We start from the raw sequence: 57671 nt of genomic DNA, 5'->3' as shown, positions 1-57671 counted from the left end.
CCCCCAGACAAAATCAGCGAGGTGGAGCGGGAGGTCGGGAAGCTTGATCTCCGTTAAAAACCGCTTCTCTTGCGGAATCGCCTGGGTGTTCGGGATGACGATCCGATACGGCTCCGGCAGGCGCCGGAAGGCCCGGCGCGGGATGCCGAAACCATATCCGACATGAAAGCCGCCGGCAAAAACAACCATCTTCTTGTCGGCCCCCTCGGGAGAGGAGAGGGTGCGGGCCACGCTGTCGGCCATCGTCTCATCCCAGAGAAGCATCGTGTCGTAGAAGGGCTGAAATCCCTCGCCGCGCTGCTGTCCGGTGCCGTGGCCTTTGAAAATCGCCTCGAGCGCCTGGCGGTGATACGGGTCGTTTCGATCGATCTGAGGAATCGCTTTTTGATCTTCCGGCGAGAGGTGATCGATCCCTTTCATGCTGACCTTGACCTCCATATCCTGCGAAGCATTCAAGGCGATCAGCGGAATCTTCTTTTCTTTGATAAAGTCGAGGAGCGCCTGATAATAGCCGAGCTCGATCCCCCAGTTCTCGATCCACAGTTTGCGAAATTCCTTTTCGCCGAGTTTCCCCTCCACCCAGAGATCGAGCTGCGGCTGCGCCGGCCGTCGGAACATTTCCATGCCGACTGCGATCTTGCCGGGGAACCGCTCGGAGAGCGCCTTGAGAATCTCCAGCTGCACCCGATGGTCTTCCAGGTTGTCATGGACCTCGCCGACATAGATCACCCGGGCCGGGGCGATCAGATCGATCAGCTGCTCTTTCGAGACGGCGACGCCGGTCGGGATGTGAACGATCTTCCCCTCTGGAATCTGATCGATGTTGATATAAGGAGATTCGGGGGCAAGGTCCGGTTTGGCCGAATCCGGTTTGGAAGAAGGGGTTGAAACGGTTTTGCTCGTCGGCCCCGTCGGCATGGAAGAACCCCTCGGCGCTGGATCTGAATCGTTGAGGGGAACGGCCGCTGCCGCGGTCGGATGGCGATGGCCGGCGCCCGCGCAGCCGTGCAAAGCCGGCCAGATCGAGAGGGCCATCACCAGAAGTGCTACAAGGCGGCGGGAAGGTCGCATCCCCCATTCTACAGACAAGAGGCGGGAAGAGTCAAACTCAAATGGAGACGACCTGGAATGTAGATCTCGGAAGATCTCTTTGACACGGCCGGTTAAATTTTCTATAGTGATCTATCGAACCCCGTGAGACCGCCTATGTCCCATCCGTCCTATCATGAAGCGCTTCCCCAAGGGGTTGAAGTCCTCCGCTGGCCGCACAAGCACCCGCTGCCGGAGTCGGAGGTGGTCGCCTTCTTTCAAAGCCGCGACCTCTCACCGAGCCGTTGGTCAAACGGACCAGGTGCGGTTTACGCCGTCCATGTGCATGAATATTTGAAGACCCTTTTTTGCGTCAATGGAAGGATCACCTTCTCTCTTCCCGATTTGGACCGGACCGTTGAGCTCCGCCCCGGCGACCGCTTGAGCCTCCCCCGTGGCATTCGTCATGGAGCCACCGTCGGGCCGGAGGGGGTCACCTGTATCGAGGCGGGGGAATGAGGGGGAGCGCGTACACAACCGGAAATAAAAAAGCCCGGACAACCGGGCTTTTTTATTATTGGTGGAGGCGGCGGGAATTGAACCCGCGTCCGAAGACACTCAGAAAAAGACCGCTACATGCTTAGTCTCTGATTTGGAATTCGCGTTGAAGGTCGCCCAGAGACAGGCTCCCTCTTCCGCTAGCCTCAAAAGATCTCACCCAATTCCCCAAGGCGAAGAATCAGGCCAGCCTGCTATCTGGCATCTTCCCCCCGCACAGGCGACGGAAAGTCGATGTCACTGCGTTTAGGCAGCGAGAGCTAATTGTTCATTAGCAATTATGTTTTTCCCATTTGTTTAACGAGCCCAATGGGACCTCGGCATGCGTTCCTTAACCTCTTTATCCCCGTCGAATCCGATCGCCCCCTATTTTTATGTGGGGGCCTGTGCGGCAACTGAAGGAGAAAGGTCCTCCACTGCCCCCACGCCCCGCGGCTCGCACCGGCAAAGCCGGCTGCTCGCCTTTGTTGTTATCTGTCCTCGGCTTCGTTTAAGCCTCAGCTCAATTTTTATCTTTTGTCTACCGTTGTCCTTTGCCCCGCATTCCTTTTTCGATTTCGCGCTGGGCCGTTTTTTTGGACTCGGTGTCGCGCTTGTCGTAGAGCTTCTTTCCGACGGCCAATCCAATTTCTACTTTCGCCCAGCCCCGCTTGAAGTAGATCTTCAGCGGGACCAGCGTGTATCCCTTCTGCTGCGCCTTCCCCAGGAGCCGTTCGATCTCTCTTCTCTGGAGGAGGAGTTTTCGTGTCCGCGTCGGATCGTGGTTAGAGAGATTGCCGTGGCTGTAAGGACTGATGTGACAATTATAAAGGAAGACCTCGCCATTTTCAACCCGGGCGAAGCTGTCTTTTAAATTGATCCGACCGTCGCGGAGCGATTTCACTTCGGTGCCGAATAACGCAATGCCGGCCTCGACCGTCTCCTCGATAAAATAATCGTGAAACGCCTTTCGGTTGTTCACCACCACCGAATCGTTTCCCTTTTCGTCGGACATCATTCCATCCCGGCCGCAATCCCCAAATCATCTTGGTGAATCGTCTCGATCGGCCTCTTTCGCGTTGACTTCGGTTGGGCGCTATTATACCATCGATCGCATGACAAAGAGACCCTTCCCTTCAGCGATTTCGCCGATCGTGAAAGGGATTGTAAAAAACTTTGGGTTGGAGAGGGGGATCGCTTCCCTGCTGCTGCAGGTGAACTGGAAAGAGGTTGTCGGACCCCAGATCGCCGCCCACACCTATCCGACAGAGATCCGCTTCACCACCCTGCATCTGCTGGTCGACAGCGCCGTCTGGATGCAAGAGCTCTCCTTTATGAAAAAGGAGATCATCGAGAAATCAAACCGGCTTCTGGAAAAACAATCAATCCGGGATCTCCACCTTCGCGTCGGGGCCCTTCCTTCCCCTCTGGTCACACCGCTCGCCGCCGGAGCGGCGCCGGTGAGGGACTGCACCGCGGAGGAGGCGGCCTGGATCGAAGAGCAGCTCCAGGCGATTGCCGATCCTGCCTTGAAAGAGAGCGTCCGCTGCGCGCTCCGACGGCATCTCATCAAAGAAATGGGTCCGGTTACTGGTCCGGCGCCGGGAGCTTTGACGGAGCGGCCGGGTCACTGACCGGCGGTGCGACCCGCTCTTCCTGCTTCGGCCCCCCTCTTTCAATCTGCTTGATCTTCAATTCGACCAGCTCTTTGTTCGGATACCGTCCCTGAAGCTCTCTGTAGAGCTTCAACGCCGCATCCCGCTCTCCTCCCTCTTCAAGACAGTTCGCCGTCCGAAACAGTGCAAAGGGAACCATGTCGCTGTCGGAATACTCCGCCACGAGACGCCGGTAATGGATGAGGGCTTCTTTACAGCGTCCTTCGATAAAGTAGCTGCTCCCTTGGCGGTAGAGGGCCGACGGGGCCCAACGGCTCTTCGGGTCGCGCTTAATCAGAAGATCCCACTCCGTGCGCGCCTGCTCGACATTGCCGACCGCCGAATAGAGCTCGCCGATCTTAAATTGGCTCTCCAAGGCTTGATCGGGATCGCCGCTCAACTCCATGATCTTTTCATATTCGGCGATCGCCTCGCGGTATTTATTGTATTTTTTTTCGTAGACCTCGGCGAGATAGCGACGGGCCGAGAGGGCATGGGGGTTGTTGGGAGTGGGAGCGGTGAGGCGGATGGTTTTCTGGAGAAAATCGACCGACTTCGACGGATCGTCCAAATAAAGATAGTAGATCACCCCGCTCCAGAAGAGCGCCTCGGGGACCAACCGGCTCCGAGGAAATTCCTCCGTGATCTTCTCATACTCCCGGACGGCGCCGAGATAGTCATCGGCCCGCCATTTCTGCTCGGCCGACTCCAGATACCGCTTTGGGACCCGCTCCGCATTCGACCAGACGGCCCAGACCGTGGCGGAGAGGGCCGCCATTCCGGCGATCGCCCAGGCGAGAACCTTCAGCCGCCACTTTAAAGTCCCCCAAAATTTCGCCTTGGGGTCTCCCTCCGTCACTCTTCCGCCTCGGCATCCGCCGATTCGTCCCGCTCCGTTTTCTCCGCCAGACGGACCACGCCGCAGACCCGCTCTTCTCCTTCGAGGTCGATCAGGCGGACCCCCTGTGTGTTTCGTCCGATGACGCGGATATCTTGGGCCCTGAAACGGAGAATTTTTCCGATGGTCGTGATCAGGATGACCTCGTCTTCGTCCCGGACCTGCAGCGCGCCGATGACGCAGCCGTTGCGGGGGCTCGTCTGAATCGTGATGATCCCATGTCCTCCGCGTCCCTGCTGCCGGTACTCCGAGAGTTCGGTTCGCTTGCCATAGCCCTTTTCGGTCACCGTCAAGATCGTCGGCTGGGCATTCGGGGGGAGGACCTCCGCGCTGATGACCTCGTCGCCGGACTCAAGACGAATTCCCCAGACGCCGGTCGCAACCCGGCCGACGGCGCGGGCTTCTTCCTCGTGGAACCGAATCGAGAGCCCGGTCTTGGTTCCCAGAAGAATCTCGTGGTCTCCGGCGGTCAGCCGGGCGGCGATCAGGCGGTCTCCTTCTTCCAAGTTGATCGCACGAATCCCCCCGGCGCGTGGATTGCTGTAGGCGGAGAGAGCGGTCTTCTTGATGAGACCCTTGCGCGTCGCCATGACCACGAACTTTCCTTCTTCGAACTGGGAGACAGAGAGGATCGTGGTGATTTTCTCGGTCTGGGCGATTTGTAGTAGGTTGACGATCGCTTTTCCCTTCGTCGCCCGGCCCGCCTCCGGAATCTGGTGGACCTTCAGCCAGTAAACCCGGCCGGCATCGGTAAAGAAGAGAAGAGAGTCGTGCGTCGAGGCGGCGAAGAGGTGTTCAACGAAATCTTCCTCTTTCAATCCGGCGCCGATTTTTCCCTTCCCGCCGCGGCGCTGACTTCGATAGACGGACGAGGGGGTCCGTTTAATGTAGCCGGTGTGCGAGACGGTGATGACCATCTCTTCCGGCGCAATCAGATCTTCAATATGGATCTCGCCGGTCTCCGGCAAAATCTCGGTCCGCCGTTCGTCGGCATACTTCTCTCGGATCTCGGTTAATTCGTCCTGAATCGTTTTTCGGATGAGCGCGTCGCTCGCCAAAAGCGCCTTGAGCTGCTCAATCTTCTGCAACACCTCGCGGTACTCGGTGATCAGCTTCTCCCGCTCCAGCCCGGTAAGCCGTTGCAGCCGCATTTCCAGGATCGCCTGTGATTGGATTTCGGAGAGGCCGAACTGCCGCATGAGACCGCTCTTCGCCTCTTCCGGGGAAGGGGAGCTTCGGATCAGGGCGATCACTTCGTCCAGGTGGTCGAGCGCGATCTTGAGCCCTTCCAAAATGTGCGCCCGCGCCTCCGCCTGGCGCAGCTCAAACCGCGTCCGGCGGATGATCACCTCCCGCCGAAAATCGAGGAAGTACTGGAGCATCTGCTTGAGATTGAGGACCTTCGGCTGGTTGTTCACCAACGACAGCATGATCACCCCGAAGCTCGATTGCATCTGCGTGTGCTTGTAGAGCTGGTTGAGGACGATCGAGCCGATCTCACCCCGCTTCAGCTCAATGACAATCCGCATGCCGTCGCGGTCCGACTCGTCGCGCAAGTCGGAGATCCCTTCGAGCTTCCGGTCGCGGACCAGCTCGGCGATCTTCTCGATCAACCGCGCTTTGTTGACCTGGTAGGGAAGCTCGGTGACGACGATCGTCTCCTTCTCGGTCTTCTCGCTGACCTCGATGACGGCGCGGGCCCGCAGCTGAAGGGAGCCGCGTCCGGTCAGATAGGCATCCTGAATTCCTTTGCCGCCGTAGATGAACCCCGACGTCGGGAAGTCGGGTCCTTTGATCGTCTGCATCAACTGTTCAACCGTCAGGGCGGGATCGTTGAGGAGCTGGACCAGGCCGTCGATGAGCTCGCCGAGATTGTGCGGTGGAATATTCGTCGCCATCCCGACGGCGATGCCCGAAGAGCCGTTCATCAGCAGCTGCGGAATGCGTGTCGGAAGAACGGTCGGCTCGACCACCGATTCATCGAAGTTCGGGGTGAAATCGACCGTCTCCATATCGATGTCGGCCAGCATCTCCTCGGCGAGCTTGGTAAGCCGCGCCTCGGTGTAGCGGTAGGCCGCGGGCGGATCGCCGTCGATCGATCCGAAGTTTCCCTGACCATCTACCAAAAGGTAGCGGAGGTTGAAATCTTGCGCCATTCGGACCATCGCGTCGTAGACCGCCGCATCGCCGTGCGGATGGTATTTTTTGATCACCTCGCCGACGACGCCGGCCGACTTCGAATAACGGCGGTTGGAGAGAAGCCCTTCGCGGAACATCGCGTAGAGGATCCGCCGATGGACCGGCTTGAGGCCGTCCCGGACATCGGGCAAAGCGCGGCCGACGATGACGCTCATCGCGTAATCCATATAAGCCGACTTCATCTCGGTCTCAAGATTAACGGTGGTTCTCTGTTCGTCTACTGGCATCGTGACTCCTTAAAACAGGGGCGGGACAAGAGCGCCGGCGGGAATGGCCGGTGGAGGCATCCGCAGGCTCCTCCGCCTGTCCCAACCGATCTCGGCTTGTTCTGCCCGATCTCTTCCTAAATATCGAGGTTCTTCACTTCGGAGGCGTGCTGGTGGATGAACGCGCGTCGCGGTTCGACCTCGTCGCCCATGAGGACGGAGAAAACCCGCTCGGCCTCGACTGTGTCTTCCAGCTGGACCTGTAGGAGGGTGCGGCTCTCCGGATTCATCGTCGTCTCCCAGAGCTGGTTCGGATTCATCTCCCCCAAGCCCTTATATCGCTGAATCGACAGCCCCTTCTTTCCCCGCTCTAAAACGTGCTGGATGATCCCGGCGGCGGTCGGATATTCCTTCTCGCCGTCGGCGTCGGTCACCCGATAGGGCGGCTTTCCAAGCCCCAGCCGCAGCGGCGAGAGATTTCGAAGCTCTCGAAATTCCGGAGAGCCGACCAGCGCCTCATCGATCTTAATCAAGTGGGGCGCGCCGTTCTTCTGTATCTGGATCTCGATCCGGTTGGAGACATGCTCCTCATCCTGGCCGAGCGAAGAAGAAATGACATAGGTCGGATAGTACATCGCCCAGTAATTTTTGGCGACCTCGAGCAGCGCCTGGAGGCGCTTGGCATCCCGAAGGAGCTCCGGCTGCACCTCTTCATGTTGCGTCAAGGCGCGCAAGATCTCCGCGTCGATCTGCTTTCTCGCGAAGTGCTCAATGATCGCTTCGTAGGCCGCCAACTTCTTGAGCAGGGTCTTCACCCTCGCCCCGGAGAGCCACTCCTTGGACCCGTCCTGGTAGACCTGGACCTCTTCTCCGGCGATCCCAATGAGGTATTCACGCAGCGCCGCTTCATCTTTAATGTAACGCTCCGTCTTCCCCCGCTTGACCTTAAAGAGCGGCGGCTGGGCGATGTAGATATATCCCTTCTCGATCATCTGCGCCATTTGTCGGTAGAAAAAGGTGAGCAGCAGCGTCCGAATATGCGCCCCATCGACGTCGGCGTCGGTCATAATGATCACCCGATGATACCGCGCTTTGGCGATATCGAAATCGTCGACTCCGATCCCGCAACCCAGCGCGGTGATCAGAAGGCGGATCTCTTCGGAGGAGATCATCTTGTCGAACCGGGCCCGCTCGACGTTGAGGATCTTTCCCTTTAGCGGCAAAATCGCCTGGAAGCGGCGGTCGCGCCCCTGTTTGGCCGAGCCGCCGGCCGAATCCCCCTCCACCAGGTAGATCTCGCTTCGGGAGGGATCTTTCTCGGAGCAGTCGGCCAGCTTTCCGGGAAGGGAGCCGCCGTCGAGCGCGTTCTTTCGCCGAATCAGATCCTTCGCCTTGCGGGCCGCTTCGCGGGCACGGGCGGCGTTGAGCGCTTTGTCGACGATCTTCTTGGTGATCGAGGGGTTCTCTTCGAAGTATTCGGCGAGCGCTTCATTGACCGCCCCTTCGACGATCCCCTTCACTTCCGAATTACCGAGTTTTGTCTTCGTCTGTCCTTCAAATTGCGGGTTTGGAAGCTTGACCGAGACGACGGCCGTTAATCCCTCCCGGACATCTTCCCCAGTGACCGTCTCCCCATTCTTCAAGAGGTTGTTGGCCGCGCCGTAGGTATTGACCGTCCGGGTCAGCGCCGATTTGAATCCGACGAGGTGGGTTCCCCCCTCTTTCGTATTGATGTTGTTCGCAAAGGAGAAGAGGTTTTCCGAATAGCTGTCGTTGTATTGGACCGCCAGCTCGAGCATGATCCCGCCTTTCTCTTTCTCGACGAAGATCGGCTTGTGCAACGGGGTCTTGCTTTCATTGAGCATCTCGACGAACGAGAGGATCCCTCCCTTGTAGCAGAATTCCTGCTTCTTCTCGGTCCGCTCGTCTTCCAGGGTGATCAGCAGGCCCTTGTTGAGGAACGCAAGCTCTCGAAGCCGGGTCGCCAAGACATCATAGGAGAATTCGGTCTGCTCGAAGATTTGGCCGTCGGGCTTGAAGGTGATCTGCGTGCCGCGCTTTTTCGTTTTGCCGGTGACCTTCAACGGCGCCTGCGGCTTCCCCCGCTCATACCGCTGCTGAAAGACCGAGCCGTTCTGCTTGATCTCCATCTCGAGCCACTCTGAAAGCGCATTCACCACGGAGACGCCGACGCCGTGCAATCCGCCGGAGACCTTATAGGTCTCGTTATCGAACTTGCTTCCGGCATGCAGCACGGTGAGCGCCACCTCGGCGGCGGAGACCTTCTTATCGGGATGGAGGTTGGTCGGGATCCCGCGGCCGTTGTCGATTACGGTGACGGAATGGTCGATATGAATCGCCACTTCGATTTCGGTGCAAAATCCGGCCATCGCTTCGTCGACCGAGTTGTCGACAACCTCGTAGACCAGATGGTGCAATCCGTCCGGTCCGGTGCTGCCGATGTACATCGCCGGGCGCTTTCGGACCGCCTCGAGACCCTCGAGGATTTTGATCTTACCTGCATCGTATTCTGATTGTTTCGTTTCTTCTACCATCTTTATCTATTACCTCAACCTCGGTTTCTCTTTGACGGCGGTCGCTTACACCCGCATCGGCATGACCACCGCAAGAAACCCTTTTCCCTCTTCCTTGATCAAGCAAGGAGAGAGGGCATCTTTAAACTCAAGCGTCGCCTCTTCCCCTTCGAGCACGGAGAGGGCATCGAGAAGGTAGCGGGCGTTAAAGCCGGTGCTGAATCCCTCTCCGGTAAAAGAGGCGGTGACCTCTTCATCGGCCTCTCCCAGCTCGGGGTTATTGGAGCTGAGCTGAATCTTCCCTTTTTCGAGCTGGAACTTCACCGCATTGGTCTTCTCCCGGGCGAGGAGCGAAACGCGCCGCAGCCCTCCCTCCAGCGCTTCGCGATTGACGGAGACCCGCTTGTCGTTGCCGGCGGGGATGACCTGCCGATAATTCGGGTAGTTCCCTTCCATCAAACGAGAGGTGAGGATAAAGGTTCCCTGCCGGAAGACGAGTTGATTCTTGCCGATCGCCAACTCCGGCGCCCCGGACTCTCCCCCCTCGTCGAGCGCCCGTTTGATTTCCAGGATCGCCTTCTTCGGGATAATGATGTTCTGCTCGGGAAAATCGCCGGCGACCGAGATCGGCGCCTCGGCCAGAGAGAGCCGGTGTCCATCGGTTGCAACAAAACGGATAATCCACTTCTTTCCCCCGCCTTCTTCGAGTTGAACCTGAACGAGAATCCCGTTCAGGATATAACGGGCATCGTTCTCCCCCGACGCATAGAGGGTCCGTCGGATCAGATCCGAGAGGATCGCCGCATCGAGCGGGATCTTGGTCTCCGCATCCGAGTTCGGCGGGGTGGGGAATTCTTCCGGAGGAAGGCCAACAATTCGGAAGTGGCTTCGGCCCGACTGAATGGCGACCCAATTCTTCGGCTCGCTGGCAATCTCCACCTTTCCCTCCGGAAACTCCCGGACGATTTCATAGAGTTTGCGCGCCGAGAAGGTTAATCGTCCCGGCTCGACGATCTCCGCCGGGTAAGCCCCCTGAATTCCAATCTCCAGATCGGTTGCAAAAAGAGAGATTTTATCGCGCTGGGCCTCCATAAGGATGTGAGAGAGGATCGGCATCGTGTTCCGCTTTTCGACCACCCCTTGTACGCGTTGGATCCCGGTGAGCAACTCCCTTCGCTCGATTCTGATCTTCATCTCACTCCTCCTTCAGATTTTGGATCAAACTGTCGAGTGTCGTTTTAATGTTAAAATCCTCTCCCATTCCCTTCTCGACCTGTTTGCAGGCGTGGATCACGGTGGAGTGATCTTTACCGCCAAAGTGCTTTCCAATCTCAGGGAAGGAGAGGTTGGTCAGCTCCCTGCAAAGATACATGCAGATTTGACGCGGAACGACGAGGTTTTTGGTTCGCTTCTTCGATTTCAGCTCAATGAGCTTCATCTGAAAACGCTCCGCCACGGCGCGCTGAATGTCCTCGATGGTGACGACCCTTTTCTTATCCTGGATGGTGTCGCGCAAGACCCGCTTTGCCATCTCGACGGTGATTTCCTGGCCGGTCAGCGAACTGAAGGCGCCGAGACGGATCAGCGCTCCTTCCAACTCCCGGATATTCGTCTTGATGTGGGTCGCAAGGAGGAGCGCCACGTCATTTGGGAGCGGAATTCCCTCCGTTTCCGCCTTGCGACGGAGGATGACGATCTTCGTCTCCAAATCAGGCGGCTGAATGTCGGCAATCAGCCCCATCTCGAAGCGGGAGCGAAGGCGCTCTTCGATGTCGGACATCTCCTTTGCCGAGCGGTCGCTGGAGATGACCACCTGTTTGTTCGCTTCGTACAGGGTATTGAACGTGTGAAAGAACTCCTCTTGCGTCCTCTCTTTCCCGGAGATAAATTGAATGTCATCGATCAGCAGGGCGTCGACGTTCCGATATTTGTTTCGAAATTCAATCATCTTATCATAGCGGATCGAGTTGATGACATCGTTTGTGAACTGCTCCGAGGAAAGATAGACAATCCGAAGCTGAGGGTCTCTCGCATAGATGAAGTTGCCGATGGCGCTGAGCAGATGGGTCTTTCCCAGCCCCACACCCCCGTAGAGAAAGAGCGGATTATAAGAGGTGCCGGGGCGCTCCGCGACCTTCCGGGAGGCGGCATGCGCAAACTGATTGCTCGATCCGACCACAAAGGAGTCGAAATTATACCTCGGGTTGAGGCTTCCTCGACGCCGCTCCCGCTCCGGTGCTCCCGGATTCTCCTCTCCTGTCTTTTCATCCACAATGAAGGTGATCCGAAGTCCCTCCTCACCCAGCTCTTTCTCAAGCGTGCTTTGAATCAAGGCGTGATAATGCTCTTTGATCCATTCTCCAAAAAACCGGTTCGGGACCGCGACGTGAACCTCTTTTCCCGAAATAGAGATCAAGGAGGTCGGCTTTAACCAGGTCTCAAAGCTCTGCCGATTGATATGAGCTTCTACCTGCGAGAGGAGCTGCTTCCAGATGAGTTCTAGCTGCATCAGAGATTACCGGGAGTTACGCACATTTTATCAACAATTGTTAATTGCTAATTCCAAAAGAATTTCAGGAGCTTAAGGTGATGGACGAAGATGCTCACTGCAGAGGAACTGAATCGGGAAAAAATGCTGTCCCAATATATCAAATTAGACAAAATGAATCAAGCCATTTGTCAGTTCCCAAACGTCGTCCACATAGATATCCTCCCCATTACCGAACTGTTAATAAGCACTTCGGATCTTTATCAAGCAATTCGCCCCGCTTATTATTACTCCTAACAAATATTTTAGTTTCAAAAAACACAAATCAGTTTAGACTTGACAAGCTGGTCGAAATCGAAGAATATTGGGGTTTACTTATTGAAGATGAGGAGCGTGTATGTCTATTACATATCGCCAGCCAAGCAAACTGAGAAGAAACAGAACACATGGCTTTCTAAAAAGAATGTCGACTCCCAATGGTAGAAGGGTTATTAAAAACAGAAGAGCCAAAGGGCGAAAGCGGCTTTCGACCGCCTAAAGTCACGCTCAAACGGCTGACACGACCGGAAATCCGCAACGTCTTTGAGAAGGGAAGAAAAGTTTTATCATCCGCTTTTGTCCTTTTTTTCATTGAGAGTCGCGCGTCGACACCCCCTTCTTATTCGATCCAAGTTAAAAAGAAGCTGGGAACAGCGGCGGAGCGCAATCGGACGAAGCGGATCTTTAGGGAGGCCCTCCAGCGTCACAAGCTTCTTTTAAAGGGGTATCAGCTCATCCTGATTCCCCGCTCCGACTCAAAAGGAATCGGTCTCAACGATGCGGTTGATCAGGTAATGAAAATTTTTTTAGGAATGCAAAGAAAAAAATAATGTCCTTTGCATATATTCTCCTCATCCGATTTTATCGGAAATGGATCTCGCCTATATTTCCACCAGTATGTCGGTTTTACCCGACCTGTTCATCCTATTCTCTTGAGGCGGTTGAACGTCATGGCTTTTTCATCGGTCTTGTGATGACGTTAAAGCGCCTCGTTCGCTGTCATCCCTTCTGTCCGGGTGGCTACGACCCGGTGAAGTAAATAGCTTATTAAATTTAGAAAGCCAGAATTCAATCTATGGAAAAGCGTCTTATCGTGTTTTTAATTCTTTCGTTAGGGATCATCTTTGCCTATCCTTATTTTCTCGAACGGATGGGAGGTCCTACTAAACCGGCCCCCGAGGTGCTCAAAGAGGTGCCGACACGGACTCCGATCGAAGAGCCGACTTCCCCACAGCCCCGCTCTTCAGCAGAGACACCCCCCGTCAGCGAGGTCAAGGCGAAGGAGAAGGTTATTGAGAGTGATCTCTACCGGGTGGTCCTCTCGAATGTAGGAGGGGTCATTAAGGAGTGGCAACTCAAAAAATATATAAAGAAAGATCCATCGGGGGAACGGGCACCGATCGAGCTTGTACCGAAAGAGGCAAAAACCTTCCCATTGACATTGATCAGCCCGGAGGAGCCGGTCGGGTCTCGGCAGATCTATACGCTCGACGAGCGTCCGACGGAGTTAAACCCGCAGAAACCCCAAGAGGTCGTCACCCTCAGCTTCGTCGGAGCGGACGGGCACAAGATTCAGAAAAGCCTCACCTTTCACCATGATAGCTACTTGGTCGATCTCCAGGTCACGCGTGAGGGCTATTCCCAGCCTTACGACCTCTCACTTGGAACCAACTTCGGAATCGAAGATTGGGGTCAGGAAATTGGAGGAAGCGTCGGTTCGATCAGCTTAGTGAATGGGGAGGTCTTCAAGGAAAAAGAATCTAAGATTACCGATTCGGTGACCCATGAAGGCGCTTTGGCCTGGACGGGAATGCAGGACAAATACTTTTTAAGCGCCTTGGTTGTCAGAGGTCCGGATCAGCCGAGCACCGCTATTGTTAAGAAAGAGGGAGAGAAGCAGATTCGGGTCGATTTAAAGCTCCCATCGGCACAAGCGGACCAGAAAAACCTGGCCCTTTATGCCGGTCCGAAAGAGTATGATCGCTTGGCCAGCCTTGGTGTCCACCTTGAAGAGTCAATCGATTTCGGTTGGTTCATCGTCGGAAGTTGGCTTCCCGTTCGGCTGGTTGCGAAACCGCTCTTCTATATCATCCGCTTTTTCTATCAATTTAGCCATAATTATGGGGTCGCAATTATCCTTGTGACCGTTTTGGTGAAGGTTCTCTTTTTCCCGGTCACCCGTAAGAGCCTTGTGTCCATGAAAGAGATGGCAGCCGTCCAGCCAAAGATCAATGCCATTCGAAAAAAGCATGCGGCAGACCGGACTCGGATGAATCAGGAGTTGATGAACCTTTATAAGGAACATAAGATCAACCCCGTCGGGGGCTGCCTCCCGATGCTTGTTCAAATACCTGTATTTGTTGCACTATTTAATATTTTATATAACACGATCGACTTAAGACAGGCCCCTTTTATCCTCTGGATTCATGACCTTTCAGATAAAGACCCCTACTATATACTTCCTATTATTATGGGGGTCAGCATGTTCTTCCAACAGTTGACCCAACCGACCACGATGGATCCGACGCAGGCAAAAGTCATGCTCTTCCTTCCTGTGATCTACACTTTTTTCTTTCTTAATTTCCCTTCCGGATTGGTTCTTTACTGGCTCGTTAATAATCTGCTGAGCATCGGCCAGCAATATTTAATGAAACGGGAAGGGCTGACGCTGCAGAGGGGGGGAAATGAAGCAACCTAAGAGGAAAAATGAGAAGGCGAGCAGGGGAAGATGACACCATCTGCGCCATCTCAACTGCTGTAGGTCTCGCAGGGATCGGCGTGGTCCGCGTCAGCGGCGAAAAAGCCTTTCAGGTTGTTCAACCCCTCTACCGGGGAAAAGGTCTTCTCTCCGAATTTACCAGTCATACCGCCCACTTCGGTCATGTAGTCAATCCCGCCACACAGACGTTGATCGATGAAGCCCTTTTTCTCGTTATGCACGGACCGCGAACGTATACCACCGAAGACACCGTTGAGATTCAGACCCACGGTAACCCACTGATTTTAGAGAAAATTTTGTCTATTTTGCTTTCACAGGGTGCGCGACTTGCTTCCCCGGGAGAGTTTACACGGCGCGCATTTCTCGCTGGCAGGCTCGATCTGGCTCAAGCGGAAGCGGTAATAGAAGTCATTACTTCTCAAAACTGGGGCCACCATGCGTGGGCACTCAACCAACTCAGGGGAGATCTTTCAAAAAAGATCATTCAGCTCCGTGAGTGCTTACTTGGGATCGTTGCTCAGATTGAGGCATCGATCGACTTCTCTGAAGAAGGGATTACCTTCTCCTCCGCCGAGCAGATGTTCAAAGAGATTCAGCAGGTCTCAAGCGAGGTAGACAAAATCCTCTCGAGTTATGCAGAGGGGAGAAAGATCCAGGATGGTTTCAACCTGGTGATCGCCGGACGTCCCAATGTTGGCAAGTCGAGCCTTATGAACCTCCTGCTTCAAGAAGATCGGGCCATCGTCACCCCGGTGCCGGGAACCACCCGTGATCTGCTGCAGGAGAGGCTCCAGCTGGATGGACTGGTCCTTCAGTTAACCGATACGGCCGGCTATCGAGAGACCGACGATCCGATTGAGGCGGAAGGGGTTCGGCGCGGCGCCAACGCGATTAAGAATGCCGATTTGGTCCTGTGGGTCATTGATGCGAGCGAGCCCTGCCGCCCGGAGGACGACCTTTTATCGAGTCGTCTTAGAGGAGTACAGAAATTAATCGTTCTGAACAAGGTTGACTTGGTCCGAAGATTTGATTTCACTGCATTTGAGAAGGATCATCCAGAAACACAAATTTCACTTTCAACCATTACGAAAGCAGGCGTTGAAACGCTGAAGAAAGAGGTCATACATCTCCTTTCTCATCAACCGGAGCACGAGCGTCCAATCGTTGCCTTGCTTCGGCATAAAAATGCGTTAGAGTCGGCTGCACGCGCGTTAAAGCGGGCAGAGGAAACCGCTGAAAAGAAAGCCTCGTGGGAGTTTTTAGCGGCCGATTTACGAGAGGCCCTCGATGCACTGGGTGAAATTGTCGGTGAGACCACCACAGACGAAATTCTCGATCAAGTTTTTAATCAGTTCTGTATTGGAAAATAATGGATGTTCCACGTGGAACATAAGGGGCAGACAGATGAACAAATGGGATATTATCGTTGTCGGCGCAGGACACGCGGGGTGTGAGGCGGCGCTTGCGGCGGCTCGGATGGGGGCTCAAACACTCCTCTTTACATTAAAAATGGATAATATCGGACAGATGTCGTGTAATCCCGCCATTGGTGGAATCGCAAAGGGGCATTTAGTTCGTGAAATTGATGCGCTGGGGGGAGAAATGGCCCGAGCGATTGATCGTGCCGGCATTCAATTCAGGATGTTAAACACCCGAAAAGGACCGGCGGTCCGAGCGCTGCGCGCTCAGGCTGATCGCTCGATTTATCATTCCGTAATGACAGACGTTCTCCTTAACCAGCCGAATCTAACCGTTTTGGAAGGGATGGTCGATGAACTGGTGGTGAAAGAGGGCAGAGCGGTCGGCGTGATTGTCTCAGATGGAACCCGGTTTTATTCTTCAGCGGTCATATTGACGACAGGAACCTTCCTAAGAGGACTGATCCACATCGGCATGCGTCGTTTTGCTGCCGGGCGGATCGGTGAGGCCCCCTCCGAGAAAGCATCACAGAGTCTCCTAAAGCTCGGTTTTACATTAGGACGTCTGAAGACCGGCACACCCCCCAGATTAGACGCAGAAACGATAGATTACAGCCAACTGCAACCTCAGTATGGCGATGAGCCTCCTCTTCCTTTCTCTTACTCAACAGAGCGGCTCCAGGTGGACCAACTTCCCTGTCACCTAACCTATACGAATGAAAAGACACATGAAATCATAAAGGCCCATCTGGGAGAGTCCCCCCTTTATTCCGGGGTGATCACCGGCGTCGGCCCGCGTTACTGTCCCTCCATCGAAGATAAAGTCGTTAAGTTTTCAGACCATCCGCGCCATCAGGTCTTTTTAGAGCCGGAGGGAAGAGAGACGAATGTCGTCTATCCCAATGGGATTTCGACCAGCCTCCCTGAAGAAGTACAGCTCGAGTTTATCCAAACGATTCCAGGCCTGGAAAAGGTTAAGATGGTACGCGCCGGCTATGCCATCGAGTATGATTATGTCCCACCGGTCCAGCTTCACCCAACGCTTGAGACCAAACCGGTCTCCGGGCTCTATCATGCCGGCCAGATTAACGGCACTTCCGGCTATGAAGAGGCCGCGGCCCAAGGGATCATGGCTGGAATCAATGCTGTCTTAAAGCTTCGAAATTTATCCCCACTGATTCTGGATCGATCAGACGCCTATATCGGCGTATTAATTGACGATTTGGTGACCATGGGAACGGAGGAGCCCTACCGTATGTTTACCTCCCGCGCCGAGTATCGGCTTCTTTTGAGACACGATAATGCAGACTTACGATTAATGGAGAAAGGCTACGGAGTCGGGTTATTAAGAGAAGCGCAATACCAAAAATATCTTTCCAAACAAGAGCGGCTTTTACAAGAGCGAAAGTGGCTGGAGGAGACGCAGCTTAGGATGGTACCCGACGCGGCGGCGATTTTATCGTCGGCCGGAATAGAGCGGGTTCTCCCCTCTACCTCGCTTGCCCAATTTCTCAAGCGGCCGGAAGTTGACTACGCCCAGCTTATCTCTTGGTTTCAGCTGGAAGCGCAGACCGATCCCAGCATTGCCGACGAGATTGAGATTCAGATCAAATACGACGGCTATATTCAACGAGAGCTGGCCCACGTCGCTCGATTCAAGCAGATGGAGGGGAAAAGAATTCCTGAAACGTTTGACTATGACGCCGTCCTCGGTCTCTCGCGGGAGGTCCTCGAAAAATTAAAAAAGGTGCAACCGCGCTCGCTCGGCCAAGCATCGCGCATTTCAGGGGTGACCCCCGCAGCGATCTCCATTCTCATGCTGGCCCTGGAGCGTCGCCGACGAAAAGAGAGCGGGCCGTCGCGCGATCTGCGGGAAGGGGGCGAGGCGATTGCCCGCTGACTTCCACTCACGATGGAGAGCGTCCCCTGAATGAAGAAGGGAAAACCGTGCTCCTCCGGGGGGCCGAACGGCTCGGCATCGCACTCTCCCAAAAGCCGGTAGACCAGCTGGCGGTCTATCTCGATGAGCTCGTCCGATGGAATCGGCGGGTGAATCTGACCGCGCTGCGCAGCGATCGCGACATTGTGATTAAGCACTTCCTCGACTCCCTGACGCCTCTCTCTTTTCTTCACCCCTCCCCGAATGAACGCTGGATCGATATCGGAAGCGGCGCCGGTTTTCCCGGCCTGGTTCTCAAGATTGCCTCTCCTCACATTCAGATGACGCTCGTGGAGGCGACGGGAAAGAAGGCGGCCTTTCTTCATCACCTGGTCGGACTCTTGGGACTGACGGGGGTGACGGTGATTCAGGACCGCCTCGAACATCTCCGCGGGCCGAAATACGAGAAGCAGTTCGATCTCCTCCTCACCCGGGCCGTCGCCGCTGAGGGGATTTTGTCGGCGGGTCCGGCATTGGTTCGGGCGGGCGGAGCGCTCCTCCTTTTTCAAGGGGCTGCCGATCGCCCAAGCTGGGAAGCGCGCCTTCATCCCCACCCGGGGTTGACGCTGAAAGCGGTTTTTCCGATCACCCTCCCCTTCGCCGAGGAAGCCCGATCGTTGGTTCTTCTGACGGTGGCGGAAGGAGGGTTTTGCCCGACCGGACGGCTTCCCTTCCAGGATGGAATATGTTAGGATAACGCATTTTCTTCGGTTCAGTATGGGTGACAGATTAAGACCGTCATGGGAAAGATCATCGCAATTGTGAATCAGAAAGGGGGGGTCGGCAAGACGACCACCGCCATCAACCTGGCCGCTTCCTTGGCGGTCGCCGAGAAGAAAGTGCTGTTGATCGATCTCGACCCGCAAGGAAACGCAACCAGCGGGATGGGGGTCTCGCGCCAAGGTCTCTCCGGAAGCGTTTATGATCTTCTCATCGGCCGCAAGGGGCTGTCCGACCTGATCGTCTCCTTTGAAGTTCCCTGGCTCAGTCTCGCTCCGGCCGATATCGATCTCGTCGGCGCCGAGGTGGAGCTCGTCGGGATGGATGGCCGAGAACAGATTCTAAAAGAACGGCTGAAAGGAGCCGAAGAAAATTTCCAATTCATCATCATCGACTGTCCCCCGTCGCTCGGCCTGCTGACGTTGAATGCCCTCACGGCGGCCCACTCTCTTCTCATCCCGATGCAGTGCGAGTATTACGCGATGGAAGGGCTGGCCCACTTGATGAACACCTTTCAGCTGGTTCGACAGTCGCTCAACCCCTCTCTCGAGATCGAAGGGATTTTATTGACCATGTTCGACGGTCGGAACAATCTCAACAATCAGGTTCAAGTAGAAATCCGATCGCATTTCGGCGATCAGGTTTTCCAGAACACGATTCCTCGGAACATTACCCTTGCCGAGGCGCCGAGCCATGGCAAGCCGGTGGTCTTCTACGATGCGGTCTCAAAGGGAGCGCAAGCCTATCTCGCGCTCGCCAAGGAGGTGATGGAACGTGCAGCAGCCGCGTAAAGCGCTCGGCAAAGGGCTCGGACTCGGAGCGTTGGTCCCGCCGGCACCCCCAGTCGAGCCGGCGAAAGGGGAGGTTCGGGAGATCGCCATCGGAAAGATCATTCCGAATCGGTATCAGCCCCGGCAGCATTTTGATCCCGACGCGCTGGCCCAACTGGCCGCCTCACTGAAGAGCCACGGGCTCATCCAGCCGATCACCGTCCGGAAGGAAGAGAACGGACAGTTTGAGTTGATCGCCGGCGAGCGTCGTTGGCGCGCGGCGCAGCTGGCCGGGTTCTCCGTCATTCCGGCCCTTGTGAAGACGGTCCGGGAGCAGGAGTTGATGGAGTGGGCGCTCCTCGAGAACGTTCAGCGGGAAGATCTCAATCCGATTGAAAAAGCCCAAGCCTATGCCCGGCTGACCTCCGAGTTTTCTCTGACACAAGAAGCGATTGCCGGACGGATGGGGATCGATCGCTCATCGGTGGCGAACTTTCTTCGCCTTCTGCAACTTCCCGAAAAACTCTGGGGAGCGATTGCAAACGGCACCGTGACCATGGGACATGCCAAGGCCCTTCTTTCCTTGGAGCGGAAGGAGGACCAACTCCGCCTCGCCGAGGAGATTCAGTCGAAGGGCTGGTCAGTCCGGCAGGTCGAGGCGATCGTTCAAAAACTGAAGGGAGAGAAGCGGGCCGAAGGGACCCAAGCGCGCGAGATCTCTTCCCCCGAGGTTGCAGAGCTGGAGGGTCGGCTGCGTCAGGCGCTCGGAACGAAAGTTCGCTTGGCGCATCATGGGAAAAAGGGAGAGATCCGGATCGAGTATTATTCCCTGGAAGACCTGGATCGGCTCCTCGAGAAGCTGACGGGGACGGAATAAATCGCTAAACCGTGAGGAGATCTCACACAGATCTCCTCCAGGCAGAGGAGGAGTTATGTTGAGAAGAGACGAGAAGGAGAAGGTCACGCAGAGTGATGAGATTATCGCATTCCTCGGTAAAGGGACCGAATTTAAGGGGATGCTCACCTACAACGGCACAGTCCGGATCGATGGACAAGTTGAGGGCGAGATCATTACCCAGGGAAAGCTGGTGGTCGGCGAGACAGCGGTGCTTCAAGCGGAGATTACCGCCGGCACGGTGATCTGCGGCGGGAAAATCACCGGGAATATCCGGGCCACCCAGCGAGTCCATCTTCTTGCCAAAGCGACCCTTAACGGCTCGGTGACGACCCCGAACCTGATCATTGAAGAGGGGGTCCACTTCAACGGAAAATGCGAAATGTTACGGGACGATGCCAGCACGGTGGAGAATCGACCCCTACAGGCCGTGGGACATGAGTCAAATGGGGGCTAGGGGTTGAGCGGAAGTCAAAAAAAGGTCGTCGTTGGAATGAGTGGAGGGATCGACTCCGCCGTCACCGCCGCCCTGTTAAAAGAGGCCGGCTATGACGTGATCGGCGTCACCCTCACCCTCTGGAAAGAAGAAGGCGATGAGGAGAAGCGGTGGCAGGATCGCTCCTGCTGCAAGGTCGGACTGGCGCGCCATGTTGCCAAGCTTCTCTCCATCCCGCACCATGTCATCGACTTCCAGGAAGAATTCCGCGCCGAAATCATCGACGACTTCTGCGATGCCTATCTGACCGGCCAGACCCCGAATCCTTGTGTCCGCTGCAATGAGCGAATGAAATTCGGCCGCCTCCTCGATGTCGCCCGGGAGCTGGGGGCCGACCTCCTCGCCACCGGCCACTACGCCCGGATCATCCACCGGCCGGCGCAAGCCCGGTACACCCTTTCCAAGGGGAGCGATTCTCAAAAAGACCAGAGCTATTTTTTATACCGGCTCAGCCAGACGCAGTTGGCGGCCACCCTCTTTCCACTCGGGGGAATGCGAAAGGAAGCGGTCTACCAGAAAGCGGCGGCCCTCGGTCTCCCGTATGAAGAGGTCTTAGAGAGTCAAGAGGTCTGCTTCGTCACACAGAAAGATTACCGGGTGTTCCTCACGGAGAACCGGCCCGAGGCGAAGGCCCCCGGAAAGATCGTCACGGAATCGGGAGAAGTGCTCGGCGAACATGCCGGGGTCGCCTTTTACACGATCGGCCAGCGCCGAGGATTGAATGTCGCCATGGGGGAGCGGATCTATGTCACCCGACTCGACCCAGAACGCCGCGAGGTAGTCGTCGGGTCGGAGGAGTCGCTCCTTCGACGGGAGGTCCTCGCCGATCGTCTGGTGTGGGGGGGAATGGACCGTCCCGAAGGACCGATTCGTGTAGAGGCGAAGATCCGGTATCGCTCCCCCGCAGGGGAGGGAATCCTTTTTCCGCTCGACGGCGGGCGGGTCCGGGTCTCTTTCGACGCTCCTCAACGCGGTGTCACGCCGGGACAGTCGATTGTCTTTTACCACGGGGACGAAGTCATCGGCGGCGGCTTGATCGCGCCGACCGAGGCGGCACCTTAAAAACAATGGCCCTTTCGCTCGTCTCACCGTCTCACCGGTTTATTCAGACCTTCTAAATCCTCCGAATCTTAAACGGACGGATATACCCTTCCGGATCGCCCGGATCAAACGAAATGCCATCGAACAGGAGCTCCTTCTTATACTCCTCCCTCGGCACCGGGGATTCCAAGCGCTTGCGCCGCCTCCCGATATCAGACGGCGGTTTTCTCATCTTTTCCCTCTCTCCAAGGGGGTTTCCATATCGACCCTCAGAATCATCCCCATAAAAAAACAACGGCCCTGCGTCATGACCACGCAGGGCCGTTAAATTTCTCGTGGCGTCATCTGACCGCCATCATCGCCGGTTTTTTGGACTCTTCCTCCACCTGTTTTTCCCGGAGGATCGTGCTGCCGCTGGTCATTTGACAGCTGCCGTTAAATTGCGCCCCGTCTTCGATCAGAAGAGAGGGGGTGATGAGATCTCCCGTAAAGACCGAGGAACGAAGAAGCTGAATCTTCTGGTGTGCGGTGATCTTTCCGGTCACCCTGCCGCCGACCACCACGGTATCTCCTTCCACCTCGGAGGTGATGACCGCCCCCTCGCCTAAGATGATGCTTCCTTTTACCGTAATTTTCCCATCGATTTTCCCATCGATTCGGCCCGATCCCTCGAAGCTGACATTTCCCTTGATCTCGACATTCTTTCCCATATAGATGATGATGTCGTCACTGGGCCGCTTGCCATTCTCTTCTTTCCCATTTCCGAAGACCGCCATATCTCCTCCCCCTCCGACACGAATAATCTGTGATCTGTACCTCGGAAAGTATAGCTGATGATCTGAATTTGTCTAGGGTCTTCTGGATCACTGTTTCCCGAAAGCGCAGCGCCATTCCAGCGCGGTGTTTCGCTGCTTTAGGGCGGCGGCGTGCGATCGGACGGCACCGTCGAAGGTCGGGTGGGGGTGCGCTCTTCTTCGATCAGGACCGTTCGCTTGATCCGGCGCTCATTCCCGGCGGCGTCGACGGCGAGGACGATGATCTCGTTGCGTCGGGCCGGAAGCGGGATCTCGTTCGCGATGAATGCATTGCCGCTCACCTCGGCCGCAATTCCGTTGACCGTCACCTTTGCGGTCGGATCGTCGATCGTTCCACGCACGGTGATCGAGTGGAGATGCAAGGTCGCCTGCTCCGCCGGAAAGGTGACGGTGATTTCCGGGGGGGTCGTATCGCGCACGACGGTCAGCGCCTGTTCGGCCCTGTTTCCGGCGAGATCTTTTGCAGAGAGGACGATCCGATTCTCCCCTTCAACCAGCGGAAGGTCGGTCACGAAGGCGCTTCCATTCAGAGAAAGGGGCCGGCCGTTCAGCGCGGCCTCGGCGAGGGTTCCCTCATCAGTAATCTTCCCCGCGATTTGAATCTTTCGTTCGCGGGTGATGGTCCGGTCGGCCGGGGTGGTCAGGACGATCTGCGGGGGAAGGTCATCGAGCCGCGCCTGCCAACGAAGGGTCCCCGTGTTGCCGGCCGCATCGGTGGCGGTGAGGGTGAGCAGGTTCGCCCCCGGGACCAGGACCACCGGGTAGCGGAACGACCCGTTTTCGATCGGCACAGCGGCGCCGTTCAGGGTAAAGCTGGCGATCGGACTTCGATCGGTCACACTTCCGGAAAGGATGATCGGTGAAGCCGACAAGAAGCTCCCGCTCAAAGGCCGTTCGATGGTGATCACCGGGGAACGGGTGTCGAGAACGACGCGGACCGTCGAGAGTCGGCTGTTACCGGCGGTGTCGGTGGCGGTGAATCGGAGAAAATTCTCCCCCTCGTTCAACATCAAGACGGTTTTAAACTGAGACCGCTCGGTGCGCTCCTTATCGATCAGCGAAACGGGGATTTCATTAATCGCAACCGAGGCGAGTGCCCCCCCCGGGTCGGCGGCGGTTCCCATCACGGAGAGGGTCGGCTCGTTTGTGTAGGCTCCCGCTGTCGGTTGGACGATCTGAAGCTCGGGGAGGCGGGTGTCGCGGACGACGACCCGGTTCATCCGAGCGGTGTTGCCCGCCGGATCGACCGCCACCAATTCGAATCGATTCTCCCCCTCCACCGTTAATGGAAAACTCTCGGCGAATTCACCGGCCGCCGTCAACGCAATCGGCTTTCCGTTGATCCGCACCGCCGCGGTTCCGGAGATCGGATCGACCACGCGGCCGGCGAGACGGATCAAAGCCGATCCAACCGGTCGGTCGTCGGCAGGCGAGGTCAGGACAAACTGCGGCGGGGCATTGTCGAGAAAGATGCGCCGTTGTAGTGTCGCGCTATTCCCGGCCGGATCGGTGGCCGAGAGCGACAAGGTGTTCTCCCCGACCTCGAGTGGAATCTCCGCTGAGAAATGATTCTCTTGTACCGCCACCGGATTTCCGTTAATGAAGAGCGAGGTGATCGGCGCCGCATCTTGAATCTGGCCGGTGACCGTCACCGGGGAGGTTGCCACGCTGGCGTTGGGAGAGGGCTGACGGATCTCGATGGCCGGAGGGGCCGTGTCGCGCACCACGTCGAAAGGAGGATAGGCGGTCTGATGGCCGACCGTGTCGGTCGCGACAATCTCGATCCGTGTTTTCCCCTCCCGCGTCAGCGGCACCTCGACCGAGAAGCGCTCCCCGCTTGGACCGGGGGTGAGAGAGACCGGACTTCCGTTGAGCGTGACGGCGGCGATGGCGGCGGCGACCTGCTCCACCTTCCCCGAGACGGTCACGGTGGAGGCTTTCGTGAAGACGCCCGGCGCCGGGGTGACGTTGCTGATTTGAGGGCCGCGGGTGGCGCGGGTCACCAGGATCTCTTTTGAGGCGATATTTCCGGCCTCATCGATCGCCTCGACTTTGATCTTGTTCGACCCTTCATTGGCGAGTGGAAAGATGACGCTGAACTCGCCGTTGGCATGGGGAAACTCCATTCCGTTAATCCGGATCGATCGGATCGACGTGGTGGCGTCGGTTGCACGCCCGGCCAGCCGGACCGCTTGGTCCTTGACGAGCGGGCTGCCGCCGGGAGAGGTGAGGGTCAGCTCCGGCGGCGTGGTATCGATGGTGAAGTGACGGGTCAACTCCGTCTTGTTTCCGGCGCGGTCTTCAATCGAGGCGGTGAGTGTATATTTTCGGTCGCCGAGGGTAATGGTCTTTGTCGCCTGTCCCGAGACGAGGGTGAAGACCGGGGAGAGATCGACCCGGTTCAGGAGGATTTTGAGCCGGTCGGGCCGAACCTGAGAGAGGGTGTCGGCAAATAGAAAGGAGAGGGGAAGAACCTTGGTCGACAAGACCGCCCCCTCATGCACCGAGTCGAGAGAAAGGCTCGGCGGACTCTTATCAATCCAGACGGAGACGGCAACCCGGCCTTCGTTTCCCGCCCGATCGACGGCGATCCCCTGAGCGAGCTGGTTTTCCCCTTCTCCGGTGAGAAGGATCGGCGGGGTGACCGAGGCAAGCCCGGAGAGGTCGTCGGCCCCTTCGAAAGAGACGGTGACGTTGGTCCGATGCCATCCGAATTCGTTCGGCGGGGGCGAGACGATGGCCTTGATCCGCGGAGGGGTATGGTCGATTTGGAAAATCTGTTGTTGCTGCGCTTCCCGATTTCCGGCGCGATCGACGGCATAATACCGGAGGGTCCGTTTTCCGTCGCCGGAAAGAGGGAGGGGAACCGAGCGCGGCTCGGATGTCGAAGGATGCGCGTCAAGGCGGAGAAGAACCTCCGGATCTTCTCCGAGCTGATAGTGGACCTCGGCGACACCGGACCCGCCTGCCCGATCGGTCACCTCCAGACGGGTCTCCCGCGACCATCCCGACGCATTCGGCAGGGTGGTCGGCGCAAGGCGGCTTTCGGGCGGGGTCGCGTCGACCTGGAAGGCAACCCGCGCTTCGGCTCGGTTTTCCGCCGCATCGGCGATGGAGACCAATAGAGTGTAAGAGCCGTCTGCGAGCGAATCGGCGCGTGAGTCGGCCGGTGAATCGATAAGATAAGTGGCCTCCTCTTCACCGACCCGGAAGGACGATGTGATCTCTTTACCATTCAAAAGGGCCCGGAAGCTCTCTCGCCGGATGCCGGCCGTCGCGTCGCTATACCGAATGCGAATAGCAGGTTTCGTCTCCCGCGTTAGGAGGCCGTCGGCCGGAGAGAGGATCGACAATTGGGGCGGGACCGAATCGGCGCCGACGATGTGGACCGTCAGCTTCCCGCCGCGCTTCCCTTTTAATTTGACCTTCACGGTGTTCTTGCTCTGGAGTGTCACCGCTTTCTCAAAAAAAGGGGCCTTGGGGTCGAGCCGGGTCGGTTTCATAATGGAGACGCCGTTTACTTGGATTTCCCATCCGCTGGCCCGCTCGGCCGGTGGGTCCGACGCTTCGTTGGAGATCTGGAGGGTATAGGGCGCCCGCGGGTCGTTGACGGAAAAGGTGTTCTCGACAAAGGCCGGCTCTCCCTCTTCCCGCGTGTAGATTTTTTCGAAGGGGATGAATTTACCGGCGGCGTGAGACCGGGAGGGGAAGAAGAAAAGGAGGAAGATTAAAAGGACGAGCGCCGACCGTGTCCAATGAAGGGTCCGGTCGCGCGTCGGATCGTCGTCTTCTCTCATGATTGAACCCCTCTTTTCATCTGGAGCCGAGCGCATTTTAATCACCTTTACATCATCGAATGTTGACGATGGCCGAGCCGCGCCGATCGGCGCGGCGGGGACAATCCGGCTCACCGCGTCCCTTTTACGCGTCGTCCCTTTGACGCCATCGGGGTTGGAGGGGAGTGAAGAAGATGGAGAAAAAACTGATGAACCTGTTTTGTATGGCGCGCATAATCGGCGAGAAGATGGTCGGCCGCCGTTTGATCCCGTTCGTCGGCATAGCCGAGCCGGAGGGCACAGGCGCGGAGCTCCTTGGGGGCGGCCGGCAGCAGATGCGTCTGGGCATCGTTTACCATCTGAAGCTTGTTTTCCAGATCTCTTAAAAAGAGATAGGCCTCCCGCAGCGTCGTATATTCCGCTTCGGTGAGCAGTTTCGATCGATAGAGTTTCCCAAGCGCTTTGATCGTATTGCGCTCGCGGATCGCAACCCGTTTTGCTCCAAAGCCGACCTGAAGCGATTGCACAATAAATTCGATCTCCCGGATCCCTCCTTTTCCGAGCTTCACATGACGCTCCGTCTCCTGCGCAGCCGCTATCTTCTCGTCGATCCGGCCTTTGAGCGCCAAGACTTCGCGGAATCCACGGGAGCCGAACGGCTGGCCGAAGACAAAGGGAAAGGTACTTTTCAGAAAGTGTAGACCCAGCCGCCGGTCGCCTCCGGCCGGCCAGGCCTTCACCAACGAGAGCCGCTCCCAAGTCTCCCCCCGGGTGGCATAGTAACGGCGGTAGCCTTGAAGCGATTGGGCGATCGGTCCCTTCTCCCCTTCGGGGCGGAGCCTTAAATCGACCCGGTAGACCGAGCCTTCCCCGCTCACCGTATTGAGGGCGGCGGTGATCTCCTGTGCAAGCCGCCTGAAGTAATCAGCATTCGAGATACGGCTTGCCGGGTCTTTCGCTCTTCCCCGCGTTTTGCCGGCGCGGGTCGCATAGAGATAGAGGAGGTCGACGTCCGAGCTGAAGTTGAGCTCCCCGCCGCCGAGCTTCCCCATGCCGATCACCACAAAGCCGATCCGGCGGCCTTTCCCCGAGCGCTCTCGACGAATGGGGGGACCGTATCGCTGGCGCAACGCCCGATCGCAGACGGCATAGGCGTTTTGAATCAAGAGGGTCGCCAGATGGGAGAGGTCTTCCAAGGTCTCCTCGACCGACGCCTCCTTCAGCAGGTCGCGGACGGCGATGCGGAGGATCTCCTTGCGCTTGAAGATCCGAAGGAGATCCAGCCGCGCCTGCTGCGTCTTCAACGCCTTTAAAGATTGGGAGAGCTCGCGCGTCCGTGCGGCGTCCCGCTTTTTGCAAAGGATCGCCGGATCGAAAACCCAGTAGAGATATTCCGGATTACGAATCAGGATGTCGGAGAGAAAGGGGCTCGCCCCGAACACCTTCGCCGTCCGGATGAGGGTCGCCGGATCGTCGCGAAAATAGGAGAGGAGCTGCGTTTTGCTGAAGGCGGCCCGCATCAATCGCTCGAGGTCATTCAGCGCCCGGTCCGGCTCGGGGGTCTGCGCGAGGGTTTGCAGCAGTTCATCGAGGATATCGGCCAGAAGGGCGCGCGCCCGCGGCTCATCCGCGATGAGCTGAAGGTTCATGTCGGCCTTCTTGATCTCCTCGAAACCATACGGCGCCAGCAATGCGGTGACCTGCTCGACACTCAACTGAGGGGCGAGCAGGAGGGATTTGCCGCTGAGCGGTGCGGCCGGCGCTCCTTTTGGATTGTTCGTCGACACTGCTCCTCACGGAAAAAGGGGCTTAATCGACCGGAATTATACCTCCCCTTCGACCGATCCGCAATCTTTTCCGAGACTGCGTTTGAGGAGTGGGCGCTCATTCTGTATAATGACACCCAGGACTCATTACGAATAGATGAAAGGCGCGTTCTGCAGTGGGCTTGCAAGAGGTCGAGGCGGCATTGAGGTCCCTCTGTCCGGAGGGGGAGGAACTGCAGGCGTTCCTCTCTCGGATGGACCCAGACTATTTTACCCTCTATTCCCCTGCCGAAATTGCCGACCACATTCGGATGGCCGCCAGCCTCACCCCCGCCGTCCCGGGGGCTGTTAAAATCATCTCTAAGCAGACCGACACGTTCGAGTTCACCGTCGTCGCATTCGATTACTTTTCGGAGTTCTCGATCCTTTGTGGTCTGATCGCCTCCTTCGGCCTCAATATCCAGGCGGGGAATGTCCATACTTTTTCAGACGAATCACGCGCCGGCGCGCGCCGGCACGCCCGGCGGAAAATCGTCGATGTCTTTGAGGTCTCGCTGACGGCTGGAACGCGCTTCGACGCGGAGGCGCAGCAGCGCTTCTCCGAAACCCTCCTCGCGCTTCTCCGGTTGCTCGACCAAGGGGAAGATACCGAAGCGCGCGACCAAGTGAACCAACGCCTGGTCGCCTCCCTCTCTCAGGCGATGCGGCCGCCCGGGGGGCTGCTGCAGCCGCTTCGCGTCCGGTTCGACAACCGACGCTCCGCCCGCTGGACGATTCTGGACATCAACGGCAAGGACACCCCCGGCTTTCTTTACGCCTTTTCGAATGCCCTTTCGCTTCGCGGCATTTATATCCATAAAGTCCGAATCCAGAACGCCGGCGCGGAGGTGGAAGACCGCCTCTTTATCTCCGACCGCCGCGGAAAGAAGGTGGTCGATGCGCGGGAGAAGAAGGCGCTCCGGATCTCGGCCGTATTGATCAAACAATTTACCTATTTTCTTGTCCGCTCCCCCGATCCGGCGAAGGCGATGGCCCACTTCGATCAGCTCCTCGATAAGATCTTGGAGAAGGGGCACTCCCGTTCGCTGGTCGCTTTTTTAAAAAAGCGGGAGACCCTCCATCTTTTGGCGCGGCTCTTCGGGACCTCCGACTTTCTCTGGGACGATTTTCTCCGGATCCAACTGGAGCACCTTCTGCCGCTCCTTGAAAATTATAAAAAGAAGCCGCTTCAGATCGGAAAGGAGACGATCCGCCGTGAGCTTCGCCGGGCGCTTCGGAAGGCGACGACCTGGGAGGCACAGAAGGAAGCGGTGAATGCCTACAAAGATCGAGAGCTCTTCCGAATCGACATGCGGCACCTGCTCGATCCCCCCCGAAGCCGGGCCGATTTCTCGCAGGCGCTGACCGACCTGGCCGAGATGATCCTTGACGAGGCCTACCGCCTCTGCCAGGCGCATCTCGGTCGACCATTCGGTGTCCCGCGACTGGAAGATCGATCGCGCTGCGCCTTCGCGATCTGCGGGCTCGGAAAATTGGGAGGGGCGGAGCTCGGGTATGCCTCGGACATCGAGCTCCTCTTCGTCTACGCCGGGCCGGGTCAGACCGACGGAGCGGAGCCGATTGAAAACCGGAGCTACTTCGATAAACTCGGACAGGAGATCGTCCACTTCGTCGAAGCGAAAGAGGAAGGGATCTTCCACATCGACACCCGGCTGCGGCCGCATGGAACGGCGGGGGTCTTGGCCAACCCGCTGGCGCAGCTGACCGCCTATTATGCCGCCGGCGGCGAGGCGGCCCCTTTCGAGCGCCAGGCGCTGATTAAGCTCCGGTGGATCGCGGGGGAGGAGCGGCTGGGGCGGGCGGTGGAGGCCCATCGCGACCGGTTTGTCTACAGCGGCGCGCCGTGGGATCTGGCGGGCGCGCTGGCGTTGAGAGAGCGGCAGCGGCGCGAGCTGGTTCCGGCGGGACGGGTCAATGTGAAATACAGCGCGGGGGGGCTTCTGGATATTGAGTATGCGGTCCAGTATCTGCAGATCCTGAACGGTGATCGGAAGCCGGCGCTTCGGACCCCCCGGACGTCGGAGGCGCTCGACGCACTGTACCGATTGAGGATTTTATCAAAGGAGATCTGGACCGATCTGCGTGAGGCCTATCTCTTTCTTCGGGCGCTGATTGATGCCCTTCGGATGGTTCGGGGGAACGCGAAGGACCTTCTGCTCCCCGATCTTGATTCGGAAGAATTTACCTTTCTGGCGCGGCGGATGGGGTATGGCGAGCGGGATTGGGAGCGGGGAAGGAAAGAGCTGGCGGAAGAAATTGAGCGGGTGATGTCCCGGACGGAGTCCGACTTCGTCCGGCTTTTTTCTGGCCTTCGGTAGCGATCCGAGAGACCGATAAAAAGTTTGAGTAACATCAAATCACCAGGTCCCATACAGAGGCTGCCTAGGCGCTCACTCTTTTCATAGGCTTGGTTTATCGATCGGAGGGTTTTCTTTATGCGATATCGTCTGCATCGTCTGCTATCCACATCATGCTTGCTCGCGGCCCTGCTCTTCTCCTGTGACCATGAAGCGACCTCGGCGCCCAAAGGGGGTTCGGCCGCGCCCGCGGTTCGGTTAGAATCGATTGCGAAGGGGCTGAGTCAGCCGCTTGGGTTGTTTCCGGCGGTCGACGGGAGCGGGCGGCTTTTCATTGTCGAGCAGGGGGGGACAATTCGGGTATGGGAGAAGGGGGCGATTCTGGAGAGACCTTTTCTCGACATCCGGGACCGTGTGACGGCCGGGGGGGAGAAGGGGCTGCTCGGGCTTGCGTTTCATCCGAAGTTTTCGGAGAACCGGCGCCTCTTCGTCAATTACACCTCTCCCGAAGGGGGGCTTCACACCGTGATCTCCGAGTTCAAGGCCGGCGATCCTTTGACGGAGGCCGACCCGAAGCGTGAGCGGATTCTTCTGACGATCCCGCAGCCGTTTGCAAATCACAATGGGGGGAATATCGTCTTCGGCTCCGACGGCAAACTCTACATTGGGATGGGAGACGGCGGCGCGGCGAATGATCCGCGGGGGAACGGCCAGAACCTCGGAGCCCTGCTTGGGAAGATGCTCCGAATCGATGTCGATTCGCAAACGGTGGGAAAAGGGTACGGCATCCCCCCGGACAATCCTTTCGTCAGCCAATCGAGCGCCGCCCCGGAGGTCTGGGCCTATGGGCTTCGAAACCCATGGCGATTCTCTTTCGATCCGACGACCGGCCTGCTTTATGTCGGTGATGTCGGTCAAGACGACCGAGAAGAGATCGATGTTGTCCACAAGGGGGGGAATTACGGCTGGAACGTGATGGAGGGAACGATCTGCACGCCGGGGGTCAACCCGGTCTGCGACAAGAGCCGGTTTGAGCCGCCGATTCTCGATTATCCCCGCTCCGACGGGATTACGGTCATCGGAGGTTATGTCTATCGGGGAAGCGCGATCCCTTTCTTGGCCGGCGCCTATCTTTATGGCGATTTCGGGAGCGGCCGGGTCTGGATGCTTCGGTATGACGGGAAGAAGGTGATCGAGCAGCAGCTTCTCCTCGATACCAAGCGGCGGATCAGCTCGTTCGGCGAAGATGCGGCGCGGGAGCTCTACCTGGTCGATTATGCAGGAGAGGTCCTAAAATTCGTTCCGCAGGGGCCGAAGTAGCAAACACGCTTTTACACCGATCTCTGGGCCGATCTCCGATTGATATCAGATTTCAGATTTCTCCTGTATCCATATCGCCCGGGACTCGGAGAGCGAAGAGATGAAGATCTTCCCGTCGCCGGGGTTCCCGGTCCGGGCCGCGATCTTGATCGTTTCAACCGCCCGATCGATCTCCTCTTCCTCGACGGCGATCATCAGCCAGACTTTCGACAGTTCTTCATAACGGACCGGCCCGACCTGAATCCCCCGCTGCCGTCCCCTTCCAAAGACCATCTGCCGAGTAAAAGGATAAATGCCCGACTTCTCGAGCCCGGCGATCACCTCCCCTTCCTTTTCCGGTCGGATCAGCGCTTGAATCAGTTTCATCTGGCCCCCTCCCGTTAAACCTGAATGAGATCGGGAATCATCTTCAGCGCCTCCGGCGCCGCCGGCGTAAGCGGGGCGATCTTTTTCTCAAGAAGGGCGGCGACCGTATCGGTTCCCAACCGGACGACCGTTTCTTGGAACGTTTCACCGGAAAGACGGTTCTCAAGGATGAGGTCGAGGAGAGCATCGACCGTCGGAACAACCGCTTCCTCGGTGATCCCTTTCCGAACCATTACCCCCAGCCGAACCCCTCCCTCCACCTTGCCGCCCAAAAAGAGTTGGTAAGAAAAGCGCCGCAGATCCCCCACCGGCGTCATCGTCCCGGCGAGCCCGATGTCGGCGACCTGGTGCTTCACGCAGCTGTTGGGACAACCGGAGAGGTGGACGGAGATCGATCGCCAGAGCGCATCTTTCTCCGACGCTTCCGGCTGAAAGTGTTTGAGGAGATCGCGCGCCGATCCTTGGGCGTTGGTGACGGCCAGGGTGCAGAACTCGGTGCCGGGACAGGCGAGCAGCCGGCTTCCTCCCCCCTTCAACGAGAGCCCGACCCGTCCAAGCGCCCGGACGACGCGATTGAGAACCCGCATCGGGATCCAGTGCAGCGCGACCTCCTGCTCCTTTGTGAAGTGGATCTGCCCATTGCCATACCACTTTGAAATTTTTCCGACGGCGCGGAGCTGCGCCGCCCGGATCTCTCCCAAGGGGACGGCGATCGTCAGCCGCGCATAGCCGTGCTGCCGCTGCGGGATGGCGCCGGGGGAAAGCAGGGCGCGTGTCGACGGCAGCACGGCATTTCCGAGCCGGCGCAGGAGCGCTGGACGAGGTTCCCGGTCGGTCGGCGCGGGGAGAAGGGCTTCTCTGTTCTCAGGAAGGTTTCTCTTCTCCAGGAAGACCTTCTCAAACAGGTCGGCAAACCGCGGCTGTCCCCATTGCTCGATCAAGTATTTCAGACGCGATTTTGCCTTGTTTCGATTTCCGAATTTCATATGAATCGCAAAGATCGCCTGACAGGCCGGCAGCGCATCCGCAAGGGAGACGAACTCCTTCAGCTTAAAGCCCAGCATCGGGTGTGCCCCCAAGCTCCCCCCGACCCAGAGTTCAAAACCGAAGGCACGTCGGCCGTCGTCTGTCAGGCGATCCACCGCGACGAACCCGATGTCATTAATCGCCGCATCGGGGGCGCAGTCGCTGCACCCGGCGAAATAGACATTCAGACGGTTCGGCATGTTCGGATTAATCAGATCGGATCGCTTTACAAAATAATCGGTGATGCGCTTCGCCCAAGGCCGGACGTCGAACAGTCCGTCGGGCGCAATCTCCCCATGGGCGCAGGCCATGACGTTTCGGAGCGTGTGGCCGCAGGCGGAGCGGGTCGTCAGCCCGATCGCTTCCAGCTTCTCGAAGATCTCCAGCGACTCCTCGACTCGGACCCAATGCAGCTCCAGGTCTTGTCGGACGGTCAAGTGTCCCCATCCCCGTCCGTGCGTCTCCGCCAGATCGGCCAACGCCATCACCTGAGGATAGGTGACACTCCCCCCCGGGATCCGCGTCCGGAGCATGAAATAGCCGGGATGTTTCTGGCTGCAGATGCCGTAGGTTTTGAGGCGATAGTAATCCTCGGCGGTCAGCGCGCGACTCCCCTCCTCCCGCAGCCGGGCGAAGTCGATTCCCAGCCCCTCCTGCTTGATCTTCTCCAGGTCGAGTGTTTTGAGCGCCGACGGCCCGCTTTTGTCCGGCATCTTCTCTCCGGCCGGTTTCTTTACGGCGACAGGCGTCGGTTGTTGAGCCGCTTCCGCCAGCAGATCGTCGACGATCTGCGTGCAGCTTCCGCAGCCAGTCGTCGCTTGTGTGGCGGCGGCAATGTCGTCCCGCGTCGTGATCCCCTTTTCGCGGATGACCGAGAGGATCGCTCCCTTCGTGACGTTGTTGCAATTGCAGACGAGGTCCGTCTCGGCCAACGCAGCGACGCCGCTTGTTACAGAGCTCCCTTCCAGTGAGACATTTCCGAGGAGCGATCCTTTCATCGCGGAAACATCTGCTCCCTTTTGGATCAGATTAAAGAGCCGTGGCCCGTCTTTGTTGTCGCCCAAAAGAATCGCGCCGACCAGCCGGTTCTGCCGGAAGACACACTTCTTGTAAATCCCTTTTTCGGTGTCGAGGAAGACGGTCTCTTCCATTCCTGCGCTGCCGAGGAAGTCGCCGATCGAGGTCAGATGAATGCCGGCGACCTTGAGAATCGTCGGACAGACGGTTCCCGTGTAGCGCCGCTGGTCCTTCCCGGCGAGGACATCGGCCAGGGTCTCGGCCTGCTCCCGCAGCGGGGCGATTAGCCCGTATGTCTTTCCGCGATGCTCGATGACGTCGCCGACCGCAAAGATTCCAGGCTGGCTTGTCTCCATCCGATCATCTACCAGGATCCCTCGATTGGTTTTGAGGCCGATTTGATGCGCCAAGGCCAGGTTCGGTCGGATCCCCGTACAGAGGACGACCATCTCCGTGGGGAGGGTCTCTCCGGTCGTCAACCGGACCCCCTCCACACGCTCGTCTCCTAGAAATGCCTCGGCGGTCGATCCCAGCAGGACGCGGATTCCCATTCCCTCGATCTCGCGTTTCAGAAGGGAAGCCCCCGCCGGATCGAGCTGCTGCTCCATCAGGCGGTCGGCCAGATGGAGCAGGGTCACCGACAGGCCATGGTTGAGCAAACCGCGCGCCGCCTCAAGGCCGAGGAGTCCGCCGCCGATCACCACCGCGCGACGACAGGAGCGGGCGGCCGCGAGGATCTGCTCGGTGTCTTGGAGGGTCCGAAAGACAAAAACCCCGTTCTTTTCCCGTCCTGAAATGGGCGGGATGAAGGGGAGACCGCCGGCGGCGATGAGGAGCGCATCGTAGGGGGTGCGGTCGCCGTTCGCGTCGGTGACCTCCTTCACTGTCGGATCGATGGCGGTGACCGAGACTCCGAGTTTCGCCTCAATCCCCCGCTCGGTATACCAATGCTTCGGGCGGGTGAAGAGGCGCTCCTGCTCGGTTTTTCCCGCCAGAAAATCGGAGAGGAGAATCCGGTTGTAGTGGGTCTGCGGCTCATCACCGAAAAGGGTGATCGAGAAAGGGACGCCCGCTTTCAAGACGGCTTCCACCGCCGCGATCCCCGCCATCCCATTGCCGATGACGACCAGACGACAAGCGGCCGCTCCCATTTCGAGACCGAATGTCGGTTTATCCGCCAAAGACCACCTCCATTCGAATCCGTCCCTCTCCCTCTTCCGGAGCGGGGATCGGATTGGGCTGCTGCGCCTCGATCCGTTTCCGACTCAAGAAGAGAGTGGCGAAGCAGAAGAGGGCCATCAACCCGAAGAGCAAAAATCCCCCTGCATAGGAGTCGGTTAGCGCTTTCATCTTGGTGAGAAGCGGCGGAAGAAAAAAACCGCCGATCCCTCCCGCAGCCCCGACGATTCCGGAAACCAAACCGATCTCCTCCTGGAATCGTTGCGGCACCTGTTGGAAGATGGCGCCATTTCCCATCCCTAGGGCGGCCATGCAGCAGAAGAGGAGGGAGACGGCAATCACCACCGGTGGAAGGGAAGCAACGGTGGCGAAGAGGAGCCCGATGATTAAATAAAGTCCCGTCAAGAGCTTTCTCCCTCCGATCCGATCGGCGAGGTGACCGCCGACCGGCCGAAAGAAGCTGCCGCCGAAGACACAAAGGGCGGTGATCGCTCCGGCCGCCACCGGCGAAAGGCCATACCGGTCGTGGAAGAAGAGGCCGAAGAAGCTGGCTAGGCCGACGAAGCCGCCGAATGTCACACTGTAATAGAGGTTAAACCACCAGAGGTCGGCCTGCTTGAGCAAGGCGAGATAAGCCGACAGCGGGCGCGGGGCCGGGCGCTCCGCCGGCTCCCGGACGAGGAGGGTGAAGCAGGCGAGGGTCCCGACCACCGGAAGCATCGCCAGGCCGAAGACGGCATGCCATCCGAGCGACTCGGCCAGGAGCGGCGCGATTAAAACGGCGATCATCGTCCCGCTGTTGCCGGCGCCTGCGATTCCCATCGCGATCCCCTGGTACTCCCGAGGATAGGCGCGGCTGGCCAGGGGGAGGGCGACGGCGAAACTGGCCCCGGCAATCCCGAGGAGAAATCCGACGCCCATCAACTCATTCAACGAGGTCGCCCCCTTCCATCCCCACACCAGGGGAAGGAGCGCGATCGAGAGGCTCAGCATGCCGATTTTCTTGGGGCCGAACCGGTCGACCAGGAAACCGAGGATGATTCGAAAGAAGGCGCCGCCGAGGAGGGGGATCGAGACGATCCATCCCTTCTCCACCGTGGTTAGATGGAGGTCCCGGGCGATATAGATGCCGAGGGCGCCGATGAGGACCCAAACCATGAAGCTGACGTCAAAATGCAAGAAGGCAGAGAAGAGTGTGGGAGGATGGCCGCTTCGAATCGCCTTCATCATCTCTTTCATTGAACGGGTTCCTCCATTGATTGCTTGCCGGTTGATTTCTTGCCGGTCCGAATCGTGTGAACCTCCGAGACCTCCTGGGCAAAGATCTTCCCATCTCCCGGATGTCCGGTCTCGGCTCCCTTTTCAATGGCAGCGAGCGCCTTTGGATAAGCGTTTTCCTCCACGACCAGGAGAAGCATCACCTTGGCGAGGCTGTCGTAGCGGACCGGTCCGACCTGGATGCCCCGTTGTCGGCCCCGCCCGGTCACCGGCATCTTCGTGATGGCATACAGCCCCGCCGCTTCCAGATTTGAGAGGACCGCCTCTTCCCGCTCCGGCCGGATGATCGCGCGAATCAGCTTCAAGGTTTAAACCCTCCTTCTTTTGTACTCCGCCGTCTGAAGTCGGTGCTCCGCATTTAAATCGCCATCCCGCCATGTTCGCCGCTGCTGATTCGAACGGCGTCTTCAATGTCGACCACGAAAATCTTGCCGTCTCCGTAGGCGCCCGATCCGGTCCGGTTCGCCTTCATCAATGCGGCGATCACCGAGGGGAGGCGCACGTCGTCGACCACAATGGAGAAATATTGCTTGGGCAGAAACTTAATCACCGCCCCCTCCTTTTCAGTCGAGCCGAAACGAAGGCCCCGCTGACGGCTTCGGCCGAGGACGGTCGATGTCGTGTAGGAGAAGACCCCCGCCGCCTCGAGCGCCTGGCGGGTGGCGATGTGCCGCGTGGGGCGGACGAAGGCGATCACCTCTTTGAGGGTCGTCTTGGGTGGAACCCGCCGCTCCGGATCGTTCGGCTGAATCTCCCCGACCACCGGCGAGGAGACCGGAGCGGCGGGAGGGGTTGAAACCGTCGCTGCGGTAGAAGCTCCAATCAAAGGGGGATCGCCCGCCTTGCCGACGGGAAGGGCGATCTGGTATCGATCTTTCCATTGGTCGTTCAGCCTCCCGGTCGGGCTTTGACCGAGGAGCCGCTTGATCCCGACCGGGTCGTGCCGGAAGGCATGGATCGTCTCGACCCACTTCACACTTTTGTAGCCTTGTAGAAACGGAACCACCAGACGAAGCGGTCCGCCGTGAGCTTCCGGCAACGGCGCGCCGTTCAATCCATACGCCAGCAGGACGCGCGGGTCCCGTGCCTCATCCCGTGAGAGCCCCTCGAAGAAGACCCGGTCGCGGGAGTGGAAGGCGAAGTAGCCGTCGGGGTGGGTGTCGATTTTGAAGTGATCGAGGAGGTCGACCAGACGGATTCCCTCCCACTCGACCGGCTCCGACCAATTGAAGATCTGACAGATCATCGGAACCTTCAGCTTGACGCGGGGAACCTCCTGCAGCATCGGCCACGCGATCCGTCGGGGATGCTGCTCCAGCCCGCAGAGGGCGAGCGCCACCTCTTCCAGCTGAAGCGAGGGGGGAATCGGATAGAGGCAGAGGACCGGCAGCGGCGCCGCCTCAAAGTCGATCCGAAAAAATTTGTCTGCAAATTTGGGGGGGAGAATCCCTTCCCGTCTCATCAAACATCCTCTCCAAAATAAAATGGCGCCTGGGGGTGAAACCTCCAGGCGCCATTGCCTTACAGGACATCGTCGTTCACTTCAGTTGATATAGAGCAACAACCGTGCCGGGACCGACGAACGGAAGAGAAGCGACGGGGGATGCATTTATAAAGGGTTTTATAATTCTGAGAAGGTTGTGGTCACAAAAAAAGAGAGACGAACATCGACAAATTTGTCCGACTTGCGACCAGAACGGCAGGGTTGGTTCAGGGAAGGGTCTGGATCTGTTGGCGGATCTGTTTGGCGCGGAAGGAGGCCTTGCGCGCGGCCTCGACCGCCGGTCCGGTTTTCTCTTGTTCCCCGAGACGGACCGCCTCTTTCGTCTCCTTCAATGTCGCCTTCAGCGCGGTCAGCAGCTTTCCCCTTCGCTTCTTGATCTCCGGCGCCGGGTTCGATTCCACCTCTTTAATGAGCGCTTCGGTCCGCTGGATCATCTCTTGACCATGGGAGACGATTTCATGCGCATGACCCTCGCTGCCGTGAAAAATCATCTCCTGAGAGAGCCGATAAACCTCATTGGAGAGCTGGCGGATCGATTGGGGTGAGCTTTCCTCGGCATAGAGTGGAAATGAAATAAAAAGGATGAATAGAATCAGAGCGAACCGAAAGCGATTTTGCATTTCTTCCTCGAATATGGAATAATCGGGCCGTAAAAACCCTCTGTTGGAACTCTTGGTTTGCATAGACCCGACTACCCTTTAGATAGCACAATGAAATCAAAAAGGTCAACCATCTGGGCCCCACTTCTCCTCTTGCGACGGCTGAGTCTGATTTCCTTCTTCGGGCTTCTCTTTTTCCTCCGGCCGGTGGGGTCGGCGGCCGAGGGATGGTCGGTCCAGCAGGGAGAGGTCAACTCAAACGGCCTCTGGTCGGCCTGCTTCGTCTCCGCCAATGAAGGCTGGGCTTCAGGCGGCGACGGCGCCATTCTCCACACGGTTGATGGCGGGGCGCACTGGCGGGCTCAATATAAGGAAAGAGGGGAGCGCTTCTTCTCCGTCCATTTTCCCGAGCGGCTCCAGGGCTGGGCGGTCAGCTGGACCGGGAAGGTCATCCACACCGCCGACGGAGGAAAGCACTGGGAAGTGCAGCGGCCGGCGAACGGCGTTTGGCTCTGGAACGTCCGTTTTATCGATGTGATGAACGGCTGGGTCGTTGGAAACAGCGGAACGATTCTCCATACTGCGGACGGAGGGAAGCACTGGGAGGAGCAGAAGAGCGGTGTCTCCGGACCGAGCGCCGGACCGATTTTAGAGGTCTTTTTCATCGATCCACAACGGGGATGGGCGGTCGGCTGGGGAGGGATCATCCTTCAGACGCAAGACGGCGGGAAAAACTGGACGCCGCAGAAAAGCGGGACGGCGAATCCTTTAGAGGGAGTCTTTTTCATTGATCCGCTCCGCGGCTGGGTGGTCGGCCGCGAGGGGATCATCCTCCGGACGATCGACGGCGGGCGCCGCTGGGAGCCGCAGCAGAGCCATACCGAGCATCTCCTTCTCAATGTTCAGTTTCTCTCCCCCCAGATCGGCTGGATCGCCGGCGGATCGGGAACGGTGCTCAAGACCGAAAATGGCGGGGCGACCTGGGAGAAGGTCGATGCCGGGGTCAACAAGACCTTTGAAGGGATGTCGTTCGCCGATCCCCAACACGGCTGGCTGGTCGGCTGGGGCGGGGTCATCGTCCACACCGGCGACGGCGGCCGGCGGTGGGAGACGCAGATCAACGGCTTTACCGATCGCTACTTCCGGGTCCACTTCAGTGATAATCAACATGGCTGGATCGCCGGGGAGACCGGGACGATTCTCCACAGTGGCGACGGCGGCCGCAGCTGGACGCCGCAGGAGAGTGGGACCGACGAGTGGGTCTTGTCGGTTTTTTCGGTTTCGCCGAAAGAAGGCTGGGCGGTCGGCGCCCAGGGGCTCCTCCTTCACACGACCGACGGGGGAAAGCGGTGGGTGCGCCAGCCGCTTTTGACGGAAGCGGCGCTGGAAGGGCTTTTCTTTCTCAATTCGAAAGTCGGCTGGATCGTCGGGGACAGCGGCCTGATCTTTCACACCGACGACGGCGGAAAGCGCTGGCAGCTTCAGTTCAGCGACACGACCGTCAGCCTCACCGACGCTGCCTTCGTCGACGAAAAACGCGGCTGGGTCGTCGGAGACAAAGGAACGCTTCTCCAGACCGACGACGGCGGCGCGCGCTGGGCCCCTTTTCGGCTCCCGACGACGGCGGCGCTCGCACGGGTCCTCTTCATCGGGGCGAACCGGGGGTGGATCGTCGGGGGCGAAGGAACCCTCCTGATGACGGAGGACGGAGGGAAGGCCTGGACACCGATGAAGGTCGGCACGTCGATGTCGCTTTGGGACATTGCCGTTCAGGGGCGCGAAGGGTGGATCGTCGGCGACCTCGGAATGATTTTCCACTCCAAAGACGGCGGGCGAAGTTGGGAAGAGGTCGACAGCGGCGTCACGCAGCGGCTGAACAGCGTCTCCTTCGTCTCGCCGACCCGGGGGTGGGCGGTCGGCAAAGGGGGCCTGATCTTGCAGTTCGGCGCCGAAGGGCCGCCGGGTCCGAAGCCGCCGCCGCAACGCTTGGACCGGACGTCGGTCCGCACCCCTTAGCGCCCGCGTACGAGGAGGCCGCTTAGATGGAACCGGTTCCCGATCGCCGATCGGAGTGGTTTGTTCCCCAATTCGGCCCCGTCTCCTTTCGGCTCTGGGTCGGCCTGCTCTTTCTTCCCTATACCGGAATGGTATTGGCTTTCGCGGTCATCGGATCGATGCTTGCCGAGCGGATCTTCTGGGAGCGGGTCGGGGCGATTGTCGTGATCTACTTCCTAGGACTCGGGGTCGCGGCCCACGCCCTCGACGCCCTTGGGGGAAAGGGAATCAAGCCGTGGGGAAGACGTTTTACGAAGCGGCAGCTCTGGATCGTCGCGATCGGCGCGCTGACTCCCGCTTACACCCTCGGCTTCTATTACATCTTTTTTAAGACGCCGCAGCTGGCGGTGATCGCCCTCCTTGAAGGGTTCTTCCTCTTCGCCTACAATCTGGAGCTTTTGGACGGCCGTTTTCACACCGACGCCTGGTTCGCCTTTTCATGGGGAAGCCTGCCGGTGCTCGCCGGTTATGTCATCCAGACCAATCGGGTCTCCTTCCCCGCACTCATTTTAGCCGCCGCGATGGGCCTCTTGAGCCTGGTCGAGATCAACGCGTCGCGTCCCTACAAAGAGCTGAAGCGGAGCGGCCGGGCCGATCCGTTCCTTCACCAAGACCGCTATGAGGCAATCCTCAAATGCATTAGTTTGGGGGTGATGCTGATTGCGGCGGGGTTGGCGGCGTGGCGGTGGGTGGGGTGACGTAATAGAGAAGGAACGCCCCGCCGGCGATGTCGCTGCGTTTTATATCAGACGTTCTATCGACCGAATCAGGTCACCTGTCGAAGCACCATCCACGATGTCCTTTCGTGCGCGGTGCAAGTTGTGACCGTGGGGGGGAGCTGGGGAAGCCCCACCCGCTGCACGGGGAGGCCGGAGGGGGCCGGGCAGTCGGCCCCCACGGTGGGGTGGGGGCGAAACCCCACGCCCTTGAGGCCGTCCTGCACGCCGATAAGAACACGATGCTCAGATGGTATTGTGCGAGAATCTAGTCGGTGAACGCCGCCGCGGCAGACTCGGTGCACGCGCGGCCCCGCAGCAGCTCCACTGCGTCGCCGACGGCGATCTCTCCGCTTTCGATTACGAAGCAATTGAGGGCGAGCTTTCCCTCAAAGCGCCGATAGATGTCGCGGGTGATCTCTTTTGTCTGTGCCAGCGTGTCGGGATCGAATGAGGTCATGATGCAGCGGAGGCGCAAATCTTGGACGCCGATCAGCACCCGGCCGATCCGCAGACACCCGCCCGGCCAGTCGCGCTCGGATAATCCCTCGACCCCGCCGATCACGATGTTCGGACGCAAGCGGCGATGATCGTGCCCGAAAGCAGCGATGGCGCCGTCGGTCGCCACCAGGAGCGGCAAGACATCAAAACGCTCGGCGCCGTCATACCCGACCAGCCGGGCGCCCGGCCCGCCGATGTCGACCACTTTGACGGCAACCTCCGGACTGCGCCAAGGCCGTCCGTCGACCCGCGGCTCTCCATCGGGACCGAGCGTCCCCTTCAGGCCGAGAAACCGTGGATGTGAACGGGAGGTGATGGTCTCTCCGCCGGCGTCCTCGACATGAACGACCCGGTCGCCCTCGATGCCGAGCGGTCCGACCCGCGCCCGCTGCAGCGCCTCCCCGGCCATCGTCTTCACCGGATATCGCCAGATCTTCGTGACATTCATCATCCCCTCCGCGGAGACGGTAACGGCCTGATCAGAGCAGCAGGTTGAAGATTTCGACCGCGCGCTCCCACTGCTGCGTCTCGGGATTTTTCAGATCGGGCTCGATTATTTTGAAGGATGGACGCACATTCTAAATTCAAATCGGTAAGCCTGGCTCGGCCTCTTCTTCCGCTCCCTTCAGGCTTGGAACCGGCGCGGCGCCTGCCCCCGTAGATTGACCCTCCCGCCAAAGGATCGCGCAGAAAGTCACCGTTAATAGGTCGAGCAAGACATAGAGAACGGTAACCCCCGCCGGCGGGTTCGCCGAGCTGACGGAAAGAAACGGCACCTCCGGCAGCCACCGCCAGTTGCCGATCGCCGTGCCGACCCACTCCAGCAGAATGGTATAGACGAAACAGGCGGAGAGAAGGAGTTGATTTTCCGATCGGATGATGAGGATGCAGGCTGCCAACCACCAGAGCAGGCCCCAGGTGTCGTGCCAGAAGAGGAAGCTGGCGGCGGCATAGAGCGTCCCAAAAATGAGAACGGCGCGTGTGATTCCGGTGGCGTATTCCTGGAGCTTTCGCTCGCGGGCGGTGACGACCGCCAGCGCATAGAAGACGGCGTGGCCCGGCGGGACATAAAGGGGGATGAGCGCATTTTTGTAGACGTAGAGGCCCCACCCCATTGAAAGGACCACCTCGCCCGTGGTGGCAATCGCGATCGTCGTGAGGATCTGGCGCGGATCGAGCGCGGCCTTATAGGCGAAGCACCAGAGGAAGGTGGCCGTCGCCAGGCCGAGGCTTACCTGTGCGATCACGCCGGGACGATCGAGCAGGAGGATCGCCGTCATGAAGGCGAGTGCGGTTGAGACGAAGAGTAGCCAGCGGGATTTCATCGGAGGATTTAAGACCCCTTTTTAACTTGTCGCGAGAATGTTATCGAAGTCCTGGAGGGAGGTCAATCAAAAAGGATTTGAAGGATTTGGTGGACGATTCGGCCGCGCTATAGATGAGGGATCAATTGATCGTATTCTTTATGTGGGCCGATCCAAAACCAAATTATTTCGTTATGACTGAGGACTCCGACCGCTCGAAGTCACGGTCGATCCGATCGGTTAAGTAGAGTCGTAAAGATCGAAACGCCGCCCTTGCCAAAATGTTGATTTCATCGTAATGGACCTCGAGCATTTGTTCAGAGCTGCTTATGCCCGGTTGCCAATCCCCTGACTTCGTCCTGTCACCAACGCCGACCCCTGCATCGTCAGCGATTCCACCCGAATCTCTTCGAACCCCTCCCGTCTCATCGCCTCAGTCAGCTCCTCAATCCATCGCGTTTTCCGAATGACAACCGGCAATTCATACAAGGTCTCTCTCCACTCCGGCCACCGCCATCCGCCAATCGGAGGAAGCAGTTTGAAGTAGGCTTCGAAGGTCCATTGGAGGAAGCGATTCGTCGGGTAGGTGAAGTCGTGAAAGACGAGCACGCCGCCGGGAGCGATCATTCGGGAGAGGTGCGCAATTAGAATATTAAGGTCGGCGTACTTGGGAAGGTACGACGTGACACAGGCGTCGAACCGATCGTCGGAAAGGAATTCCTCGGCGGGGCGATGAACGAAGGTCACATGGTCAACCCGATTTGCCTCGGCTTTCTTCCGGGCGATGTCGAGATAACCCTTCGTCAGATCGACGCCGACGATTTGGGCGTTGGGAAATTTTTTGGCGATGGCGAAGGTCAGAATGCCGGTGCCGCAGGCGAGGTCCAATATTTTTTGAGAGGAAGGGGGGATCTTTGAGATGATTTTTTTCTTCCAGAGCCGGTCGATCCAGAAGGTGGAGTGATCGACCACCTGATCGTAGCTTGCGCCGGTTTTCTCGAAGAACTGTTCCGCCCAGGCGCGCTTTTCTTCCAGGCTTGGGCTGTCCAAGGGGTTACCCCTTTAGTAGGTCTTCCACGGTGTAGAGGCAATCGACCTCAAAGCCGATCTTCTCCAGGTGCTCCCGCCCTCCCTCTTTCCGGTCGACGAGGGCGATCACCTTTACGACATCGCAACCGGCCTCTTGAAGGATCCGGATGGTCCGCTCGGTGGCGCGGCCGCTCGTCAAGACATCGTCGACGACGACCACTTTGGTCTCCGGGCCGACCCTTCCTTCAATGAAGCCCTGTTTGCCGAAACCCTTCGACTCTTTCCGGATGATAAAGGCGGAGATCGGCGTGCCGCTCTCATAACTGAGGACGGCGACGGCGGTGGCAATCGGATCGGCGCCGAGCGTCATTCCACCGATCGCATCGATCTCGATTTCCAGCTCGGCGATCCGGTCGAGAATCAGCAGCCCGACCCAGGTGGCTCCCTCGGCATCGAGCGTCACCTTCTTGCAGTCGATATAAAAGTGGCTTTTTCTTCCGGAGGAGAGGACGAAGGTCGGTTCGCTGGCGTAGACGAAAGAGTCGCGAAGCTTCTTTAGAAGTTGTTGGCGAAGGGTCGCCCTCTCTCGGTCATTCATGTTTATTAATCATACAGATAAGGGGGTTTAAAAGCAACTTGCTTTTCGACGGAAACAGACGCGATGCGTCCAAAATCATACGCGGGAGGGTTGACCCTTTGAGGGATGAAACGAAGGAGGCGATCGAAAAAATTCCCGGTCGGGGAGCCGCCCGGGTTTCCGTCAGGCCGTTTTCCGGAGCCGCTCTTCCCTGGCGAGACGCGTTTCCTGGACCCCTACCCCATACCGGTAAACCAACTCTCCTCCGAGCCACCCTTGGATGCCGATTAAGAGAACCCCGACCAGATTTAAAATCACCGGGCCCCAGGGTGTCTGATTCTCTCCGATAAAACCCCAGTTCCGGAAGAGCAGGTTGGCGAAATAGAGGATCGCCAGGGCGATGCCGATGCCCATGTGATAGGTGGCGGTTTGACGGGCTTCCGTATTGGGGGGGAGCGTCAGATAATCGAGAAAGCCCGGGATCGCTGCGGCAATATTTCCGACGAATCCAAAGAGAATCGTCCAAAATCCCATGCGGTACCAGAAAGAAGCACCGGTTGACAAGTAGATGAGATCGAATATAAATGAAGTAATGTAAAGACCGATTGGGAATACGATCAGCATGGGATGGACCGGATGGCCGGCCACCTTTGCACGACTCGGATACATAAGCGCCTCCTAAAAATAGCCTTGAATCAAAGATAACATTCCGGTTAAAAAGAGCGCAATGCTCCTAAAGGATGATATGGCGGCCCGCCTTCAGGCATCGTACACGTAGATATAAACCGCCTACCGCCCTTGACGCAGGTAGGACTCACAGTATAGGATTCAGTGTGTTGCTGATTGCGTTGAAGTGTCCTCATGCCCCGGCCCCGCCCTGTGAAGATTCTTCCATGAGAAGAGGCCTCTTTACACTACTGATCCTCATCCAACTGGCTTTACCTGCCTGCCAATCTCCCCGCGAAGAGCCGCTCCGGATCGGTTATATCGACTGGCCCGGCTACGAGATCCTCTACCTCGCCCAGCAGAAATCATTCCTCAAGGAGGAGAAGGCACCGGTGCTTCTGAAAGATTTCACCTCGTTCAGCGACCTGCGCAAGGCGCTCCAGGTCGGGCGGTTGGATGGCGCGGTGATGTCGATCAATGAGATGCTCCTCTCCCGGTTGGGAAAGGAGTACCGGGTCGTTTACGTTTTGAATGTCTCGCATGGGGCGGATGGAATCGTCGGGCAGCCGGAGATCCGGTCGATGGCCGACCTCAAGCAGAAACGGATCGGGGTCGAACTGACCGGGCTTGGCGGCTATGTCCTGACCCGGGCGTTGGAGAAGGCGAATATGGAGTCAGCCGATGTCGTCCGGATCAACATGACCGCGACGATTGAAGCGTACAGCGCCTTTGCCGAGAAGCAGGTCGATGCGGTCGTCACCTTTGAGCCGATCTTAAGCCGCCTGATCATCGAGCAGCGGGGGAACATTCTCTTCACCAGCAGTGAAATTCCGGACGAAATCATTAATGTCTTGATCTTTCACGAAGATGTCCTAAAGCACCGCCGCGAAGACTGTCTGAAGGTGTTGCGGGGATATCTGAAGGCGCGCCAATTTTGGAAGGCGGCGCCGGAGGAGGCGATCACCATTATGGCCCGGCGAGAGCGGGTCAATCCCGACTACTTCCGAAAGAGCCTGAACGGGCTTCTTATTCCCGACCTGTCGGCCAATTTAACCTATTTCGGTCTGGCCGATACGGAGAACTATTTTTTGGAGACCCTCAAAAACTTTCAAAATTTCATGGAACAGAACCACCTTCTGTACGAACCGGTCTATTTTGAAAACCTCTTGGGCGATCTGAAAGGAAGCGCCACATGACGCCGCTTCAACATCGGACCCGCCGGACCCGCTCCATCTCTTTCAGCGTTGCCCTGATGACCCTGATCGGCGGGGTGCTGTTTGCCTTTATCATCGCCGGCGTTTCTTACTGGCTGCAGCGGAAGGACGACATTCGGGATCTGCAGACGCGGGCCCAGCAGACGAGTGATCAGCTCAGCTACATCGCGGAGGTCTTGCTCAACAAGGGAGATTTCAATTCGGTTCAGCGGATCGTCGAGAACATCACCACCGACCGGGGGATCTTCTTCATCGCAATCGTCGACGCCGATTTGAAAGTGCTCGCTTCAAGCCAGCACGACCTCCTCGGCAAGCCGATCTCCGATTACCAACAAAACCCCTCCCTCACCGGCGAATTCAAGCGGGTGATGACGTATGGCAAAACCGAGTTTGCACATCATCCGAATCAGGGGCACTTTGAGATCGTTGCGCCGATTACCCTCTCGAGCCCCTCCCGAACCCACCCGCTGGTCGCCGGTGCGGTGACGGTGTCGTTTAAAGATGACCCGGTGATCTGGAACCCGCAGGAGAACTTCTGGAAGCACCTTCAACTCGCCCTTGCGCTTAGCATGATTGCCATTACAATCCTCTATGCGGTGCTGCGCCGGCAGGTCACCTCGCCGCTGGAGCAGCTCACCGACGTCTCGGAGCGGCTTGGCGCCGGAGAGCTGGGCATTCAAATTCCGGTCTCCTCGTCGAACGAGATCGGACGGCTGGCGGAGACCTTCAATGGGATGTCGGCGTCGCTCGCCTCCCAGCGGCACGCCCTTCAGGCCTCGGAGGAGCGTTATCTCCGGATCTTTCATTCTTCCCCCCTCTCTCTCATCGTGATCGATGCCGCCGGGATGATCGTCGATGTCAATGAGACCTTCCTCAAGGGGGGCGAGGCAGGCTCAACGCGGGAGAGCTGGATCGGAAAGCCGGTGAAGGAGGTCCCCTTGGTGGAGAAGGCGAGATTGGAGCCGGAGATCGATCGGCTGCTGCGCGAGGGGAGTGCCTTTAAAAGATGGAAGGTGACCGTTTCCCTCCTGGGAAAAGGCCCGTCCCGGAGCTATAATTTCACCGCCATTCCCCTCTTGAATGCGGAGAAGAAGATGTCGGGGGCGGTCGTCGCCGCCGAGGACATCACCACCCAGCAGCTGCTGGAAGCCCAGCTGGTTCAATCGCAAAAGATGGAGAGCCTTGGGGTGTTGGCCGGCGGGGTCGCCCATGACTTTAACAACATCCTCACCGGAATTCTCGGCTACGCCTCGCTGTTGAAGATGCGGATGCCCCCCGACGATCCGAATCTGGAGCCGGTGGAGGTGATCGAAAAATCGGGGCTGCGCGCCCGGGCCCTGATCCAGCAGCTGATGGGCTTCGCCCGACGCACCGCATTGATCAAGGTCCCGGTCGAGGTCAACAAGATCGTCTCCGAAGTCGTTCCGCTCCTCGAAAGAGGGGTCGGGCAGGGGGTGTCGATCCGGACCGCGCTCGATCCGGAATCGCCGATGATCATGGCCGACAGCGGCCAGATTCATCAGGCGTTGATGAATCTCTGCATCAATGCCAAAGATGCCCTCCCGCCGGAGGGGGGGACAATCTGGTTGAAGACGCGCATAGAGCGCCTCCCCTCCCGCGACAACCCGGACCAGGAGAAGGATTGGGTCGAGATCCTGATTGAGGACACCGGCAGCGGCATTCCCCCGGAGGTCCTTCCCCGGATTTTCGATCCCTTTTTCACCACCAAAGAGGTCGGCAAGGGAACCGGCTTGGGCCTCTCGGTCACCTACGGCATCGTCAAAGAGCATGAAGGAGAGCTGACGGTCCAGTCGGAGATCGGAAAAGGGTCGGTCTTCACCCTTCTCTTCCCGCGGACGGAGGAGGCCTCCGGTTGGCGGGAGCGAGGAAGAGAGGAGATTCCCCTCTGGGGGAAGGAGCGAAAGATCCTTCTGGTCGACGATGAAGAGAGCCTCTTGCGGCTTGGCCGGCGCGCGTTTGAAGAGCGGGGGTTCCAGGTCCTCACTGCGACGACCGGAGAGGAAGCGGTCGAGATTTATCGAAGGGAGCGGGGGGAGATCCGCCTGATTATCCTCGATCTGCTGATGCCGGGGCAGGGAGGGTGGAAAACCTATGCAGAGCTGCGGGAGATCGACCCGATGGTGAAGGTGCTCTTCACCACAGGCTACAGCGGTGCGATGGATCTGGAGGCCCATCTCGGAAAGCAGGCCTATCTTAAAAAGCCGTATCGCGTTCAGGAGCTTCTTCAAGCGGCTGAAAAAGCGCTTGGATAAAAGCCGGTCCCCGCTTCAACGGCGATTCCCGTTCCTCCCTTCCCCGCTGCATTGACATCGACTCCACACCGTGCCAGAATACACCGATTCAAAACATCATGAGAAAAGCGCCTTCCATCAAAATAAATTTCCCGACCCGTCAGACGAATCCGTCGACGCGCCTGCTTCTCCTCACCCCGCCGCTGACCCAGCTCAACACCCCCTATCCGGCCACCGCGTATCTGACCGGATTCCTTCGATCGGAAGGATATCCCGTGTTCCAAGCCGACCTGGGGATTGAGACGGTGTTGATCCTCTTTTCACGGCCGGGACTGACCCGACTTTTCCAAGCGATCCGCTCGGTGGAAGATCCCGAACCGGCGGTGCTCCGAAGCCTTTTGTTGGAAGAACGCTACCTCGACACGGTCGATCCGGTCATCCGGTTTCTCCAAGGAGAGGCGCCGACCCTTGCGACGCAGATCTGCCGGCGGCGTTATCTCCCCGAAGGGCCCCGCTTTGCCGCCCTGGAGGACGACCAATGGGCCTTTGGAAGTTTGGGGATGACCGATCGGGCGAAACATCTGGCGAGCCTTTATCTCGACGACCTCGCCGATCTGGTCCAGGCGACCGTCGCGCCCGACTTCGGCCTGAGCCGCTACGGCGAGCGGTTGGCGACCTCGGCGACCTCATTCGATCCGATGGACGCGGCGCTCCGCGCCGCTCCGACGCTGATTGACCAGATGTTGGAAGAGGCGCTCCTCCCGCATCTCAAAAAGGTGCGGCCGGATCTCGTCGGAATCACCGTCCCCTTTCCGGGGAATCTCTATGGCGCGCTTCGGGCGGCGGCCGTGGTGCGCAAGCATGCCCCGCGGGCCAAAATCGTCCTCGGCGGCGGGTATGTGAACACCGAGCTTCGCGCGCTCGCCGAGCCGCGTCTCTTCGACTATGTCGATTACGTCACCCTCGACGCCGGAGAGCGGCCGCTTCTCTGCCTGCTGGAGGGGTTTAGTCGGCGGCGGCCGCCCGAGCGGCTTCGCCGCACCTTCCTACGCCGCGACGGCGCGGTCCACTACTTCGACGGCGCCTCGGAAAAAGATATCCCGTTCGAGAAGACCGGGACGCCGACCTATGACGGCCTTCCGCTGCGCCGCTATCTGTCGGTGGTGGAGATGCTCAACCCGATGCACCGCCTCTGGTCCGACGGCCGGTGGAACAAGCTGACCGTGGCGCACGGATGCTATTGGCGCAAGTGCTCCTTCTGCGACATCGGCCTCGACTACATTCAGCGGTATGAGCCGGCGCCGGCGACCCTCCTGGCCGACCGGATCGATACCTTGGTGAAAGAGACCGGCGAGACCGGGTTCCATTTTGTCGATGAAGCCGCCCCGCCGGCGCGCCTGGCCGATCTCGCGCTGGCGCTGCTCGACCGGGGCCGGTCGATCTCCTGGTGGGGAAACATCCGGTTTGAGGAGGCGTTCACCCCCGACCTCTGCCGGCTGCTGGCGGCGTCGGGCTGTATCGCCGTCACCGGCGGGATGGAGGTCGCTTCCGACCGGCTGCTCGCGCTGATGGAGAAGGGAATCACCGTCGCCCAGGTGGCCCGCGTCGCGCATGCCTTCACCCAAGCGGGGATTCTGGTCCATGCCTATTTAATGTATGGCTTTCCAACCGAGACGGCGGCGGAGACGGTCGAGAGCCTGGAGCGGGTCCGGCAGCTTTTTGCAGCCGGGGTGATTCAGTCGGCGTTCTGGCATCGGTTTACCGCCACCCGGCACAGCCCGGTCGGCCTTCACCCCGATGCCTATGGGATCCGAATCACGGGGCCCTCTCCCGGCGCGTTTGCCAACAACGACTTGATTCACCTCGATCCGGCCGGGGGCGATCCGACCCCTTTTGGACCGGGGTTGGCCAAGGCGATCTACAACTACATGCATGGGGTGGCGCTGAAGGCCGACGTCCGGCGGTGGTTTGACTTCCCCCTTCCGAAACCGAAGGTCCCCGCCGATCTTGTCCCAAAGGCGCTCGCGCCGCGCTCCCTCGGTGAGATGGACCCGGAGCACCGGCTGGTCTGGCTCGGCGGGATCCCCCTGATCGAGCCGTATTCCCAAAAAAAGGGACGACGGATCGCCCTCATTCTCCCCGGATGGGAAGAAGATCTGATCATTCGACTGAGCCCTCCGGTGGCGGAGTGGTGCCGCGATCTGCTCGACCGCTCCCGGCCGCGTGCAAGGAAAGGGGCGCCGTTGATCCGTCTCTCAGAGGCAGGCCGGGACTATCCTTCCTCGTCCGACGTTTCACTTGACGCCTTTCTCAAGAGCGCCGCTTGGCGCCGTCTGCGCGCCGCGGGGCTGCTCCTCCTCTAAAAAACCATCAGGCAGTTTTGTCGTCATCCAAAGGGGTAGCTCCTCTCTCGGGTAATTGTCCGGCCCGGTCTCTTTTTCGTACCATAAGAATGTCATTCAGATCACACTCAGCCTTAATACAAAGCCAGCATTTAGGAATATCGCGCGGGGAGGTTGAGGAAACATCCTCCAGATCACCTCCCCGAATGTCCTCTATTTTATAGAGGTCACCGTTTAGAAAGGAGATTCGAATGAAAGCGACGGAACTGCTTAAACAGGATCATGAGAAGGTGAAAGGGTTGATTAAGAAGTTAAAAGGTGAGAAGAAAAACCGGCGGCAGCTTCTCGACACGATTGAGCAGGAGATCAAGGTTCACAGCCAGGCGGAAGAAGAGATCTTCTATCCGGCGATGGAGCCGTATCAAGAATCGCTCGTCTCCGAATTCAACGAAGAGCATCAAGAGGTCGACAACCTTCTGGCCGAGTTGGTCGAAGGAGGCGAGACGGCAGGCGATTTTGATGAAAAGGTGAAGCGCTTTGAAGAGAGTCTCCTCCATCACATCGAGGAGGAAGAAGGACAGATGTTCCCCGAAGCGGAGAAGCAGCTGAAGGATCAGCTGAATGAACTCGGCGCTCAGATCGCAAGCCTCAAAGAGGATGCGCTCGGAGAGGTGGCATAAGGTTCCGGAAAGGATCTTCCGGATGATCGGACGGCACGATCGGTCTTCACTTCCCCCCCCGGAGGAAAGATCCGACGTGCCGTCCTTTTTGTCGGCCTGAGGGTCGCTGGGTATCCACCCTCCTTACAGAACTTTAGCCTATCGTCCCCAGACGGCATTAAAGGCGGCCTCATTAAAGCCGACCGTCACCCGTTTTCCATCGGTCACGATCGGGCGCTTGATCAGCCGTCCGTTGCCGGCCAAGAGGCGGAGGATCTCACCCTCCGGGAGGGTCTGGACCTTCTCCTTCATTTTTTCCTCCCGGTACTGCACGCCGCTTCGGTTGAGAAAATCGGTATAAGGACGGCCGCTCTTCGCGACCAGATCGATCAGCGCCTTCTCTGAAGGGGGATCGGTCGTGATGTCGATCTCCTTCAGGGTATGCCCGAGCGCGGTGAGATGGCGTTTTGCCTTGACGCAAGTGCTGCAACGATCATAGTGATAAAAAGTCAGCATCGGGCGCCTCCATTCGTTGGGAGGGGAGAATACCATACCGACCTGTGAAACGCCAGATCGATCTGCTTGACAACCTTTCCGAATCCGACTATTTTGACGAATGCGCTCGAGAACCGTTGGAGTTCTTTGCCTGTTGCTGCTGGCCGGCTGCGCCGGGATGCACGGTCTGGAAACGTCAGAGCCAAGCATCGCGGGCCGGGCATCGGATCGTGATGCCGTGATAAAAATGGCGTACCGATTTATTGGAACCCCTTACCGGTACGGGGGGGCGACTCCCGAAGGATTCGACTGCAGCGGTTATGTCGCTTACGTGTATGCCGAGGCGGTCGGCCTCTCCCTCCCCCACTATACCGGTGCGCAGATCAAACGGGGCCGGCCCGTCGCACCCCAAGACCTTCTTCCCGCCGATCTGGTCTTTTTCCGGATCGGCGGGGGAACGCCCCTCCATGTCGGGATCTATCTCGGCGACAATCAATTTATCCACGCCCCGCGCCGCGACGGTGAGGTGAGCGTCGAGCGGCTTGACCACCCCTACTGGAAGCGCCGGTATCAGACGGCCCGCCGTCTTCTTCCGCCGGGCGGCGAGAAAGGGAAAGGGCGGCAGGCGTCCCTTCCCCGCAGAGGGGGCGAGGATTCATCCAAGGAGCGTTGAATGGCCCCTCAAAAAAGATATTGGTTAATGAAATCGGAGCCGAACACCTACTCGATTCATGACCTGCAGCGCGATCGGACGACGTATTGGTCGGGCGTCCGAAATTTCCAGGCGCGCAACTTCATGCGCGATCAGATGCAACTCGGCGACGGGGTTCTCTTTTATCACAGCAACGTCGAGCCGGTCGGAATCGCCGGAATGGCCGAGGTGGCCAAGACCGCCTATCCCGACCGTACCGCGTGGGACCCGAAAGACGACCACTTTGATCCGAAGAGCCTTCCGAACAATCCGGTTTGGTATATGGTCGATCTTCGGTTTGTGAAAGCCTGCAAAGCGGTCATCACCCTCCCGCGGCTGCGGGCCGTTCCGGCGCTGAAATCGATGTGGGTGCTCCGTAAAGGAAACCGCCTTTCGATCACCCCTGTGACCGCCGCGGAGTGGCACGCCATTACGAAGCTTTCCGAATGGCCCTAAAGACACAAGCCGGGCCGGCCCCTCTATTACCATAGCGGTATTTATAAAAAGAGACGGCTTCGACACCGGAGGCGCTTTTCAAAGCCTTTTGGGCGCTTTTTACGTCATAAAAGCCTCCCCCTTTTTTCATTCATCGGGTATAATAAAATGCGTAACCCTCATACAATAGGGATCGGCCCATGACACTTTCATCTTTGGATACAAAGGAAGTCGTAAGAAAGAGGACACTCGAGCCTCTGAAGAAAACCATCCTGGCGGTCGACGACGAGCCGGCGGTGCTCCAGTCGTTGGAAATCATCCTCCAGGAGCGGTATTTACTGATTAAAAAAGAGAAGGGGGAGGACGCGCTCCAGGCCATCCGGGACCGGCGCGACATCGACCTCATCATTCTCGATGTCCGCCTCGCCGACACCGACGGCCTCACCCTTTATCGGAGAATCCGTCAGGTCGACCGGGTTGTCCCGATTCTTTTTACCAGCGGCTACGGCACCAAAGAGCTTCTCTCTCAAATGTTGGAGGTGCGCGCCAACGGCTATATCGATAAACCTTGGAACGTCGATCAGCTGGAACATAAGATTGCACGGCTGCTCGGCGCCGATCCGTTTGAGCGGGTGCATGAACAGCTCAATATCGATTTCGATCACCTCTCGCTGAAGATGCGGCGGGCGGTCCAATTCATCGACCGGCATTACAGCTCGCCCGAGCTCTCCCTGGAGGAGATCGGACAGGCGGTCTCGCTTCATCCGAAATACCTCTCCGCCTCCTTTAAAAAAGAGTGCGGCATCGGGTTCCACGATTATCTCACCGCCATCCGAATCGATCGCGCGATTCAGCTTTTGAAAGATCCGCATCGGACGATCAAAGAGATCAGCTGCGAGGTCGGCTTCTCAGAGCAAGGCTATTTCAGCAAGGTCTTCTTCGGCAAGATGGGAATGCCTCCCTCCGATTACCGGACCAAATTCAATCCAAGGTAAACCCCGCCCGCAGATCTTTCCCTCAAAGCGTCCGGACCGAATCGTTCCGCTTGCCCTCCGCCGGAACTTCGTCCTATAATGACGGCTCAACATAAATCCTCTCAGGCGAAAAATCGCCCCATGAGGTCTATTGAGGAGGTCTATGAGCGCGCTGATTGAGGGACGTCTGCCGGGAGGGGTCCGGCCTGAACTCTACCAGATCCGAATGAATGTGGCACCGGAAGAGCGGCGGTTCGGGGGGGAGGTCGCGATCGATCTTCAGATTGCCCAACCGACGAACACCATCACCCTCCATGCGCTCGACCTCGACATTCCGGAAGCGACCGTCGGACGGGAAGGCTCGGCGGCTCCGGCGCGCGTCGCAACCGATCCCGCCTCTGAAACACTCACCCTGACTTTTGCCGAGCCGCTGCCGGCCGGCCCGGCGCGTCTCACCCTCCGCTTCTCCGGAAAGCTCAATCGGCATCTGCGTGGACTATACGAGGCGCATGCCGGCGGCGAGACCTATGCCTTCACCCAATTTGAGGCAACCGATGCCCGCCGGATGATTCCCTCTTTCGATGAGCCGGGAATGAAGGCCCGCTTTCGACTGACCGTCACGATCCCCGCCCACCTGACCGCTCTCTCCAACATGCCGGTGATCTCCGAGAAAACGGAAGGGGCATTAAAGACCGTCTCTTTCGAGGAGACCCCGGTCATGTCGACCTATCTCTTGGCGCTCGCGGTCGCTCGGCTCGAGTCGAAGGAGATCGATGTGGCCGGAACCCGCGTCGCGATCTGGACCGTTCCGGGCCAGCTTCACCTCGGCGATTTCGCGCTAAAAGTCACCTCGGCGGTCCTGCCGCTATTGAATGACTACTTCGATCTGCCCTACCCTTATCCGAAGCTCGACCTCGTCAGCGTTCCCGATTTCGCGATGGGGGCGATGGAGAATTGGGGGGCGATCTTCTTCCGCGACTCCCGTCTCCTCCTCGATGAAACCCTCGCCTCCACCGGGACACAACGGGGCGTCGCCAACGTCATCACCCACGAGATCGTCCATCAATGGTTTGGAAATCTCGTCACGATGGCCTGGTGGGACGACCTCTGGCTCAATGAAGCGTTCGCCACCTGGCTTGCGGTCAAAATCGTCGATCAGTGGCGGCCGGAATGGCACTCCTGGATCGAATTCCAGCAAGAGAAGCAGATCCCGCTCGGGGTCGATGCGCTCCAGAGCAGCCGGCCGATCCAGGCCAAGGTGACCAACGCGGCTCAGATCGAGGAGATGTTCGACGCGCTGACCTATGAAAAAGGGGCGGCCTGTCTGCGGATGATCGAGCATTTCCTGGGAGAAGAGGCGTTCCGAAAGGGCATTCGCGACTACATGAAGGCCCACCAGTACAAGAATACCGTCGCAGGCGATCTCTGGTCAACGCTCGAAGCCGCATCAGGCCAACCGGTTGCAGCCATCGCCAAAGATTGGTTTACCCAGCCGGGATTTCCGCTGGTGACGATCGAGGCATCCGAGAGCAACTTTCGGAACCTGACGATCGAGCAGCGCCGGTTCTTCGCCGGAGGGCACACCGTCGGCGGGGGGGCCTCTCCGACCTGGTCGGTTCCGTTTACGCTGAAATACGAAGACGACGGCGGCGTGCAGAAACATCGCGTCCTGCTGAAGAACCGGGTAACGACGGTCAGCCTCCCGGGGAGCGGCGCGGTCCGCTGGGTTTACGGCAATGCGGAGGAGAGCGGCTTTCTGCGCGTCGATTACAACCGCCCGCTTCGAGCCGCGCTGCAGCCGGTGATTCCGGCGGGGCTCTCCGCGCCCGAGCGGATCGGCTCCCTCAACCATCTGTGGGCGCTCGCCGTCAGCGGGGATCTCTCGATCGTCGCCTTTATGGAAACGCTGGCTCGGTTCAAGGGAGATTCCACCCGGGTCGTGGTTGAGGCGGCGGCCGGCTATTTTGAAACGCTCTCCAATCAGATGATTCCTGCAAAAGATCGGTCGAAGTTTCAGGCCTTCGCGAAAGATTTCTTCGAGCCGGTCTGGAAAGAGATCGGCTGGGAGGCGGCCCCCGGCGAGGATGACGAGCGGCGGTTGACCCGCGCCGCCGCCCTCTGGGCGATGGGGGCGATCGCCCAGGATGAAGATGTCATCTCGGAGCTGCCGCGGCGATGGACCCGCTTTCAAGCGAAGGCGACCTCGATCGATCCGACCTTGGCGACCCCGCTGGTGCGGCTCACCGCGCGGACCGACGGCGGCTCCGCCTTCGATCGGTTCGTTCAGAAATTCAAAACGGCCCCGACGCCGGAAGAGCGCGATCGGTATCTGTTGGCGCTGGCCGATTTTACTAAACCCGATCTGGCGCGAAAATTGTTGGAGTTCGCCCTCTCCGATGAGGTGCGATCGCAAGATGTCTGGAAGCCGGTCCGGTATCTCCTCGGGAACCCGGCAACACAGGAAGAGAGCTGGCGCTTCGTCCAAGCCGAGTGGCGCCGGCTGCGGGAAAAAGGGGGAAGCATCGGTGCGATGCGGATTATTCAGGGGGCCCGCGCCCTCTGGCGGGAGCCGTGGTACCGGGAGGTCCAAACGTTCTTTAACGATCCGGCGAACAAAATCGCAGCGGCCGAGCGGGCGCTGGCGCAAACGTTGGAGTTTATGCAGATCGGGATTCGATTTAAAGAGCGGCAGATGATTCCGCTCTCCCGTTGGATGCAGGACCGGGGCGGATCGGCGAAGCCGCTGATCCGGCAGTTTTAGGCGGAGCCCGGCGGCTCTTCCTGCGCCGGCCGGACCGGCCATTCCGTCTTCTCCGGTAAACGTCCTCCTTGCTGTGCAAAGAGGGAGAGGACCGTCTCGATCGTGTCGGCCTCGGCGGCCGCCTTGTCGGGCCGATAGCGCTTGACCCGCGCAAACCGAAGCGCCACCCCGGCGGGGTAGCGCGGCGACGCCTGAATGTCGGAGAAGGCGATCTCGACCACCCACTCCGGCCGGACATAAACGGTCCAATCGTCCCGGCCGACTTCCGTCGAAAGAAATTTCTCCGTCTGCCATCGGAGCATCTCATCGGTCAACCCTTTGAAGGTCTTCCCCAGCATGATGAATGCACCGCTCGCCGGCTCGCGTGCGCCGAGGTGAAGGTTCGACAGCCACCCGGAGCGGCGGCCGCTCCCC

The 57671-nt window shown here is 58.5% G+C and carries 50 protein-coding genes and 1 other RNA gene (2 of these 51 cut by a window edge); 26 read left to right on the top strand and 25 right to left on the bottom strand.

The window, feature by feature from the left end:
• Positions 1-1071 carry the 5' portion of a ChaN family lipoprotein gene (locus tag HY282_09785; GenBank protein MBI3804036.1) on the bottom strand. 294 nt of this gene lie to the left of the window's left edge, so the window shows 1071 of its 1365 coding nt (coding positions 1-1071); it begins with the start codon at positions 1069-1071; the stop codon falls past the left edge of the window.
• Between the two features lie 135 nt (positions 1072-1206).
• Here HY282_09785 and HY282_09780 point away from each other — a divergent pair, with 135 nt between their 5' ends.
• Entirely contained in the window at positions 1207-1548 is a 342-nt protein-coding gene (locus HY282_09780) for a cupin (GenBank protein ID MBI3804035.1), read from the top strand.
• A 59-nt stretch (positions 1549-1607) separates the two neighbouring features.
• On the opposite strand, the gene ssrA is transcribed toward HY282_09780, so the two are convergent.
• Positions 1608-1954, bottom strand: a transfer-messenger RNA (tmRNA) gene (gene ssrA, locus HY282_09775).
• A 153-nt stretch (positions 1955-2107) separates the two neighbouring features.
• On the bottom strand, positions 2108-2581 hold the full coding sequence (gene smpB, locus HY282_09770) for an SsrA-binding protein SmpB (protein MBI3804034.1): 474 nt from the start codon (positions 2579-2581) through the stop codon (positions 2108-2110).
• A 100-nt stretch (positions 2582-2681) separates the two neighbouring features.
• Here smpB and HY282_09765 point away from each other — a divergent pair, with 100 nt between their 5' ends.
• Complete coding sequence (locus tag HY282_09765) at positions 2682-3200, top strand: DUF721 domain-containing protein (protein MBI3804033.1); 519 nt, start codon at positions 2682-2684, stop codon at positions 3198-3200.
• On the opposite strand, the gene HY282_09760 is transcribed toward HY282_09765, so the two are convergent.
• From HY282_09760 to dnaA, 5 genes are all read right to left on the bottom strand, one after another.
• Positions 3154-4080: a tetratricopeptide repeat protein gene (locus HY282_09760; protein ID MBI3804032.1), complete on the bottom strand. Its 927-nt coding sequence runs from the start codon at positions 4078-4080 to the stop codon at positions 3154-3156. The two genes, HY282_09765 and HY282_09760, sit on opposite strands and share 47 nt — an antisense overlap.
• On the bottom strand, positions 4077-6545 hold the full coding sequence (gyrA, locus tag HY282_09755; GenBank protein ID MBI3804031.1) for a DNA gyrase subunit A: 2469 nt from the start codon (positions 6543-6545) through the stop codon (positions 4077-4079). The genes HY282_09760 and gyrA overlap by 4 nt, the downstream gene beginning before the upstream one ends.
• A 116-nt stretch (positions 6546-6661) precedes the next feature.
• Positions 6662-9079: a DNA topoisomerase (ATP-hydrolyzing) subunit B gene (gene gyrB / locus HY282_09750; protein ID MBI3804030.1), complete on the bottom strand. Its 2418-nt coding sequence runs from the start codon at positions 9077-9079 to the stop codon at positions 6662-6664.
• 45 nt (positions 9080-9124) lie between these two features.
• Entirely contained in the window at positions 9125-10252 is a 1128-nt protein-coding gene (gene dnaN, locus HY282_09745) for a DNA polymerase III subunit beta (protein ID MBI3804029.1), read from the bottom strand.
• 1 nt (position 10253) lies between these two features.
• Positions 10254-11567, bottom strand: a complete 1314-nt coding sequence (gene dnaA, locus HY282_09740; protein ID MBI3804028.1) for a chromosomal replication initiator protein DnaA — start codon at positions 11565-11567, stop codon at positions 10254-10256.
• A gap of 77 nt (positions 11568-11644) precedes the next feature.
• Here dnaA and HY282_09735 point away from each other — a divergent pair, with 77 nt between their 5' ends.
• From HY282_09735 to mnmA, 12 genes are read left to right on the top strand one after another with little or no spacing between them, the layout of a single operon-like run.
• Positions 11645-11977: a hypothetical protein gene (locus HY282_09735; protein MBI3804027.1), complete on the top strand. Its 333-nt coding sequence runs from the start codon at positions 11645-11647 to the stop codon at positions 11975-11977.
• Positions 11944-12084 (top strand): 50S ribosomal protein L34, encoded by a 141-nt coding sequence (gene rpmH / locus HY282_09730; protein MBI3804026.1) that lies wholly within the window; start codon positions 11944-11946, stop codon positions 12082-12084. The genes HY282_09735 and rpmH overlap by 34 nt, the downstream gene beginning before the upstream one ends.
• Positions 12023-12415, top strand: coding sequence for a ribonuclease P protein component (gene rnpA, locus HY282_09725; protein MBI3804025.1), 393 nt, complete (start codon positions 12023-12025; stop codon positions 12413-12415). The genes rpmH and rnpA overlap by 62 nt, the downstream gene beginning before the upstream one ends.
• Positions 12415-12624, top strand: a complete 210-nt coding sequence (gene yidD, locus HY282_09720; GenBank protein ID MBI3804024.1) for a membrane protein insertion efficiency factor YidD — start codon at positions 12415-12417, stop codon at positions 12622-12624. Before rnpA ends, yidD begins: the two co-directional genes overlap by 1 nt.
• 36 nt (positions 12625-12660) lie before the next feature.
• Complete coding sequence (gene yidC / locus HY282_09715) at positions 12661-14283, top strand: membrane protein insertase YidC (protein ID MBI3804023.1); 1623 nt, start codon at positions 12661-12663, stop codon at positions 14281-14283.
• A gap of 8 nt (positions 14284-14291) precedes the next feature.
• A complete protein-coding gene (mnmE, locus tag HY282_09710) occupies positions 14292-15674 on the top strand; it encodes a tRNA uridine-5-carboxymethylaminomethyl(34) synthesis GTPase MnmE (GenBank protein ID MBI3804022.1) in 1383 nt (460 codons plus the stop codon).
• A 34-nt stretch (positions 15675-15708) separates the two neighbouring features.
• Positions 15709-17622, top strand: a complete 1914-nt coding sequence (mnmG, locus tag HY282_09705; GenBank protein ID MBI3804021.1) for a tRNA uridine-5-carboxymethylaminomethyl(34) synthesis enzyme MnmG — start codon at positions 15709-15711, stop codon at positions 17620-17622.
• Positions 17623-17669: 47 nt separating this feature from the next.
• A complete protein-coding gene (gene rsmG, locus HY282_09700; protein MBI3804020.1) occupies positions 17670-18353 on the top strand; it encodes a 16S rRNA (guanine(527)-N(7))-methyltransferase RsmG in 684 nt (227 codons plus the stop codon).
• A gap of 48 nt (positions 18354-18401) precedes the next feature.
• Positions 18402-19172: a ParA family protein gene (locus tag HY282_09695; GenBank protein ID MBI3804019.1), complete on the top strand. Its 771-nt coding sequence runs from the start codon at positions 18402-18404 to the stop codon at positions 19170-19172.
• Positions 19156-20028: a ParB/RepB/Spo0J family partition protein gene (locus HY282_09690; GenBank protein MBI3804018.1), complete on the top strand. Its 873-nt coding sequence runs from the start codon at positions 19156-19158 to the stop codon at positions 20026-20028. The genes HY282_09695 and HY282_09690 overlap by 17 nt, the downstream gene beginning before the upstream one ends.
• 55 nt (positions 20029-20083) lie before the next feature.
• Entirely contained in the window at positions 20084-20503 is a 420-nt protein-coding gene (locus tag HY282_09685) for a polymer-forming cytoskeletal protein (protein MBI3804017.1), read from the top strand.
• 36 nt (positions 20504-20539) lie between these two features.
• On the top strand, positions 20540-21604 hold the full coding sequence (gene mnmA, locus HY282_09680; protein MBI3804016.1) for a tRNA 2-thiouridine(34) synthase MnmA: 1065 nt from the start codon (positions 20540-20542) through the stop codon (positions 21602-21604).
• Positions 21605-21656: 52 nt separating this feature from the next.
• On the opposite strand, the gene HY282_09675 is transcribed toward mnmA, so the two are convergent.
• From HY282_09675 to HY282_09660, 4 genes are all read right to left on the bottom strand, one after another.
• Complete coding sequence (locus HY282_09675) at positions 21657-21815, bottom strand: hypothetical protein (protein MBI3804015.1); 159 nt, start codon at positions 21813-21815, stop codon at positions 21657-21659.
• A 109-nt stretch (positions 21816-21924) separates the two neighbouring features.
• Entirely contained in the window at positions 21925-22359 is a 435-nt protein-coding gene (locus HY282_09670; protein MBI3804014.1) for a polymer-forming cytoskeletal protein, read from the bottom strand.
• A gap of 137 nt (positions 22360-22496) precedes the next feature.
• A complete protein-coding gene (locus HY282_09665) occupies positions 22497-26195 on the bottom strand; it encodes an Ig-like domain repeat protein (GenBank protein ID MBI3804013.1) in 3699 nt (1232 codons plus the stop codon).
• A 110-nt stretch (positions 26196-26305) separates the two neighbouring features.
• Positions 26306-27961, bottom strand: a complete 1656-nt coding sequence (locus HY282_09660) for a hypothetical protein (protein MBI3804012.1) — start codon at positions 27959-27961, stop codon at positions 26306-26308.
• A 155-nt stretch (positions 27962-28116) separates the two neighbouring features.
• On the opposite strand from HY282_09660, the gene HY282_09655 reads away from it, so the two are divergent.
• Positions 28117-30318: a hypothetical protein gene (locus HY282_09655; protein ID MBI3804011.1), complete on the top strand. Its 2202-nt coding sequence runs from the start codon at positions 28117-28119 to the stop codon at positions 30316-30318.
• A 117-nt stretch (positions 30319-30435) separates the two neighbouring features.
• Complete coding sequence (locus HY282_09650; GenBank protein MBI3804010.1) at positions 30436-31617, top strand: PQQ-dependent sugar dehydrogenase; 1182 nt, start codon at positions 30436-30438, stop codon at positions 31615-31617.
• A gap of 45 nt (positions 31618-31662) precedes the next feature.
• On the opposite strand, the gene HY282_09645 is transcribed toward HY282_09650, so the two are convergent.
• From HY282_09645 to HY282_09620, 6 genes are all read right to left on the bottom strand, one after another.
• Positions 31663-31983, bottom strand: coding sequence for a P-II family nitrogen regulator (locus HY282_09645; GenBank protein MBI3804009.1), 321 nt, complete (start codon positions 31981-31983; stop codon positions 31663-31665).
• A 14-nt stretch (positions 31984-31997) separates the two neighbouring features.
• Entirely contained in the window at positions 31998-35207 is a 3210-nt protein-coding gene (locus HY282_09640; GenBank protein MBI3804008.1) for an FAD-dependent oxidoreductase, read from the bottom strand.
• A complete protein-coding gene (locus HY282_09635; protein ID MBI3804007.1) occupies positions 35197-36444 on the bottom strand; it encodes a NarK/NasA family nitrate transporter in 1248 nt (415 codons plus the stop codon). The genes HY282_09640 and HY282_09635 overlap by 11 nt, the downstream gene beginning before the upstream one ends.
• Positions 36441-36788, bottom strand: a complete 348-nt coding sequence (locus HY282_09630) for a P-II family nitrogen regulator (GenBank protein MBI3804006.1) — start codon at positions 36786-36788, stop codon at positions 36441-36443. Before HY282_09630 ends, HY282_09635 begins: the two co-directional genes overlap by 4 nt.
• Before the next feature lie 53 nt (positions 36789-36841).
• Positions 36842-37945 carry a molybdopterin-dependent oxidoreductase gene (locus HY282_09625; protein ID MBI3804005.1) on the bottom strand — a complete coding sequence of 368 codons (1104 nt, stop codon included), beginning with the start codon at positions 37943-37945 and terminating at the stop codon, positions 36842-36844.
• A 248-nt stretch (positions 37946-38193) separates the two neighbouring features.
• The gene (locus HY282_09620; GenBank protein ID MBI3804004.1) at positions 38194-38607 is read right to left on the bottom strand and encodes a hypothetical protein; all 414 of its coding nucleotides are present in this window, start codon (positions 38605-38607) and stop codon (positions 38194-38196) included.
• A gap of 90 nt (positions 38608-38697) precedes the next feature.
• Between HY282_09620 and HY282_09615 the strand changes: the two genes are divergently transcribed.
• On the top strand, positions 38698-40602 hold the full coding sequence (locus tag HY282_09615; GenBank protein ID MBI3804003.1) for a hypothetical protein: 1905 nt from the start codon (positions 38698-38700) through the stop codon (positions 40600-40602).
• 26 nt (positions 40603-40628) lie between these two features.
• A complete protein-coding gene (locus HY282_09610; GenBank protein MBI3804002.1) occupies positions 40629-41339 on the top strand; it encodes a UbiA prenyltransferase family protein in 711 nt (236 codons plus the stop codon).
• A gap of 286 nt (positions 41340-41625) precedes the next feature.
• On the opposite strand, the gene HY282_09605 is transcribed toward HY282_09610, so the two are convergent.
• From HY282_09605 to HY282_09585, 5 genes are all read right to left on the bottom strand, one after another.
• Positions 41626-42309, bottom strand: coding sequence for an MOSC N-terminal beta barrel domain-containing protein (locus tag HY282_09605; GenBank protein ID MBI3804001.1), 684 nt, complete (start codon positions 42307-42309; stop codon positions 41626-41628).
• A gap of 133 nt (positions 42310-42442) precedes the next feature.
• Entirely contained in the window at positions 42443-43183 is a 741-nt protein-coding gene (locus HY282_09600) for a hypothetical protein (protein ID MBI3804000.1), read from the bottom strand.
• 306 nt (positions 43184-43489) lie between these two features.
• Positions 43490-44212 (bottom strand): class I SAM-dependent methyltransferase, encoded by a 723-nt coding sequence (locus HY282_09595; GenBank protein MBI3803999.1) that lies wholly within the window; start codon positions 44210-44212, stop codon positions 43490-43492.
• 4 nt (positions 44213-44216) lie between these two features.
• Positions 44217-44789, bottom strand: coding sequence for an orotate phosphoribosyltransferase (pyrE, locus tag HY282_09590; protein MBI3803998.1), 573 nt, complete (start codon positions 44787-44789; stop codon positions 44217-44219).
• 162 nt (positions 44790-44951) lie between these two features.
• Positions 44952-45437 (bottom strand): DUF2231 domain-containing protein, encoded by a 486-nt coding sequence (locus HY282_09585; protein ID MBI3803997.1) that lies wholly within the window; start codon positions 45435-45437, stop codon positions 44952-44954.
• A 224-nt stretch (positions 45438-45661) separates the two neighbouring features.
• On the opposite strand from HY282_09585, the gene HY282_09580 reads away from it, so the two are divergent.
• The 4 genes from HY282_09580 (at position 45662) to HY282_09565 (ending at position 51922) form a co-directional block, all read left to right on the top strand.
• Positions 45662-46630, top strand: a complete 969-nt coding sequence (locus HY282_09580) for an ABC transporter substrate-binding protein (GenBank protein MBI3803996.1) — start codon at positions 45662-45664, stop codon at positions 46628-46630.
• Positions 46627-48921 carry a response regulator gene (locus HY282_09575; protein MBI3803995.1) on the top strand — a complete coding sequence of 765 codons (2295 nt, stop codon included), beginning with the start codon at positions 46627-46629 and terminating at the stop codon, positions 48919-48921. The genes HY282_09580 and HY282_09575 overlap by 4 nt, the downstream gene beginning before the upstream one ends.
• A 98-nt stretch (positions 48922-49019) precedes the next feature.
• Positions 49020-51263, top strand: coding sequence for a radical SAM protein (locus tag HY282_09570; GenBank protein ID MBI3803994.1), 2244 nt, complete (start codon positions 49020-49022; stop codon positions 51261-51263).
• A gap of 230 nt (positions 51264-51493) precedes the next feature.
• Complete coding sequence (locus HY282_09565; protein ID MBI3803993.1) at positions 51494-51922, top strand: hemerythrin domain-containing protein; 429 nt, start codon at positions 51494-51496, stop codon at positions 51920-51922.
• A gap of 138 nt (positions 51923-52060) precedes the next feature.
• Here HY282_09565 and HY282_09560 read toward each other — a convergent pair whose 3' ends face one another.
• Positions 52061-52417 (bottom strand): arsenate reductase family protein, encoded by a 357-nt coding sequence (locus HY282_09560; protein ID MBI3803992.1) that lies wholly within the window; start codon positions 52415-52417, stop codon positions 52061-52063.
• Positions 52418-52517: 100 nt separating this feature from the next.
• Here HY282_09560 and HY282_09555 point away from each other — a divergent pair, with 100 nt between their 5' ends.
• The 4 genes from HY282_09555 (at position 52518) to HY282_09540 (ending at position 57257) form a co-directional block, all read left to right on the top strand.
• Entirely contained in the window at positions 52518-53069 is a 552-nt protein-coding gene (locus HY282_09555; protein ID MBI3803991.1) for a C40 family peptidase, read from the top strand.
• Positions 53070-53543: an EVE domain-containing protein gene (locus tag HY282_09550; GenBank protein MBI3803990.1), complete on the top strand. Its 474-nt coding sequence runs from the start codon at positions 53070-53072 to the stop codon at positions 53541-53543.
• Positions 53544-53722: 179 nt separating this feature from the next.
• Positions 53723-54517: a response regulator gene (locus HY282_09545; GenBank protein MBI3803989.1), complete on the top strand. Its 795-nt coding sequence runs from the start codon at positions 53723-53725 to the stop codon at positions 54515-54517.
• 142 nt (positions 54518-54659) lie between these two features.
• Positions 54660-57257: an ERAP1-like C-terminal domain-containing protein gene (locus tag HY282_09540; GenBank protein ID MBI3803988.1), complete on the top strand. Its 2598-nt coding sequence runs from the start codon at positions 54660-54662 to the stop codon at positions 57255-57257.
• Here HY282_09540 and HY282_09535 read toward each other — a convergent pair.
• Positions 57254-57671, bottom strand: partial view of an ATP-dependent DNA ligase gene (locus HY282_09535; GenBank protein ID MBI3803987.1) — the final stretch only. 1184 nt of this gene lie beyond the right edge of the window; only the last 418 of its 1602 coding nucleotides appear in the window; the start codon falls outside the window, past its right edge; its stop codon occupies positions 57254-57256. The genes HY282_09540 and HY282_09535 overlap by 4 nt on opposite strands.

This window comes from Candidatus Manganitrophaceae bacterium, from assembly GCA_016200325.1.
Taxonomy (GTDB): Bacteria; Nitrospirota; Nitrospiria; order SBBL01; family Manganitrophaceae; genus Manganitrophus.
This window is presented reverse-complemented; position numbering and strand designations above follow the sequence as displayed.

Excerpts from the sequence above, each read along its gene's own strand:
- HY282_09780 (MBI3804035.1), top strand. The coding sequence starts at position 1,207 with ATGTCCCATCCGTCCTATCATGAAGCGCTTCCCCAAGGGGTTGAAGTC.
- smpB (MBI3804034.1), bottom strand. The coding sequence starts at position 2,581 with ATGTCCGACGAAAAGGGAAACGATTCGGTGGTGGTGAACAACCGAAAG.
- HY282_09765 (MBI3804033.1), top strand. The coding sequence starts at position 2,682 with ATGACAAAGAGACCCTTCCCTTCAGCGATTTCGCCGATCGTGAAAGGG.
- gyrA (MBI3804031.1), bottom strand. The coding sequence starts at position 6,545 with ATGCCAGTAGACGAACAGAGAACCACCGTTAATCTTGAGACCGAGATG.
- gyrB (MBI3804030.1), bottom strand. The coding sequence starts at position 9,079 with ATGGTAGAAGAAACGAAACAATCAGAATACGATGCAGGTAAGATCAAA.
- dnaN (MBI3804029.1), bottom strand. The coding sequence starts at position 10,252 with ATGAAGATCAGAATCGAGCGAAGGGAGTTGCTCACCGGGATCCAACGC.
- dnaA (MBI3804028.1), bottom strand. The coding sequence starts at position 11,567 with ATGCAGCTAGAACTCATCTGGAAGCAGCTCCTCTCGCAGGTAGAAGCT.
- rpmH (MBI3804026.1), top strand. The coding sequence starts at position 11,944 with ATGTCTATTACATATCGCCAGCCAAGCAAACTGAGAAGAAACAGAACA.
- rnpA (MBI3804025.1), top strand. The coding sequence starts at position 12,023 with ATGGTAGAAGGGTTATTAAAAACAGAAGAGCCAAAGGGCGAAAGCGGC.
- yidD (MBI3804024.1), top strand. The coding sequence starts at position 12,415 with ATGTCCTTTGCATATATTCTCCTCATCCGATTTTATCGGAAATGGATC.
- yidC (MBI3804023.1), top strand. The coding sequence starts at position 12,661 with ATGGAAAAGCGTCTTATCGTGTTTTTAATTCTTTCGTTAGGGATCATC.
- mnmE (MBI3804022.1), top strand. The coding sequence starts at position 14,292 with ATGAGAAGGCGAGCAGGGGAAGATGACACCATCTGCGCCATCTCAACT.
- mnmG (MBI3804021.1), top strand. The coding sequence starts at position 15,709 with ATGAACAAATGGGATATTATCGTTGTCGGCGCAGGACACGCGGGGTGT.
- HY282_09695 (MBI3804019.1), top strand. The coding sequence starts at position 18,402 with ATGGGAAAGATCATCGCAATTGTGAATCAGAAAGGGGGGGTCGGCAAG.
- HY282_09685 (MBI3804017.1), top strand. The coding sequence starts at position 20,084 with ATGTTGAGAAGAGACGAGAAGGAGAAGGTCACGCAGAGTGATGAGATT.
- mnmA (MBI3804016.1), top strand. The coding sequence starts at position 20,540 with ATGAGTGGAGGGATCGACTCCGCCGTCACCGCCGCCCTGTTAAAAGAG.
- HY282_09675 (MBI3804015.1), bottom strand. The coding sequence starts at position 21,815 with ATGAGAAAACCGCCGTCTGATATCGGGAGGCGGCGCAAGCGCTTGGAA.
- HY282_09670 (MBI3804014.1), bottom strand. The coding sequence starts at position 22,359 with ATGGCGGTCTTCGGAAATGGGAAAGAAGAGAATGGCAAGCGGCCCAGT.
- HY282_09665 (MBI3804013.1), bottom strand. The coding sequence starts at position 26,195 with ATGAGAGAAGACGACGATCCGACGCGCGACCGGACCCTTCATTGGACA.
- HY282_09650 (MBI3804010.1), top strand. The coding sequence starts at position 30,436 with ATGCGATATCGTCTGCATCGTCTGCTATCCACATCATGCTTGCTCGCG.
- HY282_09645 (MBI3804009.1), bottom strand. The coding sequence starts at position 31,983 with ATGAAACTGATTCAAGCGCTGATCCGACCGGAAAAGGAAGGGGAGGTG.
- HY282_09635 (MBI3804007.1), bottom strand. The coding sequence starts at position 36,444 with ATGAAAGAGATGATGAAGGCGATTCGAAGCGGCCATCCTCCCACACTC.
- HY282_09625 (MBI3804005.1), bottom strand. The coding sequence starts at position 37,945 with ATGAGACGGGAAGGGATTCTCCCCCCCAAATTTGCAGACAAATTTTTT.
- HY282_09620 (MBI3804004.1), bottom strand. The coding sequence starts at position 38,607 with ATGCAAAATCGCTTTCGGTTCGCTCTGATTCTATTCATCCTTTTTATT.
- HY282_09615 (MBI3804003.1), top strand. The coding sequence starts at position 38,698 with ATGAAATCAAAAAGGTCAACCATCTGGGCCCCACTTCTCCTCTTGCGA.
- HY282_09610 (MBI3804002.1), top strand. The coding sequence starts at position 40,629 with ATGGAACCGGTTCCCGATCGCCGATCGGAGTGGTTTGTTCCCCAATTC.
- HY282_09605 (MBI3804001.1), bottom strand. The coding sequence starts at position 42,309 with ATGATGAATGTCACGAAGATCTGGCGATATCCGGTGAAGACGATGGCC.
- HY282_09600 (MBI3804000.1), bottom strand. The coding sequence starts at position 43,183 with ATGAAATCCCGCTGGCTACTCTTCGTCTCAACCGCACTCGCCTTCATG.
- pyrE (MBI3803998.1), bottom strand. The coding sequence starts at position 44,789 with ATGAATGACCGAGAGAGGGCGACCCTTCGCCAACAACTTCTAAAGAAG.
- HY282_09585 (MBI3803997.1), bottom strand. The coding sequence starts at position 45,437 with ATGTATCCGAGTCGTGCAAAGGTGGCCGGCCATCCGGTCCATCCCATG.
- HY282_09580 (MBI3803996.1), top strand. The coding sequence starts at position 45,662 with ATGAGAAGAGGCCTCTTTACACTACTGATCCTCATCCAACTGGCTTTA.
- HY282_09575 (MBI3803995.1), top strand. The coding sequence starts at position 46,627 with ATGACGCCGCTTCAACATCGGACCCGCCGGACCCGCTCCATCTCTTTC.
- HY282_09570 (MBI3803994.1), top strand. The coding sequence starts at position 49,020 with ATGAGAAAAGCGCCTTCCATCAAAATAAATTTCCCGACCCGTCAGACG.
- HY282_09565 (MBI3803993.1), top strand. The coding sequence starts at position 51,494 with ATGAAAGCGACGGAACTGCTTAAACAGGATCATGAGAAGGTGAAAGGG.
- HY282_09560 (MBI3803992.1), bottom strand. The coding sequence starts at position 52,417 with ATGCTGACTTTTTATCACTATGATCGTTGCAGCACTTGCGTCAAGGCA.
- HY282_09555 (MBI3803991.1), top strand. The coding sequence starts at position 52,518 with ATGCGCTCGAGAACCGTTGGAGTTCTTTGCCTGTTGCTGCTGGCCGGC.
- HY282_09550 (MBI3803990.1), top strand. The coding sequence starts at position 53,070 with ATGGCCCCTCAAAAAAGATATTGGTTAATGAAATCGGAGCCGAACACC.
- HY282_09545 (MBI3803989.1), top strand. The coding sequence starts at position 53,723 with ATGACACTTTCATCTTTGGATACAAAGGAAGTCGTAAGAAAGAGGACA.
- HY282_09540 (MBI3803988.1), top strand. The coding sequence starts at position 54,660 with ATGAGCGCGCTGATTGAGGGACGTCTGCCGGGAGGGGTCCGGCCTGAA.